Raw genomic sequence first — 49110 nt, forward strand, 5'->3', positions numbered from 1 at the left:
CTAGGAATATTAATATTATCTAATCTAGCGTTAGTGATTGTTATAGCAAGATTACCTTGTAAACTTTCTAATAACTTAGATGCTGTTATGGTATTAACTTCGACATTACCACTGGCATTAAATAAGCCTTCAAGATCCTTAGAAACTTCAATTTCACTAAAAAAGGTGTTTAAATCAACATCATTAATTTTAGTGTTGAGTTTTATTAAGGCATTTTTTTGCTTACCATTAGCTGAACCAGTAGTGGTAATATGTCCTTTAGCCAAGTCAAAACTAATATCTTTAAATGTTGCGATACCTTCATCATTAACAATATCAGCATGAATGTTGTTTAATACGATTTTGTTAGCAACTAATTCTTTAATATTTAACTTAGTTTTGGCATTAAAACCATTTAAAAAACTCAATTCGTTACTTGTTTTAGCAACCGGTGATACTGCAGGTGTTGTTTGTTGAATGGTGACATTTTCACTCGATTTTTCTTTACTTGTGATAAATGGTGTAAAATCCACTTTATCTGACTTGAGTTCTAATTCAGCATAAGGTTTTTTATCGAGTTTTAGATTGATATTACCAGTAAAGGTATTATCGTTTACAGAAAATTTCACATTCTGGCTTTTTAACACTTGTGGATTTTGTTGATAATCAAATACACCATTCATACTTCCTTGTAATTCGCCAGTCGGTACAGTAATGCCTTTATAAGTGTAATTAAATTTATTTAATGCAATTTTCACCTTTTCCGGATATTGAGTTAAATCAATATCAGCATTTGCTAAATAAGATAGATCTTGTTGATTACGATCAATATTTCCTTTCAAATCAACAGAAACTTTTTGATTATCATCTTGTTCAACAGTTAAATTGAGGTTTCGAAAATTGATAATATCTTCATTATGTTGTAGGACAATGGTACTGTCAGCAACCTCTAATTTGTTTAAAGTAAAAGTCCAATTTGAGGAGCTTTTTCGATCTTTTGGTTTGGGGAGTTGATTCGAGTTAATGTTTGCTGAATTTTCCTCTTTATTTTTACTAATTTGACCTTTACTTTCGTCAGTAATATTAATCACCGCCGATTTAACTAAGATATTTTTAACGGCTAGTTTTTTGGAAAATAGCGGAAATAACTCTACATCAAGACGCATGTTATCAGCGAGCAAAATTGGTTTTTGCGCGCCGGTATCATAAAGTTTGACTGAATCAGTTAATATACTTATTTGTGGCCAAATATGCCAACGAAGATCACCTTCAATCGTTAATTCATAACCTGTTTTATCTTTGACTGTATCGGAGATAAATCCTCGAAAGTTATTTGGATCTACAAACACAATAAGTGAAACAATACCTATTGCGATGATCAAGATGAAGATAAAAAGGGTAACCAATATTTTTTTTATCATATTAACGTTCCTTTAGTATAAGGTTATGAACTGAATTAGTCTTTATCAATACGACTGGCAACTGCGCCTTGTTGGTCTTTATATTTAGCATCCTGACGACGGTTATAAGGTCTTGCCGCAGGACCAGTTAGGATTTCAAAACTTAATGCTCCAATTGTCATTCCGGGTCGGAGAGCTAATGGAATTTTCCCCGAATTGTAAAATTCCAATACAATTTGACCTTGCCAGCCCGGATCAATACGATGTGCTGTCACATGAACCATAAGACCTAGTCTGGCTAATGAAGAACGTCCGTCTAACCAACCAACTAAATCATCTGGAATGGTAACCGACTCTAGGGTTACCGCTAACGCTAATTCACCAGGATGAAGATAAAAAGCCTCTCCGTCAGGGAGTATTATTTCATCACTCATAACGCGTTCTAAGACTGCTGACACTTCTTCTTTGGGACCACTTAAGTCTATATAGGGAGTTGTATGCTCTTGAAAAGTACGAAAGCGGTTACCTAACCGGACATCAACGGTAGCACCATTAATACAACTTGATGTAGGTTGAGGGGTTATTTTTAATTTACCATTTAGTAAATACGCTTCAATATCTCGATCACACAGTCTCATGAATTATCCTTAAATCGGTTTATTGCTTTATTTTAGCAGGTTCTATCAGTGGCGTCGATGATGTTGGTTTAAGGTTTAATCACCCACGCACGACCATAGTGGTTATAATAGCCAGCTAATTTACCTGGTTTATCACCAACTCCAAGATAGAGGTCAAAATGTTGACCTTTAACCGCTCCACCCACATCAAGCGCAACCATCAAACGGTTTTCTCGTTTACCACGATATTTGCCATCATTATCCAAAATAGGTACATCAACTAACACTACAGAGCCAATTGGTAGCAATGATCTATCTGCCGCGATTGAAGCATTTGCAACTAAAGGTACCGCAGCAGCACCTCTTACTTCAGCATTATGCTGAGGTTTAAAAAAGACAAAGGAACGATTCTTGATCAGCAGCTCTTTGATTTGACGTTCATTTTTATTTTTAGCCCAATTTCTAATTGACTGTATCGACATATTTTCTTTGTTGATATCACCTTGCTCAACCAGTAATCGTCCGATACTGGAATAGCTATGCCCATTTTTACCCCCATAGCTAAAGAATACTAAAGATGAACCATCTTCAAAATCAACATAAGCACTACCTTGTATTTCCATGAAGAAATTATCAATTAAGGATCTAGTATAGGCGATTTCCAGATCTTTATTCATTAATGCACCATTATAAATCTGTTCACGGGTAGGGAGTTGTCCTTTAGCGTTTTTTGGCATTTTATAAATTGGATATTTATATTCTCCAGTAGGATTTTTTCTTGCCTTGATTATTGGTGTGTAATAACCCGTTAGATGAACATTACCAAAGCCATCTTTACCTGCCATTTCATAGCTGTTTAATCCTACTTTATGAAATTCATTTGCACCCAAAGCGCGATTAATCCATGCATCAATTGCTTTATAGATATGTTCATTTTTACGATATAACGCAGGGGAGGCGGATTTAATCTTTGCTACTTGGATAATATAATCAGAAATGTTCACAGGGGCTTCTAATAAGGGATGTTTGACTGTCAATGAATGCTTAAGTCGCCCATCTTTATATTGTTGGCTTTGTTGAATGTTTTTTTTAGCACGGTTTTGACAACCGGTTAATAATAATAGCGTCACTAATATAGTGACAATATAAAAACGATAAACGTGGTGATTTTCTTTCATCTTAGTATGTAATTAAAATAGATAATAAATATAGTCTGTTATGCTACACAATTCTATTATAAGAAACTACCAATAATTATTATAAAGCTATAAAAAGTTTTCATAGAGATTCAGCTTGCGATTTGACGTTATACTATTTATAGTCCTATATTCCCAATAAAATCGTAAAATGTTAAATGAAAGGTAATAATAGCAATGAGCGTTACATCTTCAAACAATGATCTTAAACGAAATCTATCGAATCGACATATTCAGTTAATTGCAATTAGTGGGGCAATTGGCACAGGATTATTTATGGGATCAGGAAAGACGATAAGTCTTGCTGGACCTTCAATTATTTTTGTCTATATGATTATTGGTTTTATTCTGTTTTTTGTTATGCGAGCAATGGGAGAAATACTGCTCTCTAACTTAAATTATAAATCTTTTAGTGATTTTGCAAATGATCTGCTAGGACCATGGGCGGGATTTTTCACTGGCTGGACTTATTGGTTTTGTTGGGTTATTACAGGGATAGCGGATGTCGTTGCTATAGCCGGTTATGCTCAGCATTGGTTTCCTGATTTACAAGCATGGATCCCTATGCTCTTAACTGTTATCGTATTGTTAGTATTAAATTTATTAACAGTAAGAATGTTTGGTGAGACTGAGTTTTGGTTTTCAATGATTAAAATCATTGCCATTTTAGCCCTTATTGTGATTGGACTTGTATTAATTTTGACAGCTTATCACTCTGAGCAAACTAATACTACAGCTGCATTTTCAAACCTTTGGGAATATGGTGGTCTTTTCCCTCACGGCACTATGGGCTTTTTTGCTGGTTTCCAAATTGCGATTTTTGCGTTCGTCGGTATTGAACTTGTTGGTACAACTGCCGCTGAAACAGTTGATCCTAATAAAAATTTACCACGAGCAATCAACTCAGTACCTGCACGAATTATCTTTTTCTATGTTTTTGCTTTAATCATTATTATGAGTGTCACTCCATGGAGTGCGATTTCACCGAATAAAAGTCCTTTTGTTGAACTTTTTACCTTGATAGGATTACCAGCAGCGGCGAGTATAATTAACTTCGTTGTACTTACTTCGGCAGCTTCTTCGGCCAATAGTGGGATCTATTCAACAAGTCGTATGTTGTTTGGTTTAGCTAAAAAACAAGATGCACCAGAACATTTCGGTAAATTATCACGTCGTTCTGTGCCTGCTAATGGTTTATTGTTTTCTTGTACATGTTTATTTGGTGGCGTGGTTCTGATTTATTTAGTACCGAATGTCATTGAAGCTTTTACCATTGTGACCACTATTTCAGCTATTTTATTTATGTTTATCTGGTCAATGATTCTAATTTCTTATATTGCATATCGTCGCAAAAAAAATCAATTACACCAGCAATCTAATTTTAAAATGCCTGGTGGTATATTGATGTGCTATATTTGTTTGGCATTTTTTGCCTTTGTCATTGTATTGCTAACTTTAGAAACTGATACTTGCCAAGCTTTAATTGCTACACCAATTTGGTTTGTTATTTTAGGTGTGAGTTATTATTTTAGATCGTTAAAACGTCAATAATCATGCGTTATTTTTTGGCAGGAATTCCCTGCCAATTATCAACGTTCACTTACCCAACTATTTATTTTTTTTCCCTGGCCAAATGAAACTTGCAATAATGCCAAGTGATAGTATACCTAATACAATATAAAGACTCATCGTTGGGCTGATATCTATGCCAAAATCAAAAAGATGATAACTCGCATTTAATGCCAATTTAATGGCAATAAAAAACAACAAACAGACAACTGCTTTACCGAGATGTACCAGATATTGTTTCATCGCTTCTAATACAAAATACATTGTTCTTAGCCCCAAAATCGCAAAAATCATGGCACTATATACAATCAAAGGTTCGCGACTTACAGCAATGACGGCGGGAACTGAATCGAAAGCAAACATCACATCACTGATTTCAATAACCATAACGCATAAAAAAAGAGGTGTAGCATATAAAATACTTTTGGGGATTTTATTAACTAAATCTTGATTTTCGGGTTTAGCAAGCTCGATATTCAGTTGTTTTTGGCTTAATAGAAAGTGATTACCGACTATTTTCGGATAGGTAGGAAAGAGACGTTTTGCTATACGATAAGCAATGTGTTTGGAATAATCTTTAATTTGATCATCTTCCTCACGTTTTTTTATCATCATTATTCCTGTGAATGCGACGATCACCGAGAATACTAACTCCATCCATGAACCTAAAGATAATAGCCCTGTTCCAATCAGGACAAAAATAGCACGGAATATAATAGCACCTATAATTCCCCAATATAGTATACGATGACGGTAATTATTAGGAATAGCAAACCATGAAAATAGCGCCATAATAACAAATAGATTATCGACAGATAACGCTTTTTCCAGTACATAACCTGTGATAAAGAGACTTGCTGCTTCACTACCATGGTGTAGATATAAATAGAGAGTGAATCCTAAAGCGACGGCGATCCAAAAAAGTGACCAGCCAATGGCATTACTTAAACTTATAGGTTTATCATTATGATGAGCATAGAGATCTAAAAAGATAGCTACAGTAGTTAATACAACAAATACTATAACCGTTTCTATTGGGAAACCTAAGGAACTATGGAACATAAGTTGTCACCTAATTTTACGTTTTATTTTTGAAATAATCTGATTTGTTGGATCTACTGCTTACTATCAATTTATCCAACATGATTATAAAAGTGATTGAGTATATATTGATAGGTAGATCAAAAAAAGATATATTTGTGTTCTCTTTTTAACTGTTTTAATTTCATCAAATTTGAGCAAATTCTCATGACGAATTTCAAAGTATTTTTTTTATTTGTTCTATTTTCCTTTTCAGCCTTATTACACGCACAATCTGTAGAATCTTACCTTTCTTACTTACCAAAAGGAAGTGATATATCAATTTTGGTTCAATCAGTGGGTAGTAATCCCAAAACATTAGCAAAATATCAAAGTAATCAATTCAAACAACCTGCTAGTACTTTAAAAATTGTAACGGCGTTAGCAGCTGAATTAGAGTTAGGGAGTGATTTTCGTTTTGAAACACGTATGCTAACTAATGGCTCAATTAGTAATAAACAGTTAAATGGTGATCTTATTATACAATTAAGTGGAGATCCAACTTTTGATCGGGTTAGATTAAAAAGCATGCTAAGTTCTCTTCGTCAGCAAGGGATGGAAAAAATTGTTGGTAATATTATTTTAGATACCGCAGTATTTGCCAGCCACGACAATGCACCAGGTTGGTCATGGGATAATTTGACGGCTTGCTATAATGCACCACCCTCAGCGGCTATTGTTGATGACAATTGCTTTTTTGCTTCTATCACACCAGGTAAAGTGGGTAGCAAAGCGGCTGTTACAGTATCATCTAACTATCCTGTGGCAGTAACCAGTAATATCAAAACCATTGCCGGAAACTCTAAGGATTTGAATGACAAATATTGTGAATTGGATGTAAGTCACTCAGCCAAAAACCGTTATCATTTATCGGGTTGTATTGCCGCCAACGCTGAAAAGACACCATTAAAATTCGCCGTAATAGATAGTGTAGAGTATTTCTCGTCTATTTTGAAAAATGAACTTAAACAACAAAAAATAACCTATACTGGTAATCTTACAGAACGCAACTCGAGAGTAAATGCAAAGTTGACGCTGTTAAACGCAACGCAATCAGCTCCTCTTTCTGAATTATTAACAGTTATGTTAAAAAAATCGAATAATTTATATGCAGATACTATTTTCAGAACCTTAGGCGCTCACTATTATAATATTTCCGGTACATGGCGAAATGGTGGTGATGCAGTTAAACAGATTTTACAAAAGAAAGCGGGTATAAACCTTGAAAACTCAGTGATTGTTGATGGTTCTGGATTGTCGCGATTAAATTTAGTGAGTGCCGATAAATTAATGGAAATTTTGCAATATATAGCTCTGCATGATTCACAGTTAGGGCTAATTGACAAACTGCCAATTGCCGGAGTTGACGGGACTTTGCAATATCGCAAAAGTTTAAGCCAAGCACCTTTCAAAGATATCATCCGGGCTAAAACTGGGTATATACAAGGAAGTTATAATCTAGCTGGCTTTATTCAAAAAGCCGACGGTGGCTATACTGCTTTTGTTCAGTTATTATCAGGTTATCAGGTTGATACTAAAAGCGAACCAAAAAATAGCGCGATTATGCGTTTTGAATCTGAGTTTTATAAAAATTTCGTCAATAAATAATTGGCAAAAATGACGCATCTATTTTCAGGACACATTTGCTGAATTTGACATATATGTGTCCTGAGATTTTTTGTCAATTGTTATTCTGATTACAAATTATCTGCTAAAAAACCGCCACTTTGATGCTTCCAAAGTTGTGCATACAATCCATTTTTCTTTAATAGTTCTTGATGAGTACCTTGTTCAATAATTTTACCTTGATCAAGTACAATTAACCTATCCATTGCAGCAATGGTTGATAACCGGTGAGCAATAGCAATAACTGTTTTCCCTTCCATTAAGGTATACAAGCTTTCTTGAATTGCTTGTTCAATTTCGGAATCAAGTGCGCTGGTGGCTTCATCTAAAAGCAGAATCGGTGCATTTTTTAAAATAACTCGTGCGATAGCGATACGTTGTCTTTGCCCACCAGAGAGTTTTATTCCACGTTCACCTACAAACGCATCATAACCCTTTCTTCCATTTGCATCGACTAATGATTGAATAAAGTTATCAGCTTGTGCTTTTTGTGCCGCTTTTATCATATCTTGTTCAGAAGCTAAGTTATTTCCATATAATAGATTTTCTCGTACTGAACGATGCAATAAAGAGGTATCTTGCGTCACCATACCAATTTGTGCGCGTAAACTCTCTTGGCTTACTGTCGTGATATCTTGATCATCAATAATAATTTGTCCACTTTGTAAATCATAAAAACGCAGTAATAAATTAATCAATGTCGATTTACCAGCACCAGAACGCCCGACTAAACCAATTTTTTCTCCCGGATTAATGGTCAGATCCAAATCTTCAATAACACGTTTATTGAGTTTTTCATCATAATTGAAATGAATATGTTTAAACTCTATTTTCCCTTGGTTAACTTGAAGTTGTTTAGCATTAGGTTGATCGGTAACGGTTTTAGCTACAGAAAATGTATTAACCCCATCTTTAACGATACCAATATTTTCAAACAGGGCAGCTATTTCCCACATGATCCAATGAGATAAACCATTTAATCGTAGAGCTACAGCTGTTGTAGTGGCAATTGCACCTATCGCGACTAATTGATTTGTCCATAGCCACAAAGAAACACCGGTAGTACTTAAGATTAATGAAATGGTCAATAAGTGGTTAACAATTTCAAAACTACTTACCAGTCGCATTTGTTTGTTGACGGTAACTAAAAAATCATCCATTGATTCTTGCGCATATTTAGCTTCATTACCGGCGTGAGAAAAGAGCTTAACTGTCATGATATTGGTATAGGCATCAGTTACACGTCCTGTCATTGTGGAACGGGCATCAGCTTGCATACTAGCAATTTTACTAAGGCGCGGAATAAAATAATACATCGCAATACCGTAAATGACACACCAACCCAGAAATGGCAATAATAGCCAAGGCTCTAAATGTCCGATGATTGTAGCCATAGTGATAAAAGAGATCAGTACAAATATCAATATATCAGCAATTAAAAAACAAGTATCTCTCACTGCTAATGCGGTTTGCATGACTTTTGCTGAGATTCTTCCGGCAAATTCATCCTGAAAAAAACGCATACTTTGATTAAGTACTAATCGATGTAAATTCCAACGCATTCTCATCGGAAAATTACCGGCTAAGCATTGGTGTTTAATGATCGTTTGCAATCCAACAACTAAGGTACTTGCTAAGATAACTAATGCTAATAAAAGTAATGTACTTTTTTCTTGTTGCCAGAATTTATCGGGTTCAACAACAGCCAACCAATCAACAATTTTTCCTAGTGCGGCAAATAGAAACGCTTCAAAAGCGCCACCTAACGCACTAAGTATAATAAGCAAAAACATAAAAACACGTATGCCTTTAGTTGATTGTAAAATAAAGCTAAAAATAGTTTTAGCTGTGGGTTGAGGTTCATCTTTAGGATAAGGTGATACCATTTTTTCAAAAAATCGATACATAACAAACCTAGTTATAAATAAGATTATTCATTGATATAAGAATCAATGAAATTTAAAAAGCGAGGAGGAGTGCGGTTAGATCCGGATTATCTTTGCACCAAAAATTTATATAACATCTAAATTATAGCCACTTGAGTATATACCTATTATTGCTGAAGTTATAAAAAAGGAATTTGAGGGAATTAGTTAGTATAAAATTCCCTCAATTTGGTGATTATATATTGAATAGACGTATATGGCTATTGATTTACTCAAAAAATATCTTTAATAATTTGAACAACACGACCAACGATCTGATATTTTTCAAAATCAGCTTTTGGTACATCAAGGGTTGGGTATTGGTTATTATTGCAAATTAACACCCAACCACCGAGGGTTAAACGAATTTTTCTAAGTAAAGTGAAGTTCTCATATTCAATTAAGTATATGGCACCGTCAACAATATCGGCTACTTGTGTATTAATAATAAGTCCGTCATTGTTTTTTATCTCAGGTGACATTAAATCGCCTTTTGCCCAGTAGATAATTAATTTTTTGATATCTAATCCGCGATGAGAGACCCAACCTTCGACAACCGGATAATTCATAACAGGTGGCGTTTCTCGAATATAGCGCTGAGTTTGTGCTTCTTCTTTGCTAGGTAACTGTTTTTTATATACAGGAATGCGTAAGATGTTTTCGTTATATACATCTTCATCATCATCTTCAGGATCAATAACTTCTAATCGATATCCTGTAGCTAGCCAATTGAAAGAAACATTACATTTTTCAGCAATAACTTCTAGACGAGTCAGTGATGGATATGTTTTGCCAGATAAATAGTCTCTAATCACTGTTTCGGACATATCGCACTTTTTGGCAAAAGCTGAAACTGATAAACCTTGCATAGAAGTGTGTAATCTATCTTTAAATGTTTTAACATTTTTATTCTTAATCATATTCATTTCTGACCTGTTTTTCTCCTATCATCCATATAGTAATTATATTTCATATTTTAAAAATTTTGTATCGCAATATCAAATGAAAAGTCAATATTAAGATATGTTTTTCTTTTACTTAAAACCGATAATTCGTTTTTATATTTTAATGTTCAGGCTATTTTGCGTTTTAAAGTATTTAATGTTCTTTTTTTTTAAATCAATTATTTTTTGTTTTTCTGTTTGTATTTAGTTGTTTTCTGCGATATTTTGGCATTTTTTTATACTTTTTAAGTGTTTTATATTTGAAATTTGATATTTATCAAAAATGCATTTCACCTAATAAAATTGATGATATTTTTTTAACATATTGTTTTTATTGGTAATATTTATTTTTTGCAGATAATGCGGTAATAAATTAAAAAACAAATAAAAACGTTGACTAAAGCGAAAAAAAATGGATAATAAGCAGGGTAAGGATTTTTCATTGTTTTCTTTCCTTATATTCCTTATATTTCATGTTGGCCTGTATAATTTTATACAGGTCTTTTTTTTATTCCTTATCTTGTCATGAAATCCCGCCATAAAAAGAGTATAATAGTAATTATGTTTCAAGTGAGCTTAAAATCTAGCCATTAACTAAAACGTAATATATATTTAAGAGGATTCTTATATGTCATTTAGTATCCCACATCTTCTAGTATTTCTTGCTGTGGTAGTATTGTTGTTCGGAACTAACAAATTACGTAATTTGGGTTCAGATCTTGGTTTGGCATTGAAAGGTTTTAAGAAAGCCATGAATGATGACGAGATTGAATCTAAAAAAGATGACAATTTAAATAAAAAATAATTATTGTGCCTAGTATGAATATCCATTTCGATGTTGCAATCGTTGGTGGCGGATTAGTTGGTTTAGCCACCGCCTGTGCGCTTAGTCAATGTGATCTTAACATTGCTATTATTGACACTAAGATCCATCAAAATGCTGATTTACTCGTGGATGAAATAGGAATACGAGCTTCAGCGATTAATGGTTCAACTCAACACTATTTTTCACAAATAGGTATCTGGGATGATTTGTGTGCCAGTCAACGAGTTCAAGCATTTACAGAGATAGGTGTATGGGAAAAAAATGGTCAAGCTCAATTATCTGCTCATGCACAAGATTATGGTTATCAAAATTTAGGCTATATCATCGAAAATCATGTCATATCACATTATCTTTACCAATATGCTTTAACTTGTTCTAATATTACTATTTTTAGCAGTGAAGCGATTAATAGCGTATTTAATGACGATTATGCTTGCTTGACACTTGCTGATAATACGCATTTACAAGCTAAGCTTGTTATTGGCGCTGATGGCGCTCACTCTTGGATCCGTCAGCAAGAGAATATTGCTATTTTTGAGCGTAACTATCTTCATCATGCGCTGATCACAACAGTAACGACTGAATATCCACATCAATTTTGTGCTAAGCAGATTTTTTACCCAAACGGTATTATTGCTTTTCTGCCACTTTGGCAAACAAATAAAAGCTGTTTAGTTTGGTCAACTAAGCCTGATGAAGCGGCAAATTTAGCTTCTATTTCTGAGATAGAATTTGCAAATGAGTTATTCGCCTTAACGGGTGATAAGGTTGGTCGATGCCAGTTAGTTAACCCTAGAATGGTATTTCCATTAAAAGCCCGTTTTGCTAAACGTTTTGTTAAACATCGATTAGTGTTAATTGGTGATGCGGCTCATACCATTCATCCGTTAGCTGGACAAGGTGTTAATTTAGGGTTTCAAGACTCGGCGTTATTAGTTGCGACCATTAAAGAATTAGTGAGTAGTAACAAAGATATCGGTTTACCAATAAATTTGAAAACATATCAATTTACACGTCGTAAAGAAACGTTGGTTATGCTGGCAGCTATGCGCACTATTCAAGATATGTTTAATGGTGATCATCTTGTGAAAAAGATGCTAAGAACTATTGGAATGAATGCTATAGATCATTGTTCACCAGTGAAAAAACAACTGATTAAATATGCTATGCATATTTAACCAGCTATGATTAACTGTGTTTGTTGCAAGATATCCCAAGCTCACTTATTAAATTTAAAACCATTGTTTTATTAAAAAGCGACTTTATAGGGTTGAGGGACAAATGGTGAGTTAAGCGTGTGCAATGCCCAATATGGATCGTGCAATAAGCCTTTGCCAATGGCAACGAGATCGGCATCACCAGTACTTAACACATAATCAGCAAGATAAGGATCTTCAAGCATACCAACGGTGATAATAGGTAAATTGCTCACTTTTCTGATAGCTCGAGCAAGATATACTTGATAACCGGCATGAAATTTTGGCGTATGCAAAGGATCTAATTTTCCGTCACCGCCACCGCTGACGTCTAAGACATCCGCACCGGCATCAGCAAAACGTTTAGCTATTTTGCATCCGTAATCAACGTCATAACCATTTTTACCATACTCTTGTGCAGAGAAACGTACAATAAGGGGCATATCAGCTGGCATGACTGATTTGGCCGCTTTAATCACTTGTTCGCCAAACAGTAGTTTGTCTTGACCGTATTCATCGGTTCTGAGATTGCTTTTTGGTGAACAAAATTGATGAATTAAATAACCATGTGCACCATGAATTTCAATAGCATCAAAGCCAGCCTCAACAGCGCGTTTAGTCGATTGCTTAAATTTCTCAATTAACTCAAGAATTTCATCTTTGGATAATGCGCGAGGCATTTGATATTGCCATTGTGCATTTGCATCATTTGTATCATCAAACATCACCGGCGAGCAAGAGACGACATCAGAAGCACCTAAAGCTTTGCTTCCAGCATGGGCGATTTGCAGTGCTATTTTGCCATTTTGAGCATGCACCGCATCAACAATGCGTTTAAACTGGTCTCGTTGATCATCATTCCATAAACCTAAACAATTTGGTGAAATTCGACCATTAGGAGCAACATTGGTCATCTCAACGATAATTAGCCCAACCCCACCCACTGCACGAGAAACATAATGAACAAAGTGCCAATCATTTGGCATTCCGTCAGTGGCGACATATTGACACATTGGTGGCATAACAATTCGATTTTTCAGTGATAAGCTTTTTATACTAAATGGTGTGTTGAGATAAGATATTTTAGCCATAGATAACTCCTAATATAATCAGTAAGTAAAGTAATGTTAGATTTTTATTGAACATGAAAAAAAAGATATTGTTTTAAGATTAAAACGTATTCAATAATTGTTTCTGCTAATTATCAATATAATCAATGTAAAAATTCTTTCAGTATTGATCTGTCTATTATCTTATACTGTTTTAGGTATGTTAGCTATTATATCGCTTGATTTAGGGACAAGATAGTCATTAATAAGGATAAAAAAACAGTAGAATATAAATCAAATCTTAAGTTAAATCTTTGCCAAGAAGTTTAAGGTTAGCTGAATTCAACAGAGAAGATAGTGATAACAGGATCTGTTTATATATAACATGAAGCATATTTTGTAAAAAATATTCAGGAGTCTATACCGTTTCATTTTTCTTAGCGCGCTGAATTCAACAGCTAAGGGAGTAATAACAGAATTTGTTTGTATATAACATGATGCATATTTTGTAAAAAATATTCAGGAGTTTATACCGTTTGATTTTTTCTTGACGGCTGAATTCAACAGTTAAGAGAGTAATAACAGGATTTATTTGTATATAGCATGATGCATATTCTGTAAAAAATATTCAGGAGTCTATACCGTTTCATTTTTCTTAGCGCGCTGAATTCAACAGAGAAGAGAGTGATAACAAGATTTGTTTGTATATAACATGACGGATATCCTGTAAAAAATATTTAGGAGTCTGTACCGTTTCATTTTTCTTAGCGTGCTAAATTCAACAGCGAAGAGAGTGATAACAGAATTTGTTTGTATATAACATGATGCATATTTTGTAAAAAATATTCAGGAGTCTATACCGTTTGATTTTTTCTTGACGGCTGAATTCAACAGTTAAGAGAGTAATAACAGGATTTATTTGTATATAGCATGACGCATATTTTGTAAAAAATATTCAGGAGTTTATGCCGTTTGATTTTTTCTTGACGGCTGAATTCAACATCTAAGTATCGATATATTATTAACATCTGTCAGATTTATTGTCGAACTCGGTTAACTAAGTAGACATCATTTGCAATTGGTAAAGATGTTTCAGGTTAGCTATATGTTTTAGTATAATGAATCCAAGTGATTATGCCAATTAGTGCAAGAATTGTCCCGGTTAGAATAATAGCAATCCAACCATAGTGACCATACAAATAAGTAGAGCCAACTGAGCCTAACATTCCACCAGTGAAATAACTAACCATGTAACCTGTATTCATTCGGCTGCGAGCTTCGGGTCTGATTTGATAAATGGCATTCATATTTGATACATGTGTAACTTGTACAGCAAAATCTAATAGGATCACACCTAAGATTAAAGCAATTATTGAGTAATGTGCAAGTGAGAGTGGTAACCATGAAAGCAGTAATAAAGCTAATCCAATTGAGGTTGCGATAAACCCTTTGCCTTTGTCTGATAATCGTCCAACTATAGGTGAACCCAATGCACCAGCAGCACCAGCAAAACCAAATAACCCAATAATAAAATCAGAATAGTAATAAGGTGGATCACTTAATAAAAACGCTAACGGCGTCCATAATAAAGAAAATATGGCGAATGAGATAACGGCTAGTATTGAGCGGATCCTTAGTGTGCGTTCTTGTCGGTAAAGTGAAGCGATAGAAGACATTAATTGCCAGTAGTTGATATTGGTTTTATTACGATAACTTGGTAGGGATAACCACAGTAGTATAGTGATGATACTCATAATTACCGTAGCTATCCAATAGACGTCATGCCAATCTCCTATCGATGATATTGCGCCAGCAAATGATCGTCCGATTAAAATCCCAAGTAACATGCCACTCATTAATGTGCCTACAATTTTTCCACGGTTTTCTGGTTTTGCTAATGTGGCGGCAAAAGGAATGAGTACTTGGGCTACAGCTGAAAATAGTCCAGTTATTGCAGTGCCAATAATGAGCATCCATAAATTTTGCGATGAGGCACTGACTACCAGCCCGCATGTGGTTAGAATCATCAAAATGAGAATTAAATTTTTACGTTCAACTTTATCACCAAGTGGTGTTATAAAAAGCAAACCAACAGCATAACTGAATTGAGCAGCCATAATGATTGAGCCGGCATGTTCAGTCGCAATATGTAAATCATTTGTGATTGAATGTAGTAGTGGTTGCGCATAGTAGTTGCTGGCAATAGTCACGCCAATAGCAAACGCCATTAAAAATACCAACCACCCGGATAATCCTTGAGATTGCTTGCTGTGCATAAGTAGTGATTTATCGAAAAAGAAATGATGGCAAATTATATACCAAAAGTAAGCAATTTGTAGAAAGATGCACTTATTTAGTTAACTGATGTAATAATTTATAAACAGGGGTTGCCAGCCCAATTTTGGCGTTATCGGTTATCAGGCTATACCAATAACCAGTAGATTCATCTAAACATTTATTATAGCTTGATATTTTACAATGGATAGGGATGATATCCAGATGAAAATGGCTAAAGGTGTGGCGAAATGAAATGAGTTGTTTGGTTGTGGTTACTTCAATGCCTCGTTGATTTAACCAATCAGTAATTGCTTGCTCACTGGTAAATTCCGGTAAACAATACAAACCACCCCAAATACCAGCAGGTGGTCTTTTTTCCAGCCATATGTGATGATTTTGTTCGAGCAATAAAAAGTAAGCGGTTTTTTCCGGAATAGTGTTTTTAGGTTTTTTAGTCGGGTATAGTTGCCAGCTTGCTGTTTGGTAAGCAATACAATCAATATGTAGTGGACACAGTGTACATTTGGGTTTAGTACGTGTACAAACCATTGCACCTATATCCATCATAGCTTGATTGAACTTTGCTACATCTTGCTCAGGAGTTACTTGTTCGCTTAAAGACCAAAGTTTATTTTCAATAGCTTTATTACCAGGCCAACCTTCAATGGCAAAATAGCGGGTTAATACACGTTTTACATTACCATCTAAAATAGCATATTGCTGATTTTGAGCTAGTGATAATATTGCCCCAGCGGTAGAACGCCCAACCCCCGGTAATGCCACCACATCTGCAAATTGGTTAGGAAATTGTCCGTGAAATTGTTCACTAATCACTTGTGCTGCTTTATGTAAATTACGCGCACGCGCATAATAGCCAAGCCCAGTCCAAAGATGTAATACATCATCAATTGGCGCGTTAGCTAAATCATTGACAGTGGGAAATTGCTCAATAAAGCGAGTAAAGTAGGGGATAACTGTTGCAACTTGGGTTTGTTGCAACATGACTTCCGATAACCAAACATGATAAGCACTTTTTTCAATCTGCCAAGGTAGCGTTTTTCTACCATACTGTTCATACCAATTTAGTACAGCTTGTGAAAAATGTTGCATCGTCACAATGATTACATTACCGCTGAAATAGTATCACTTGGGTAACAACCTAGGACTTTAGAAAATAGGGTAATTGCCGATAACTCTTTTAATGCAGTTTGCATTTCATAAGAATTAATATTACCTTGTAAATCAATATAAAACATCTCTTCCCACGGATTACCATGAATTGGACGTGACTCAAGTTTTGTCATTACAATATTATGTTTGCGTAGTACTAATAAAGCATCAACTAATGCGCCGGCTTGCTGTCCAGTTTTCATTAAAATTGTGGTTTTAGCCGGAATTTGATCTGAAACATCAATAGGTTTACGGGCAAGGACAATAAAGCGCGTAATATTCTCTTTTTGATTGGCAAAATTATGTTCCAGAACTTGTAAACCATATAATTCACCACCGTCTTTATTCCCCATCGCTGCAACATTAGGACTATTTAATTTTGCTACGGTTTCCATTGCTGATGAAGTGCTATCGCAATAAACAATCTTCCAATGAGGGAAACTCTCTAAAAAATGACTACATTGTTGAAAAGGTTGTGGATGACTATAAACAGTATCAATTTGTTCAAGTTGGCTATTTGGAATGGCGAGTATACAGTGATCGATTGGTAACGACAGCTCACCAATGATGTGTAAATTAGTTTTTTGCAATAAATCATAGACTTCGTTAATTGAACCGGAGCTGGAATTTTCGATAGGTAAGATGCCATAATCAACAAACCCTTTTTCGACTTGTTCAAAAATATCTTTAAACGTAGCGCAACCTGATTCAATCATCTGTTCTAAGTGAGTACTGGCATAACGACGTGCAGCTGAGTGAGAATATGATCCCTTAGGTCCTAAAAAAGCAACTTTAGCAGATGCAATCGTGCCATGATTAAGTTTTTCTTGAAGGATTTTTTGTTGAAGAAGTACTGAATCTTCAATAATGATTTGATACAAACGTTTAATAAATAATTCATCAAGAGAATAATTTTTACCTTGAGCAATTAAGGTTTTTATCAGCGAACGTTCACGCTCAATATCCCGTACAGGTATGTTTGCTGCAATTTTAGTATGAATGACTTGAGTTGCAAGTTCACGTCGTTTAGCGATGATCTCTAAAAGAGATTTATCAAGTTCAGTAATTTGTTCTCGTAAAGGTAATAAGGGATTTGCAGTCATTTTTGCTTAAAATTATTAAAAAACGATGCAATATTATAGCAAGCAAAAAAATAAAGGCACTCTTAAAGTGCCTTTTTATTATAAATTTAAACTTAACAGGATAGTCAAACTTATTCTTCCTCTGGTAAGGTAGCCCCTTTAATGCTGTCAAAGGCACGACGAGATTCACCTTTATGTTGAAGTTTATTAAGCTGCTTTTCAAGTTTACCAATAAGATCATTAATTGCTGCATACATATCAATATGTTTAGCTGAGGCAACTAATGGAGTCCCTTTTGTTGCTATTGTCGCATCGATAATAAATCCATCTGGCTCTTTGGATAAAATAAAGTGAGGGTTTATTAACAGCGCTCTCCATTTATCTAATTTAGCAAATTTATCTTCAAGATAACTGCGAATTGCCGGAGTAATATCCATTTGTTTACTGGTAATACTTAAAGTCATAGTTGACCTCCTTTATAATTGTTAACGAATATTGCTAACATGATTGACATCACTGATGAATACATTGTCAAATTATTTGGATTTCGTCAATATATAATTTATAACTCATTGATTATTATATGTTTATAAGTGGATTGTGTGAGTTGTATAAATTTGAAATTTGCGTTGATTGATCGTTTTATGCAAATGATGTGCAGGTAAATTAAGCTGATTGTTTAAATGCTAAGCTGATTTTTAGCTATATTGTAAGCAGACTACGGAATGAAACTACATCTTTCACCTGTTTTATAGTATATACTATTTTCATCTTTAAGCGTTTTAAGAGTCCTTCAATGGAGATGATGTGAGTTATTTAGATAATATTAAGATTGTTTTAGTCGAAACCTCTCATACAGGTAATATGGGATCGGTTGCAAGAGCAATGAAAACCATGGGGTTATCCAACCTTTGTTTGGTAAATCCTATTATTAAACCTGATTCTCAATCCATTTCATTAGCAGCCGGCGCCAGTGATATTATTAAAAATGCCCACATGTTTTTTTCACTTGAACAAGCTATTGCTGATTGTAATTTAGTCATTGGTACTAGCGCACGTAGTCGAAGTTTACAGTGGCCGAATTTAACCCCAAAAGCGTGTGCAGATAAAATAGTTCAAGAAGCAGTTAACACCAAAGTTGCTTTGGTTTTTGGGCGCGAGCGGGTCGGTTTAACCAATGAAGAACTACAAAAATGTGATTATCACGTCAGTATTCCGGCTAATCCAGATTATAGTTCATTGAATCTAGCGATGTCTGTGCAGGTTCTTTGCTATGAAATTCGCATGTCGATGTTAAATCTTCAAAATAGTAGCGGTGAATCAACTGAAGGTACACATGTTGATTTTCCTTCTAACGCAGATACTGAACGTTTTTATGAACATTTACAACAAACGCTGTTAAACACAGGTTTTATTAACGCTAATCATCCGGGACAAATCATGGGGCGTCTACGTCGGTTATTTAGTCGGGCGCGAATTGAACAACAAGAACTGAATATCTTACGTGGCGTTTTAGCTTCAATTGATAAAAAGATAGGATAAGGATAAAAAATACCCACAAATATTGTGGGTATAGCTAATTACTGATTTTTAATGATAATCTGTTAACTTTTTTTACGCCACGTAGTGCCATTTGGACCATCTTCAAGAACAATATTCATGGCATTTAATTTGTCTCTGGCATCATCGGCTTGCGCCCAATTTTTGTTAGCTCGTGCTTCATTACGTTGTTTAATCAACGCTTCAATTAATGCCGTATCAACATCATGTTGCTCTTCACCTTGTAAAAATTTAACAGGATCTTGCTCTAACAGCCCAAGCACTGAAGATAAATAGCGTAATTCAGCCGCTAGCTCGTTGGCGAGGGACATATCATTATCTGCTTTGGCCTTATTAATCTCTCTGGCTAAATCAAAGAGTATCGAATTAGCTTCTGGTGTGTTAAAGTCGTCATTCATTGCATTACAGAATTGTCGATAATAATCACTATCAGGTGTCGTGTGAGGATGATTAGCATCTGTATCACGTAAAGCAGTATATAAACGTTCAAGAGCCATTCTGGCTTGCTTTAAATTCTCTTCACTATAATTTAATTGGCTACGATAGTGACCAGATAGCAAAAAGTAACGTACTGTTTCAGCATCATAATGCTTCAACACATCACGAATAGTGAAAAAATTATTTAATGATTTTGACATTTTCTCTTGGTCAATCATTACCATACCTGAATGCATCCAGTAGTTAACATATTGTCCGTCATGAGCGCAGGTAGATTGGGCTATTTCGTTTTCATGGTGAGGAAACATCAAATCCGATCCACCACCGTGAATATCAAAATGATGCCCCAACTGATAACTGTTCATGGCTGAACATTCAATATGCCAACCCGGTCGACCTTTGCCCCATGGTGAGTCCCAGCTAGGTTCATTGGGTTTAGACATTTTCCAAAGAACAAAGTCCATAGGATTACGTTTAACATCTACCACATCTACACGAGCTCCGGCTTGGAGTTGCTCTAAATTTTGACGCGATAAAATTCCATAATTAGGATCGCTATCAACCGCGAACATGACATCGCCATTATCAGCAATATAAGCATGATTTTTTTTGATAAGTTCTTCAACCAGTTGGATAATTTGTGGCATATGACGAGTAGCACGCGGTTCGGAATCTGGTCTTTTTATATTCAGTGCGTCGAAATCGGCATACATCTCTTGTAACATTCGTTCAGTTAACTGATCACACGTTTCACCATTTTCAAGCGCACGTTTAATAATTTTGTCATCTACATCGGTAATATTTCGAACATAAGTTAAATCATAACCTAAAAAACGTAAGTAACGGGTAACGACATCGAAGGCGACAAAAGTCCGTCCATGGCCAATATGACAAAGATCATAAATAGTTACCCCACACACATACATTCCGACTTTATTGGGCGAAATTGGTTTAAAGAGTTCTTTTTCTCGAGTGAGGGTGTTATAGATCTTAAGCATAAAATATCCTAATGATAAATTGACTGATAGACGGAATCAAAACTGGTGGCAATATAACAAAAAATGGTTATATACTCAATCAACTTGCAAGTATAGACAATGACAACTTGTAACAGATCGTTAAATTTAAGCCACTTGAAAGATTAATTGCTACAAAATGAGTTTAGTTACTTAAAAAAATCATATTTCAAGTGAAGTTATGCAACTTCCGTCGACACTTGTCGACGGAAGCTGTAGAGGACATAATAATTTAACTTATTTTTCAAAAATATTGTGATGTAAAAGCTTAATAATGGCATCGGCATCACTGTTTTTTACTAAAAAGCAGGCGTTGTGCGAGCTTGCGCCGTAGCAGCAAAGTCTTATACAAAATTCATCTAAAGCACCAAAGACATCTTTAGCTACACCTTTAGTCGTCGTTAAGTTATTGCCAATAATCGCAACTAAAGCAAGATCTTCTTGCACTTCTACATGACAAACTTTAGAAAGTTCATCAAAAAGTGCTTTAGTTAATAAACTACTACCATTGGTATTGGTGCCGGTGGTATCGATAGTAAGTGCGATGCTGACTTCAGAGGTGGTAACTAAATCGACAGAAATATTATGTTCAGCCAGTATAGTAAACACGTTAGCTAAAAAACCTTGTGCATAGAGCATATTTAAACTGGTTAAGGTCAATAAAGTTTGTTTACGTCGTAGTGTTAATGCTCTAAATGCAGGTAATTCAGAAGTAATACTATTGGTATTATAAACAATAGTTCCTCCAGCTTGTGGCGCTTTACTTGAACCAACAAAAACCGGAATATTGCTTCGCACAGCAGGAACAAGCGTTGCCGGATGTAAAACTTTAGCGCCAAAAGTGGCCATTTCGGCTGCTTCAGCAAAAGAGATCTCATCAATGCGTTTAGCCGCTGGTGTAATGCGTGGATCAGTAGTATAGATACCAGCAACATCAGTCCAGATATCAATCTGATCTGCATTTAACGCTTCACCAAGTAAAGCGGCAGTATAATCGCTGCCACCACGACCTAATGTAGTGGTTTTACCTGTGCTTTCACTGCCAATAAAACCTTGAGTCACAATAAGTTGTTTATTATTTAATGATTTAAGATGTGCGCAACAAAGTTGTTTAATTTCTTCAATTTTAGGTATCGCTTTACCAAAAGTATCATCGGTTCGCATCACTTTACGAACATCAAACCAAATGGCATTTTTCTGTTTTTCTTTTAAAATTTCGACAAAAAGTTTTGACGACATTATTTCGCCATGACTAACCAGTTCATCAGTTAATGCAGGTGAAGTAGCAAGGCTTGCTGCTTCAGAGAGTGAGGCGATATTCGCAATAATTTGATCGAGATCAGCTCGTAGTTGTGGATTTTCAGGTAGTTGTTCTAGAATGTTATATTGAATTGCTTGAATTTTAGCAATATGTTGCGCGCGAACATCAGCATTACGCCCTTCAGCTAAAGCGACAAGTAGATTGGTAACCCCTGCAGAAGCTGATAAGACAACAACTTTGACATTAGGGTTAGCGATAACAATATTTGCACTATTAACCATTGCTGAATAATCAGCAACACTAGTACCACCAAATTTAGCAATTACAAATGATGTTTCCATGGATTCCTCATATTAAAAATTCTTATTTTTAACAGAGATAGAGCGAGAGGAATGTTCAATTTACAGTCAAAAAAGTACAAACCGTGAAGCGCTCCACCTGTTAGGGTGACAACCCAAGGGATTCAGCCCTTGCAGTCGATTTGATTGCGTTCTGGATGACAATCAAACCTCGGCATTACATCCCCTTAAACATTTTTTAACGGTTCCAGACCCTAAAATGATCTACCTGAGTAATGCGCCTCTTCTTTTTTGTAAACAAGATTACAAAATCATTGTTCAATAAGATTAACGATTCTAATAATTGTGTCAATAGGTTAGGTACTAAAAATTTATTTTTTTATCAGCGTATTTTATTAGAAAAATTTATAATTCACGTTCAAATAAATCAATAATGGCTTGATACAACTTTTTCACGGTGTACTCTTTTGTTGGTGTACTAAATATCGTATCATCGCCCGCAATTGAGCCTAAAATACCTTCTGTTTTACCAATTGAATCAAGTAATCTGGCAATTAATTGTGCCGCACCAGGACTGGTGCGAATGACCACCATTGAGCTATTGTAATCAATATCTAAAACTAAATTTTTTAATGGACTACTGGTTGTCGGTACACTCATTTCCGCAGGCAAACAATATACCATTTCTGATTTTGCATTACGGGTACGAACTGCGCCAAATTTTGTTAACATTCTTGAAACCTTAGATTGGTTAATGTTATCAAAACCTTGTTCTTGTAGCGCTTGAACGATACCTATTTGTGAACTGAACTTTTCTTGTAAAAGCATATCTTTAAAAGTTTTAGTGAGTTCATCTTGTTTCATAATATTCCTTGGCGGTGTAGTTTATAACGCGATTGCACAGTAACATTTACCTATCTACCAATGCGAACTTAATGGTATCAGTTATTGGCAATATTCAAATTTAGATAATCGATTATTAGCTGAGATTTCGGTAATTGGTTAATTATCACTTTTATTTAAAAAAACAGAGTAAAATTGTTTTTTACTCTGCAACAATCCCATTTAGGTACATAATTATGCATGAATTTTGCATAAAATTAAAGGTTTGATTTGATCGCATTTTTAGGTCGAAACGATTTTACCACTTGTTCATGTGTTTCGATGTAAGGTCCGTCTATTAATTGAATACAATAAGGAATACTTGCAAAAATACCACAAACAAGGACATTACCTTGATCATCTTTTACACCTTCAAGTGTTTCTTTAATCGATTTAGGTTGTCCGGGTAAATTTAAAATAAGGCTTTTTTTGCGAATCACACCCACTTGCCTTGATAAGATAGCCGTAGGTACAAAGTGTAGGCTAATTTGACGCATTTGTTCACCAAATCCCGGCATAACACGATCAGCAATAGCGACTGTTGCATCTGGTGTAACATCTCGAGGAGCGGGACCTGTTCCGCCTGTGGTTAAAATTAAATCACAGTGTAAATCATCAACCAATTCACATAATGTTGTTTCAATGACAGTTTGTTCATCAGGAATGACTCGATTTTCAGTTACAAAAGGTGTTTTCAAAGCGGTTTGTAACCATGCCATTAATGCGGGGATCCCTTTATCTTCGTAAACACCTTTTGATGCTCTATCGGAAACAGAGACTAAACCAATTTTAAACATATTACTAATTCCTTAAGTTTTTATGGGATGTTGATGAATTAAGCATATAATGATCTACACTTAAATTCAAAACATTGTGCCTACAACATTTTTCGTTAATGGTAGCAATGAAATTCACTCTGACATTAATTAAATATGATTTTTCTCACGCTAATCAAAATATAACGAGGGCAGAAAAATCTTTACAATCACAAATTATATTGTCAACATTGCAACTTTTAAACAAAATCTCATATTGTTTTGAAAACATTTTATTTATTTAGGATATATTACTCATGTCATCTATTCCTGCACTTGAGTTAGTGGCACTCAAAAAAACTTATAAAAATGGTGTAGAAGCCTTAAAAGGTATTAATCTGACGGTTCAGTCTGGTGATTTTTATGCACTACTTGGCCCCAATGGAGCAGGTAAATCCACAACAATTGGTATTATCAGTTCGTTAGTTATAAAAACATCCGGGCAAGTTAAAATTTTTGGTTATGATCTCGATACTGATGTGGTTAATGCTAAAAGACAAGTAGGTATTGTTCCACAGGAATTCAATTTTAATCCGTTCGAAAAAGTCATACAAATTGTGGCCAATCAAGGTGGTTATTATGGATTACCTCGTAAGTTAGCCTTAGAACGAGCTGAAAAATATCTAAAAATTTTGGAGTTATGGGATAAGCGTGATAGTCGGGCATTGATGTTATCAGGTGGTATGAAAAGGCGATTAATGATCGCAAGAGCGCTAGTTCATGAACCTAAATTATTGATTCTTGATGAACCCACCGCTGGCGTTGATATCGAGCTTCGTCGATCAATGTGGGATTTTTTGCGTCAAATTAATCAACAAGGTATAACCATTATTCTCACTACCCATTATTTAGAAGAAGCTGAAATGCTTTGCCGCCATATTGGTATTATTCAGCACGGTGAATTAATCACTAATTCGTCAATGCGGGATCTGCTGGCTAACAGTCAGTCAGAAATAATTATTATTGATTATTTGCCGACGTCTAAACCCATTGCCTTAAACGGGTATTGTTTTTCAGAAGTTGAATCCGGAATATTAGAAGTAACAATAGATAAACAACATGGTTTGAATTATCTATTTGAACAATTAAATCAACAACAAGTTAAAGTGATTAGTATGCGAAATAAAGCGAATCGTTTAGAAGAGTTGTTTGTAAATCTTTTACATGATGAAGAGCAAAAAAAAGGGGAATTTAATGAATAAATTATACTGGATAGCCTTAAAAAGTATTTGGCGTAAAGAGATAACGCGATTTTTGAGGACTTGGATCCAAACATTGATTCCCCCAATTATAACGATGTCACTCTATTTTATTATCTTTGGTAATTTAATTGGTTCTCGTGTAGGTAATATGGGGGGTGTAAGTTACATGGCATTTATTGTGCCGGGACTTATTATGATGACAGTGATCACTAGCTCTTATACTAATGTTTGTTTTTCATTTTTTAATGCAAAGTTTCAACGTAATATTGAGGAGCTACTGGTTGCGCCTGTCCCTACCCATATTATTATTTGGGGATATGTTGGTGGCGGTGTTGTGCGCGGTATTTTAACTGGTTTTTTGGTTACAATTGTATCGTTAGTTTTTATTCGTTTTGAAATTTACAACGGTTTTTTTGTTATCTGTACTCTGTTGTTAACCTCAATTCTGTTTTCTCTTGCAGGCTTATTCAATGCTGTTTTTGCCAAGAGTTATGATGATATTAGTATCGTACCAACTTTTGTATTAACGCCATTAACTTATTTGGGTGGCGTATTTTATTCAATCACTTTATTACCTATCTTTTGGCAGTGGGTCTCTAAAATTAATCCGATTGTGTATATGATTAATGGTTTCCGGTATGGATTTTTGGGCATTAGTGATGTGTCATTATGGATCACATTTTCGATGCTGATTTTATTTGTCACCGTGCTGTATGTATTGGTTTGGCGAATTATTGAAAGTGGGCGAGGGTTACGAAATTAGATTAAATGGAAGATTACCGCTGGTGATTATCATCAGCGGTAGATTCAAGTTATTGTTTTGCACCAGCAACAGCTTCTTTTGCCATTTCTGTAATTTTAGCGAAATCACCTTTAGCAATAGCATCAGTTGGAATAAACCAAGTTCCGCCAACACAAAGTACATTTTTAAGTGCTAAATAGTCGCGATAATTCTTCAGATTTACGCCACCAGTAGGGCAGAATTTCATTGATCCGCATGGACCGGCAAAAGCTTTTAATGTCGCAACACCACCGTTAATTTCAGCCGGGAAGAATTTTAATGCGGTTAAACCATATTCTTGAGCGGTTAATAATTCAGAGATAGTTGCAATACCAGGGATAACAGGTACTGGTCCTTCAACTGCTGCTTTTAAAATAGCATCAGTAATGCCCGGAGTGATGATAAATTCTACACCAGCTTCAGTGACTTGCTTTAGTTGTTCAACACTTGTAACTGTACCTGCACCAACAACAGCTTCAGGTACTTCTTTGATGATTTTCTTTATTGCATCCAGTGCGCACGCTGTTCTTAATGTGACTTCTAATACTTTCACACCACCAGCAATAAGTGCTTTGGCAAGTGGAACTGCGTCTTCTAAACGCTCAATAACAATTACAGGAACCACAGGCCCCATTGTTAAGATTTCTTCAGCGCTTCTTTTCCAGTTTTTCATTTGTACTCTACCTATAGATAATTGACAATTAATTCCTTTAATCATCCCTGACAGAACAGGGAGCTACTCTATTCAAAAATACCCAATTTTTTTTCTAAATAATGAATGTTGGTTCCACCTTTTTGGAAACTCTTATCATTCATGATTTCAATATGTAGATCAATATTGGTTTTGATGCCATCAATAACCAGTTCAGCTAACGCATTTTTCATGCGTGCAATTGCAACTTTACGCGTTTCACCATAAGCAATTAACTTACCAATCATTGAATCATAATAAGGTGGTACTGTGTAACCTGCATAAATATGAGACTCCCAACGTATGCCGAAGCCACCCGGTGCATGAAAACGCGTAATTTTTCCAGGTGAAGGCATAAATGTTTTTGGATCTTCTGCATTAATTCGGCACTCAATTGCGTGGCCATGGATGTGAATATCACTTTGTTTTATCGATAATGGTTTACCAGCTGCAATCAGGATCTGTTCTCTAATGAGATCAACACCAGTTATCATTTCTGTAACAGGATGTTCTACCTGAATACGTGTATTCATTTCAATGAAATAAAACTCACCATTTTCAAATAAAAATTCAAAAGTTCCTGCACCACGATAACCAATCTCAATACAAGCATTCACACAACGCTCACCGATAAATTGTCGCATTTTAGCCGTAATACCCACAGCAGGTGCTTCTTCTACCACTTTTTGATGACGTCGTTGCATTGAGCAATCACGTTCACCTAAATAAACGGCATGTCCTTGTCCATCTGAAAGAACTTGTATTTCAATATGACGCGGGTTTTCAAGGAATTTTTCCATATAAACCATGTCATTATTAAAAGCGGTTTTAGCTTCTAATTTGGTCATCTTAATAGATTGTTCAAGATCTTTCTCATCACGAACAATGCGCATACCACGACCACCACCGCCACCAGAAGCTTTAATAATAACCGGATAACCAATTTCTTTAGCTATTTGTTTATTCGTATCCATGTTAGAGCCTAGTGGACCATCTGAACCCGGTACACAAGGTACGCCAGCTTTTTTCATTGCATGAATCGCTGAAACTTTATCACCCATTAAGCGAATAGTATCTGGTTTTGGACCAATGAATACAAAGCCGGAACGTTCAACTTGTTCTGCAAAATCTGCATTTTCAGATAAAAATCCGTATCCTGGGTGGATAGCTGCCGCGCCAGTTACTTCGGCGGCGGAAATTAAAGCTGGAATATTAAGGTAACTTTTTGCAGAAGCTGGAGGACCAATGCAGACGGTTTCATCTGCAAGTAATACATGTTTTAAATCTTTATCTGCCGAAGAGTGAACAGCGACAGTTTTAATTCCAAGTTCTTTACATGCTCGCAATATACGTAGAGCTATTTCTCCACGATTTGCAATAAGAATTTTATCAAGCATATCCAATCTCTTAATCGTATAAATCAATAAATAAATTCAGATTATTCAATAATGAATAGTGGCTGATCAAATTCGACTGGTTGGCCGTTTTCAACCAAAATAGCTTGTATTGTGCCAGCCTTTTCTGATTCGATTTGGTTCATCATTTTCATTGCTTCAACAATGCAAAGTACATCACCCACATTAACTTTTTGACCTACTTCAACAAAAGCTTTTGATTCAGGGCTTGGTGTACGATAAAAAGTTCCTACCATTGGTGATTTTATAGTTGTGCCAGTTGTAGCAAGTGGTTCAGCTTCACTGACAACTTCAGTTGGCGTGGTAGGTGTAACAACAACTGGAGCTGATTGAGGAATTTGAATGTTTTGTATTGGCGCCGAATAGTTTGTTGTAGAGACGGAACGACTAATTCGTACCGATTCCTCTCCTTCAGAAATTTCAAGCTCTGAAATACCTGATTCTTCAACTAATTCAATTAATTTTTTAATTTTGCGTATATCCATGAATTACACCGTGTTTGTTTGATATAAGTACAATTATTGTAATGCATCCTTTATATCTTAATAGTGTTGCTTAAAAACACTATAATTAAGATAATAAGGCGGTAACTTAACATTAACGCGGAAGGATACACTGTAAAACATAATTTGTCATTATATATCTCCTTTATACTCGGTTGCTATACTATTTTCTAGGTATTATTTTATAATTGCGATACAATATTGCACACAATTATTATTAAAGCAGACTATGGTATAAAAAAAGCTAAATAGAATATTATTTTACGTAAATTAAAGTTAAAAATATTTTTTTATTCTATATTTTGCTTCAAAATAGTCAAACACACTTAAACAAGATTATTTCTAGGAAGAGTTTTTATTATGTTCAAAAAAGTTCGCGGCTTGTTTTCAAATGATTTATCTATCGATTTGGGTACAGCTAATACGCTTATTTATGTAAAAGGACAAGGCATTGTCCTCAATGAACCTTCTGTTGTAGCCATTAGGCAAGATCGCACAGGTACACCTAAAAGCGTCGCTGCTGTAGGTCATGCTGCGAAACAAATGTTAGGGCGAACTCCTGGCAATATTGCAGCAATCAGACCGATGAAAGATGGTGTTATTGCTGACTTCTCTGTAACTGAAAAAATGTTACAGTATTTTATTCGTCAAGTGCATAGTCATAGCTTTTTAAGACCAAGTCCTCGTGTACTTGTTTGTGTTCCAGTCGGTGCAACACAAGTTGAACGTCGAGCTATTCGCGAATCAGCTTTAGGTGCAGGAGCCAGAGAAGTTTATTTAATTGAAGAACCAATGGCAGCTGCAATCGGCGCTGATTTACCCGTCTCAGCACCTACCGGATCAATGGTTGTTGATATTGGTGGTGGTACCACTGAAGTCGCTGTTATTTCCCTAAATGGTGTAGTTTATTCAGCCTCTGCTCGTATTGGTGGTGACCGATTTGATGAAGCTATCATTAATTATGTTCGTCGTAATTATGGTGCTTTAATTGGTGAAGCAACAGCTGAGCGGATTAAACATGTAATTGGTAGTGCTTATCCGGGAGATGAAGTGCTAGAAATAGAAGTTCGTGGACGAAACTTAGCTGAAGGTGTACCGCGTAGTTTTACTTTGAATTCTAATGAGATTCTAGAAGCACTACAAGAACCACTAAGTGGAATTGTAAGTGCTGTTAAAGTTGCGTTAGAGCAGTGTCCTCCTGAGCTTGCTTCTGATATTTCAGAACATGGTATGGTACTAACGGGTGGTGGTGCTTTATTACGTAATATAGACAAATTATTATCCGCTGAAACAGGTATTTACGTTGTTGTTGCAGAAGATCCTCTCACTTGCGTTGCCAGAGGTGGCGGTAAAGCGCTCGATATGGTTGATATGCATGGTGGTGATCTGTTTAGTGAAGAATAACGATTGTCCTTGTTGTTGCCTTATTTCAAATTAATGAAAGACAGGTAATTAAACATTTCATTTCTCTTCCGCCGATATTGTCGGCGGAATCGTATCTTCATATAAATATAGGGTTTGAGTATATAACAGGTAAGTACTGAACAATGAAATTACTTTTTTCTAAACGTTCTCCACTGAGTGTACAATTATTTATTTCGTTGCTGTTAGCCTTGATTTTGATTGTATTAGACATCAATTATCGTCCGTTCAAAGAGATTCGTTATTACCTTGATACAATAGTCTCACCTCTTTACCTCATTTCTAATGCACCAGAAGCGACTTTAGAACAATTTCATGAGATGTCTAAAACAAGAGAAGATCTGATCAATGAAAATGCTAAATTAAATGAAACCTTATTGCAGAAAAAGACCGATCTTTTGTTATTAGAACATTTAAGACATGAAAATAATAGGTTAAGAGAATTACTTGGATCGCCATTAAGGCATGATGAACACAAAATGGCAGCCCAAGTTTTATTAGCTGATACAGATCCTTATGTTTACCAAATTGTTCTAAACAAAGGTAAAAGCGACGGTGTTTATATCGGGCAACCAGTGGTTGATGAGAAAGGTATTGTCGGACAGATTTATGAAACGGCACAAACGACAAGCCGGGCAATTTTAGTTTGTGATTATCAACATGCCATACCGGTACAAGTACTTAGAAATGATATATCGATGGTAGCTGTTGGAAATGGTTGTAGCAATGATTTAACGCTTGATTTTTTACCTAACAATGTTGATATAAAAGTTGGTGATGTACTTGTAACCTCAGGGCTTGATGGTCGTTTTCCTGAAGGGTATCCGGTAGCGGTTGTTAGTTCGGTTAAACTTGATATTAGTGATTCAACCCCCATTATTTCTGCAACGCCAACAGCGGATTTAAAACGATTACGCTATTTATTATTACTATGGGGAGATCAAGGAGTAAAACATGAGGGGTCGTAATCGTATAGTGATTATTTGGTTAACACTAATAATAGGTTTGTGTTTGCAAATAATACCATGGCCAGCAGCCTATTATATGTTAAAACCACATTGGCTAATGTTAATACTTGCTTATTGGTTAATTGCTTTACCTCATCGTGTTGGAATGGGGACCGCATTTATTTTTGGTATATGCTTGGATCTTTGTTCGGGTACTGTACTTGGGGTTCATGCTTTTATTTTTTCAATTATTGCTTATTTATTGCTTTTCAAATTTCAATTGATCCGCAATTTAGCATTATGGCAACAGTCCTTTATCTTATTTGGTGTTTCTGTTTGCTATAATTTGCTGATTTTTGCATTTCAAGTAAGTATTTACCACACAATAACTATCTCACAAGCTATGTTATTGTCTAGTTGTATTGATGGCTTTTTATGGACATGGATGTATCTACTATTGCGACAAATAAGACGGAGCTTTGCAATCAATTAAAAAGGGACACACGTTATGTCTGTTGAATTATTAATGAATGTGACACCATCTGAAACACGGGTAGCTTATATTGAAGATGGTGTATTACAAGAGATACATGTTGATCGCGAATCGCGACGTGGCATTGTCGGTAATATTTATAAAGGTAAAATTATCCGTATTTTACCGGGTATGCAAGCTGCTTTTGTTGATATCGGGCTTGATAAAGCAGCTTTTTTACACGCCTCAGATATTATGCCACACACTGAATGTGTATCAGATACTGAGCAAGAACAGTTTCAAGTTAAAGATATTTCTGAGCTTGTCCGTCAAGGTCAAGACTTAATGGTACAAGTGGTAAAAGATCCGCTAGGGACTAAAGGTGCTAGACTAACAACTGATATCACATTACCGTCGCGCTATTTAGTGTTAATGCCTGGACCAAATTCTGCTCATGTGGCAACCTCACAACGTATCGAAAGTGAAGAAGAGCGCGAAAGACTTAAACAGATTGTTGAGCAGTATGTAACTGAAGAGGGTGGGTTCATTGTAAGAACCGCTGCCGAAGGGGCGTCTGCTCATGAATTAGAACAAGATGCTAATTTTTTGAAACGACTTTGGGCTAAAATCCAAGAACGCATGGCTCGCCCAGTAAGTAAAAATTTAGTCTATGGGGAGTTAGAATTATCGCAACGAGTACTGCGTGATTTTGTGGGTGATCCTATAGAACGCATATTAGTCGATTCAAAACTCACTTATGATCTTTTATTAGAGTTTACTCAAGAGTTCATGCCAGAGGTTACCAGCAAATTATCACATTATCGTGGTAATATTCCAATTTTTGATCTGTATGATACCGAAAATGAGATCCAACGCGCTCTTGAACGTAAAGTTAAATTGAAATCTGGTGGCTATTTAATTATTGACCAAACCGAGGCGATGACGACAATTGATATTAATACCGGCGCGTTCGTTGGTCATCGGAATTTAGAAGAAACAATATTTAATACCAATATTGAAGCCACAATTGCTATTGCAAGACAATTGCGATTGCGCAATTTAGGTGGCATCATCATTATTGATTTTATTGATATGCAAGAAGACATACATCGTGAACGTGTACTTCAATCGTTACAAGATTTTCTTTTAAAAGATAGGGCAAGAACAACGGTTAATTCGTTTTCTGTGTTAGGCTTAGTTGAAATGACACGTAAACGAACACGTGAAAGTATTGGGCATATTCTTTGCCAAGAATGTCCTGCATGCAAAGGTCGTGGTATTGTTAAATCGGTTGAAACTATTTGTAACGAAATTTTACGTGAAATCGTCCGAGTTTATAAAGCTCATCATTCCGAATACTTTTTGGTCTATGCGTCTGCAGCAGTTGCTAACGCCTTAACCAATGATGAATCACATGCACTTGCTGAAGTTGAAGTGTTTGTTGGTAAACGTGTTGAAGTAAAAGTAGAGCCTCTCTACATACAAGAACAGTATGATGTTGTACTAATGTAAAAGAAGTATATTTTGTTAAAATGTTTCAGGTTAAGTATATGTTTTAGTATAAAATGAAAGTAAATTAAAATAACAATTCAATGCTAACAGTTTATAATGAAACAATATCTTTAAAAAATTAGAAAAAGACAGGGAATTTATGATATTAACCGAAGTGAGTGAACGACTCTTGCAACCTAATAACCTCGATCAACACGATCTCTCTCGACTATTGGATATGTTAGGTTCAAGACAGATTGATTTTGGTGATTTGTATTTCTTATCTGGATATTATGAAAGTTGGTCGTTAGAAGATAGCATTATCAAAAATGCATCATTTCACCGAGATCAAGGGGTTGGCGTTCGAGCTGTTGTAGGTGAAAAAACGGGTTTTGCTTACACTGATCAACTTAACCTAACGCGATTAGAGCAGAGTGTATTGGCGGCTAATTCAATTACTAAACAACAAACACCAATTAGCATAACCCCATTTAAAACAGAGCAAGTTATTGCAAAATATCAATCTATTAATCCTATTAACTGTTTTTCTCAAGAACAAAAAATTGCTATATTACAAAGAGTCGACAAATTAGCTAGATCGCTAGATCCTCGCGTTATCGAAGTTTCTGCTAGTTTAATTGGTAGTTATGAAGATATATTAATTGCTGCAACTGACGGCACATTATGCGCTGATATTCGACCATTAGTCCGCTTATCTATCTCAGTACTAGTTGAAAAAGACGGTAAACGCGAACGTGGAAGTAGTGGAGGCGGTGGACGCTTTGGCTATGAATACTTTTTAACAACGGATGCAAAAACTGGCGAAACTTACACAGATAGCTATACGCGTGAAGCAGTTCGTTCAGCATTAGTGTCACTATCAGCTAAAGCGGCGCCGGCAGGAAAAATGCCGGTTATATTGGGTGCTGGATGGCCTGGCGTATTATTGCATGAAGCAGTAGGGCATGGGTTAGAAGGTGATTTTAATCGAAAAAATAGTTCTGTTTTTTCAGGAAAAATTGGTCAGCAAGTGACATCTGAACTCTGTACTATTGTTGATGATGGGACTATTGAAAATCGTCGTGGTTCAATTTCAATTGATGATGAAGGGGTGCCAAGTCAAAAGACAGTACTGATTGAAAATGGTATTTTAAAAGGCTATATGTTTGATAAACAAAATGCCAAATTAATGGGAACTAGCTCAACAGGCAATGGTCGACGCGAAGGATATGCTTATCTACCTATGCCTAGGATGACTAATACCTATATGTTAGCAGGACAATCAACATTTGATGAAATTATCAGTAGTGTTGATTATGGTATTTATGCGTCAAATTTCGCTGGCGGACAAGTTGATATTACTTCTGGTAAATTTGTTTTTTCAACATCAGAAGCCTATTTAATTGAAAAAGGTAAAATAACCACGCCGGTAAAAGGTGCGACCTTAATTGGTTCCGGTATTGAAACCATGCAAGAAATATCCATGGTAGGGAATGATTTAGCGCTAGATTCAGGGGTTGGTGTTTGTGGTAAAGCGGGACAAAGCGTTCCTGTCGGTGTTGGGCAACCAACTTTAAAAGTGAATAATCTTACAGTTGGTGGTACTATTAGCCACTGATAAATATATCATCAATGGGATTTTAAAATAAATGGAAACAATACTTACAATTTATCATGCTTTTCTCGGAATGAATTTGAGTGTTTTAAAAGATCCTAGCATATTATGGATCCTTTATATTATGCTATTTATTATTCTTTTATTAGAAAATGGTGTATTGCCTGCTGCATTTTTACCTGGTGATAGTCTACTATTTTTAACTGGTGTATTTATCAGTGAAGATGTATTTCATTTTGGATTAATCAACCTCGTATTAATTGCAGGTGCTGCTATTGGTACTTGGTTAGGCTATATACAAGGGTTATGGCTTGGTAACACAAAAATGGTACAGGGGTGGCTAGCTCATTTACCTGCTAGATATCATGATAAAGCAAAGATACTTTTCCATAAATATGGCTTACAAGCACTGTTTATTGGTCGTTTTATCGCTTTTGTTCGAACCCTACTGCCAATAATGGCTGGATTATCTGGCTTACATAGCAAACGTTTTCATATTTTTAACTGGATCAGTGCCACACTCTGGATCTTTTTTATTACCGGATTAGGTTATCTTTTTGGTCTATCTCCTCTATTTAAGGCTTATAAAGAACAATTCATGCTGATCCTTATGTTAATTCCGGTCATTTTAATCGGTATCGGTATTGTTGCTTCTTTAATATTAGTCATAAAACGTGCAATTAATAAAAAGAAGAAAAGCGCTAATCTCAGTAAAAAAGCCTCATCGAATGAATAGAGCTAATCAATAAAAATTTGGCGCCAAATGGCGCCATTTTTATAATTAGGTGAAATTAACCGATAAGCCGGGTTCTGTCGTGGACAATCATTCCTCTAGGCTAACACTCACGCATTAGCTCAAGCAGTCTACCCGGATCCAACGCGGGCCACGCCAATAGATCCCTATTTGACCTTGCTCCGAGTGGAGTTTACCGTGCCACAACTGTTACCAATTGCGCGGTGCGCTCTTACCGCACCCTTTCACCCTTACCTGATCTTATAAAATAAGCCATCGGCGGTATACTTTCTGTTGCACTAGTCGTAAATTTTAGCTCGCGCCAAAACTCCCCAGGCGTTACCTGGCACTCTGCCCTATGGAGCCCGGACTTTCCTCCCCTCTGTTTGTCTCCCATAAAAAAGGACAACAACAAAGCAGCGATTGTCTGGTCAATTTCGGCAACGAGTATAACGTAATGAGCTTTTTTGTCCAGAATTAGATCTTCATTAAAAAATGTATGACCAACACTTAAACAAATTCAATTTTTAGAAAGGTAGTTATAGCGATACACCACGAGGGGATGATCAGAATTCGAACTTTAAGGTAAAGCCGTGATTTAGCCAGAAGAGAAAATAACAGCTGCTGATTTCAAGACAACAGAGTGATTAAAATAATCAAACAACCACTGAAAATGAACTTTTACTAAAGAAGAGTTACGGTGAAAATATCGATATTCAAACTCACTAAATAATAGACCAACTTTTTTATGCTTTAAGTTATAGTGCATTATTTAAATGCACTATTTCAATCAGAATAACAACGTTTTACCATTTCTTTTGTTTACGATTTTCATCATAATTAAACCAAATCACCGTACCTTTTGTAATTAATACATCAAGCGTCCCTTCTATAATATCATATTGAGTTTCACCGATTAACGGATGACTTGTTGAACTTTTCTTCGTATATTTATATGTCCACTGTGCTTCATTACTATTAATCACTTTTTTGGAAGTTGGTTCTCCAAATAGTGATAATATTTGAGCTTCAGTGGTTGAACCTTCTACGATATTATCGATTTTTTCTTTATTTAGCGGTGTACCTTGTTCAACCAAATTTTTTTGAGCGCAAGCGGTTAATATTATTACGGTACATAATGCGAATAATAATTTAGTGATGTTTTTCATTGAATTACTGCCTACTAATATTGCCAAAAATAATATATCAATAATAGCATATGCTGATTAACGTTCAAGATAAACGTAAACAGAAGATAAACTAACTCAAGTCACAGTATCATTATCAATTTGTGTAATATTGAAAAAGGGGAATTTAAACTACTTAAATAAAAAATATGGAAACATTAGTTTCCTTGTGTTTCCATTTAATTTCTAGGCGGGGTTTTATAAAGTTTTCTTACAAACAAGTAATAATTAAAATTAACCTTTATATTTTCGTATTACACGTTTAATAGGTTGATTGGTTACTGAATCAATATAACGGCTAGGCCAAATTTCAGATGGTTCAACATTCAATGCACTAGCAATAATTGCTTCACCTTTAGTCCATGGTCTAACTAATGCATTACTAAGAGTTGATGAGCTCAGACCTGATTGGCGAGATAATTTAGAAAGTGATGTACCTTTCTTTTTTAGCGCTGCAATAATATCTGCTTGATGCCAGTCATTAGATTTTATTTCCATTTTTTATTCCTTCTTAGTTTATAACCTTGTACATCTATGTTATGCTTTTTCGTTATTGAAACAAGTAAGTCGTTTAATTTAGTTTTCTAACTAATTTCGATATGTTTCTTTTTTATTGTATCAAAGTTTCTTTAATTTCTATAATTTTTTCTGGTTATTTAAGAGTAGGATAATTAAAATGAAAGAATGGTTCTCATCAAAAGAGCTATTAAGTATTGCAGGGATGCCTTCTACTACGCAAGGCGTGAACAGAAAAGCAAGAGTTGAAAATTGGTCTTCACGCAAAAGAAATGGTGTACGTGGTAAAGCTCTTGAATATCATATTGATAGTTTACCTGTGGAAGTTAAAAAAGCACTATATCTAGAAGAAGAAAGTGCAACTTATGTTGTTTCACCAATAGAACCGTTACAACTCTGGATGACAGCATTTGAACAGTTAACTACTGAAGAACAATCGATAGTTGCATCATGGTTAATGCGTAACGGAATTAAAGATTTTATTACTTTTATTGATAAACATAAAAAAGATAATTAGTGTTATTGTATAAGCTGCGATATACTTTAACGCTATTAAAATTTTGTTGCTACGGAAGAACGAATGGAAAGTCAGTACCAATTAACAAATAGTAAAGAAATTATTGCTTATTTAGTTCAACAATTCCCAAACTGTTTTACTCTTGAAGGGGAAGCCAAACCGTTAAAGATTGGTATTTTTCAAGATATTTTATCTCGTTTAGAAAATAGTGAAGTATTAAGTAAAACTAAACTTCGAGTCGCTTTACGTGCTTATACGATGAGTTGGCGTTATCTATATAGTATAAAAGAAGGATCTCATCGTGTTGATCTGGATGGGAACCCTAATGAAGTAATTAGTAAAGAGCAAATGGAATATGCTCAACAACAGCTTAAACAAAGTAAGGAAAAGGCGAAAGAGCGCTCTAAAGAACGAGCAAAAGAGCGACATAAAAAAACACGCCCGCCATTTAAAAAAGCACGAACTTTACAAATTGGCGACTTCATTAAAGTAAAACTAGGCAATAAATTGTTAAAAGTACAAATTATCAACATTGAAAAAGAACACATAAAAGTAAAAGTTGGCTCCGGTATGGAATTAACTGTTAAACCTGAGCATATCATTACTAAATAGAGGGTTTGAATGAATAAATTACTGAAAGGTATTATTAGATTAAGCCTTGTATTGTGTATTATTAGTCAAAGCGCTCAAGCAAAAGAGTCTGTTAAAGAAACATTACCAGTATTAAAACAAGATGAAGTTCATCAAGTTGTTGCTAGACGTGTAACTAATTATTTTACGCAATCACATTACCGCAATTTTGCATTAGATGGCGCATTCTCTGCTAAAATCTTTGATCGTTATTTTAAATTACTCGACGGTAACAAAAGTTTATTTATCCAGAGTGATGTTGATAAGTTTCGTGATCGGCAAGAGTTATTAGGTCAAGAGTTATTCGATGGTAACCTAAGAACAGCATATGATATCTACAACCTTTCATTGCAAAAACGATACGATCGTTATAAGTACGCGCTAGCAATACTACAGCGCCCAATGGATTTTTCAGCTAATGATGAAATCGATTTTAAACGTGATGACATTGCGTGGCCGACAACAGAAAAAGAGCTTGATGAATATTGGGATAAACGTGTCAAATACGATGAACTTAGTTTAGCGCTATCAGGAAAAAATGAAACAGAGATTCGAGAAGCACTAACTAAACGTTATAATCGTGTTTTGAAAACATTGATACAATCCAATAACGAAGATGCTTTTCAAATTTTCATGAATGCTTTTGCTCGTGAAATTGATCCTCACACCAGTTATTTAGCTCCACGTAAAAAACGTGATTTTGATTCTGAAATGAGCTTATCATTTGAAGGTATTGGTGCAACATTAAGCCAGCAAGATGATTATACGGTGATCATGTCCTTCGTCACTGGTGGACCGGCTGAAAAAAGTAAATTACTTTCTGTCGGCGATAAAATCATTGGCGTAGGGCAAAGTAATACACCTATAGAAGATGTTATTGGTTGGCGCTTAGATGATATTGTCGACAAAATTCGTGGTCCTAAAGGAACGGTGGTCAAATTAGAAATTTTGCCGGCTGGTAATAAAAGCAAATCAAAAATTATTGAAATAACTCGCGATAAAATTCATTTTGAAGATCGGGAAGCCAAATTAAAGATAGTCGACAACGAACGGGGTAAAGTCGGTGTTCTTGAAATACCTAGTTTTTATATGGGATTAACTGAAAAAGTTAGTGAGTTACTCAAAAAAGCGAATAAAGAAAATTTACAAGGTATTATCGTTGACTTACGTGATAATGGTGGTGGTTCACTAGCCGAAGTTATTGCATTAACAGGACTATTTATAGATACAGGGCCGGTAGTCCAAGTCCGTGACAATTTACAAAAGATCAGCATATATGATGATAAAAATAGTGGTATTGAATATACCGGTCCAATGGTTGTAATGATAAACCGTTATAGCGCATCTGCTTCAGAGATATTCTCAGCTGCTATGCAAGATTATGGTCGAGCGGTCATTGTTGGCGAAACCACTTATGGCAAAGGAACTGTGCAAACATCACGTAACATCTCCTATCCGGTGGACGCAAAATTACATCCTAAATGGCCAGAGTTAGGTGGTGTTCAATATACTGTGCAGAAGTTTTATCGTATCAATGGTGGTAGTACTCAACTTAAAGGGGTTGAACCTGATATTGAAATGAGTAAAACGCAATATGTTGATGAAACAGGTGAACGATTCTTAGATAATGCTATGCCATGGGATAAAATTCCTTCAGCTGATTATTTAACTGTTGCGAATATAACGCCACTATTAAAGGAATTAAAATCACAACATTTACAAAGGATCGCCAAAAATCCTGAGTTTATTTACATAGATGAAGACATTAAACAGTTTAATGATAAAAAAGATAAGCAATATATTGTCTCTCTTAATAAAAAGAAACGAGAAGCGGAACAAAAAAGTAATGATGATCGTGACTTGAAAAGAATGAATGAACGTTTAGACCGAGCTGGTTTACCACGTATTGCAAAATTGGACGATTTACCTAAAGATTACAAACAACCTGATGCTTATTTAGATGAGGCTGTTGAGATCTTGCTCGATCTTACACCAAAGTATCCAAAGATTGAAATTAGTAGTGCAAATAAAAAAATTATATCATTTGATTTGTCAGTGGAAGATGACACAGATGATTAAGTGTAAAACTAATCAGACGGAGGTAAATGTATGGGATCAGATCTAAAATATGCATTAATTACAGTAGTTGCCATATTAGCAATATTAGCCACCTTTGGTGCTATTGTTGTGATGAATTAAAAAGACTTGATTAATTGTCTTAGGATCATTATAGTATGCAACCTACTTCAAAACAGTAGGTTGTAAAAGTCAAAGGTGAGGTGTCCGAGTGGTTGAAGGAGCACGCCTGGAAAGTGTGTATACGGCAACGTATCAAGGGTTCGAATCCCTTCCTCACCGCCATTACTTTATTCAATTGATAACTTGTTGTCCTCATCCTTTTTAATCTTATTACCAATCTCATCAACTATCAGGCAATATACTTTATTGATATCATTTTTTAATTTAATGGTTGGCAATATAAAAAAATATGAAAGACAGATTATTTTAAATCAACAACTCTTAAATGGCTTTAGTTGTTGAATGTAATTGTTATTAATTGGGTATAGTTAAAATTGAATCAAATCAACTTTTCCATAAAAGATTATGCTACAACTAGATCGTAATTATAAATAGCGTGATATTCCATTTATCAGCACTATCTTTTTTTAAATAGCTTTTTCATAAGCCTCACAAAATTGGGCTAGAGACATATTACGAAAACCCCTTACCTTGACCCTATCTTTAACTAATTTTTCTGCTATATCATAAAGTGACTCTTTGATCTCATCACTTGCTTCATAATCTAAATAGGACAACTCTTTCAATAACGTCGATTGGATCTTTTCTACTTCAATTTGTCGCTTTTGATCGTTATCAGCATTTTGCATAAATTGCATATATGACATAATCATAACTTACCTCGTCGCAATTTGTAACATCCATTGAAATAGCCCGAAATAACCAAAGACAATTAAAATACGGGTACAAAAAATAGCGAATATAATCTCACCTTCAGTTAATTTATAGTCCTTGTGAAATCTGTCTTTAATTTTTACATTAATAAAATCTCGGTTAGTCATAGTTACCTCAAAAAATGCATCTACAGAATATGTCACTGTCAAAGTAGTAAGACGCTTAAATGTCAATGTGATAGCCCTTTAAATATTTATTTTTATAACTTCTTTCCTTAGTGCTTATTTGCTCTATTTATTATTGGAGCTGTATATTTATTTAGTGTTTACTGTATCGTTATCTTTATTTAATACAGTAAGTTTAGTAAATAATTAACTAAAAGTAAAGTTATAATTTATAAAAAACTAAACTTATTTTTAAGGAAAGGATGTTTATTTAATAAAATAAATCTTTTAGAATTGATTCTTTATAACAATTGATTTTGATTTAGGCAGGTGTTGTTTTATGTGAACAGAGTGTTTTATATATAAAAAGTCTTAAAATTAAAGAAAAGCCATAAAAATGGCTCTATTTTTTGTCAACAACTAATGATATTAAATTATGACAAGGTCATTATTTTATCATTGCGTATTTATTGTTTAATTAATCCAATATTGATGATTGCCACCAAACTCGTCCCAACACGGTTATTGCATCTTGAGGTACAATTTCATCATCATACCCGGGATTATAACTTCTAATTTTTATTTGATTACCTGGTAACTTTTCTAAAATCTTTATTCGTAATAATCCATCATGATTAATTGCGTAGATTTTCCCGTCACGGATATTGGTATCGGCTTGATCTATTCCCACAGTTGAACCGTCTCTAAATACTGGCTCCATACTATCACCATAGACCGTTAGACATACTGCACAATCTTTATCTATCCCATATTTACGCATAGTAGATTTAGATAGTCGTAATTTGTAGCCGTTATAATCTTCGATATCATCAGCAAAACCATCACCTGCTGATAACCGAACATCCTTATAAAAAGGTATTTCAATTTCATCATTATCAAGTGGTGTTTTGCTATCCCATTCATCAATATTGCCTAGCATTGTGGCATTTGATCCATTACTTTCTGTATCCAGATAATAGAAAGGCATACCATAGTCATGCTCTAAACGACGCGCAGACTTTTCACCGAACGAAGCTTTACCATTCATTAACTGAGAGATATAACTTTTTTCCTTCTGTGGTACTGTTTTACCAGAAAACCATTGTCGTAGATTTCTTGCTCTGATTTCTTTTAATGCGTCTTTATTCATACTGGCTCCTATTTTTTTCCTATTCTATTTAGTAATTACTAAACAAGCAAAAAGTAAACTTTACTTGACTAATTGTTTATTAAACACTAAACTTAAGTTAATTTTTAACTAAATATGAGAGTGGATAATGGATCTCTTAAGTTATTTAGAGCAACTTCCTAAAGGTGGAAAAACAGAATTTTCCAAAAAAATTGATGTCACCAAACCATTCCTACGCAATATGGCTATTGGAAAAGCGAAGATACCTATTTACATAGCAAAGCGAATTGAGAAACAAACTTTTGGCAAGGTGAGTAAAACCGAATTACGGCCTGATGTATGGGATTGTGATGCTAATTAAATACTAAACTAATTCTTTACTTAATGCCTTCGGTTTGCAGATCGCAAAGTGAAAAATAATAAATAATCAATGTGGTATAAAACACAACAAGATAAATCAGTGAGGTAACTATGCAAATATTTAATCCCAGAACACAACGAGAAAGAGTTATAGCAATTTGTTGTGATGGTCAATACCGAACTCTAGAAGGAATACAAAAAGAAATTAAAGTTAGATTTAATCAGTTTGATAGCACACCAGCAATCAGTGCGAGGTTGAGAGAAAAAAGTCAAATTTTTCAGTTTGGATATATAAAAGATAAATATCGAACGGTTGATCCTAAGACTAAAAAGGCTTGTTATCACTACACATTAAAGAAGATCTACTAATGAAAGTGACAGAACTCATATATTTAATCGGTAAACCAAATGCCTATTACTCAAAGTTAGCCAAACCATTAGGCGGAGTAAGTGTTGCCGTATTATTTTCACAATTGTTTTACTGGCAAGATAAAGCAACATCTCATTTAGGAGTTTATAAAACTCGTGATGAATTGGAAGAAGAGACCGGTTTAACTCATAACGAACAGAGAACAGCAATAAAAAAACTCTGTGAAAAGGGTATTTTAATTGTTACCGAAAAAAGATTAGAGCATAGAACATTTTATAAAATTGATAATGAAAAATTAAATCAAGTGTTATTGGATTTCGCCAAATCTAATAATTACTTATCACGATCTTCACAAAGTCATCATCCCGAACTCGACAAAATAGCTTCCGAGATGATTAGAAAATCAAGTTCATTAGATCAAGAGATTACAACAAAAACTACTACAGAAATTACAACAGATATTGTTATTAACAAACAAACACAAAAAACAAAGCGCGGGTGTCAACTACCTGAAGATTTTAGACCTAACACACATCATTTAGAAATAGCTTTAACAGAAAACGTTGATCTCGAAATGGAGTTCACTAAATTCAAAGATTATTGTTTGGCTAACGGTAAAAAATACCTTGATTGGTGTGCGGCTTTTAATAATTGGTTACGTAATGCTGGGCGTTATAAAAAATCAAATAATCAATTTATTCCAACTAAATTTATGACACTTGCAGAGAGAAATAAAGCTATTTTAGAAAGTATGCGGAGCAATTATGACAAAAATAACAGATGATTTTTTAACAGTTATTGGTGGATTACTTGATTTATATGGACAACAAGCCAGTATAACCAAAGTTAATATTTATTGGTCAACACTAGGACAATATCCTATCGAATCGTTACGCTTAGCGGCTAATACATGGGTTCGTAAAAGTCAATTCATGCCCAAACCAGCTGATTTAATCAAATTAATGGGAGGTGTTAATCATCATTTATCGGCTGATGAAGCTTGGGCAGTTGCCATTTTGGCTAGTGATGAAACTAATACTGTTGTTTGGACTAATGAAATAGCAAGGGCATGGACACTAGCAGAGATTGTTTACCGTAATGGTGACCATATTGGTGCAAGACGAACATTTATCGAAGCTTATGAAAGGATGATTAACCAAGCCATGATGTATGGTAAGCCGGTAAAAGTGTTTGTCTCTTTGGGAAGTGATAAACAAAAACGTGCCGAAGCAATTAATCGTGCTGTTTTTACTGGTTTATTAACTCAAGATAAAGCAGATGACTATCTGCCCAAACCTGAAAATACATTGGCCATGCTTGAGTATAAAAAAGATGATACACACACACCAAATAAAAGTCTGGCTCATCTGACAAATATCAGAAAAATGTTAAGAACAGCACAATCTCACATTGTCACGACTTAATCATTATTAGTTAAAGCTTTCAACAATTATTAGACAAAATTATCCGTAAATTAGTACAAAAGAAAAAATATTAACAATCTTAACCTACGCAATAAACAGTTAAGAAAATTAATACCACTAAATAACATAGGTAAGAAGTAATAGGAGAGGTGAGATGAGAGATACCAAAGATATTCTAACTGCATGGAAAAATACTAGAATCTTAAGACGTATAGGAACTGAATATCCATCACAATCTTCAGGCATAAAAGGGGCGGCTCGTGAGAATGACTATCGTCAATATTTGACAGAAGATGAAGCTGAAAAAGTTGATAATGCTGTTTTGAGATTAAAAGATGATAATTATTCACATTGGATTATTTTAACTGCCTATTACTTGAGAGGGATTTCATGTAATGCTCAAGCAAAAGTGATAGGAAGGCGTCCTCATGATATTATCCATTTATTAAATGAGGCGGAATGCTTTATAAGAGGTTATATTTTTGAGTTTTTCAAAAAAGAATCATAAAAATTTTAGTTTTTGTGATTAAACATGTTGACTTTGCGCAAATGCACATATATAATAAGTACATAATGTATTTTTATGCATACAAAATTTAAGCCTAGCTAGAAATAGCTGGGCTTTTTTATTGGCTATAACGCTATTCTTTATTAAGAAATTTCTTCACTAGTCTTTGTTTTAACAAATTGGTAGCTTGATACACAAACTCCTCTTCACTCACTTTATTAATATCAATTTTGCTAAGATCATCTTGTATTTCATCCAAAAATTCATCACTAGTGATAAATGAACTCACTTCTTCAATGAATTTTTTCTCTTTTGTTGTTGGAATATTATAGGAAGGAACCAAGTTTGTAGATATAGCAACTTCTACTTTTGTTTTTAATGGATCTGATGAGTTTATATTATCCGATGTTCCGGATTCGTCTTTAATAATATCTTTTATGTTTTCCTTATTATGGTTCCATTTTATTTTTTTTATATATTCATGAAGCCATGATGAAAATATATACACAATACCATCAATAATTTTTTCTTGTTTTTTTTTAGGTAGGAACATCCAAACTTGAGAAACTATGTAAGAAAATCTCACTAGAAACTGCAACATCCTTAATTATGCCTTTAAGTGTGATTATTTGATGCAAATCATTTTATCATTAAAAAAATATGAAAGTATATCGTAACAATTGAATATATATTTTGAGTATTCACTCAACATCAAACCGGTAGCAATGCTAGACACACACATCTTCAATCAATAGCTAGTGCGCTACCACTATTTCAACCGCCTCAACATGGAGGCATATCATGAAGATTAAACGTATGCCTATAAGAGACCCTGATAATATCAATTGGCTCGTTGTCATTTATCTATTCATCCTAACATCACTTGGTTCATTAGCTAGCTATTGTTATCACGTTCTCAACGGTGACAAATTTAATATCTGGGTTTTAATTGCTCAAATATTCATTTCAATATTTGCTGGTGCGCTAGTAGTGTTAGCTGCTAGCTATTTTAACTGGGCTTTTGAGTTTGCTGGTGGGATTGCTGGATTGGCTGGTTGGTCAGGTGCAACCTTGATTAAAGCACTTGAGGAACGTTTGATAAAAAAAGCCAAAGGAGATGAACAATGAAGCTAACAAGGCTAAAAACTAATTTAAATGGGACATTTGGTAAGATTCAATTGCCGTCAGGCAAAGTTCTGTCAACTTTAGAACTACAATGGAAAGATAATCAACGCCAAATTTCATGCATTCCTGCGGCTACGTATCAATGCGATATGGTTAATTCACCAAAGTTCGGACGAGTATATCAAGTTAAAGATGTACCGAATCGCTCTCATATTTTAATTCATGCCGGTAATTGGACTAAAGATACATCGGGTTGCATTCTAGTTGGAATGAGTAATAACGATTCTCAATTATTTGAAAGTAGAAAGGCGTTAGCTTTATTAATGAATGAGCTTGACGAACAATCATTTAAATTGGAAGTTGTAGAAGCCTATGATAAATAAAACAACAGTTATTTTAACCTTTCTTTGTACTCTCTTTTTCTACACTACAATAAACCAGTGGTTAGCTAAAAAAACTGCACAAAATAAAATTACCGAGTTAACAAACGAAATCGCTCAAACTAAACAGAAAGCTGAATCTGATAATCAAATAGTCGCTAACAATGAACAAGAAAAGGTTAAGCTCGAAAATCAATCACAAGAAAGACAGGAGCAAATGAATGAGCAACTCAAAGATAATGATTGTGCTAATCGGTTTGTGCCTATGCCTGTTTCTGCCAGCTTGTACAACCGAGCGAAAAATTTACGTGAATCAACCGATACCAGCCAATCTATTAAGTGATTGCCTTCCACAGTTACCACCTAAATCAATGACATTTGGTGAGAGCCTTAAATATAACGAGCATTTATTAAATGTCATTGAAAAATGTAATACCGATAAAAGATCTATCAGAGACATTAATAATACTAAATAAGTTAGTTATCTAATAATTTCATGTTGTTATTAGCATAATCCATAATAGTTAAACCATTACTTATCGCATCATTTTGTAATCTTATTAGGAGATTTTATTCAATGTATTTAATTAGTTGAGCTTTGATTGTTTCTCATCTCAATATTATTGTTAAAAATAATATAAGCAAATATGTTTCGGATTATTTAAGTCATATCTAATAACAGAAGATATCAACCAATACACATCAGCTAAGATTATCGATTTAATCTAAAAAGTTATTCCATGATTTATTTATAAAAATATTTAGCTGTTAATGTTGTGATGCTGATTAATAACGGAAAGTTAAGCCATAACTATAATTAGATAAGTTTATCAAACATTTTTTTCATTTAATTTAGCCTTTAGTAACAACAAAAATTGACGCTTAATCAATTCAAATCCGAGTGCTTATCCAATCTTTTGGATAAAACCACTTACATCGTACCAAGCAGTCTAACTAACTGGACTGATTCATTAATTTAATTATAAATAGGAGATTTTATATTATGAGTTTTGCATTACCTAATGGTTCACGTGTCTATGTACAGAAAACAAAAGACATTGCATATAATTTTGAAACTATCTCAAATGCTAAAGAAGCCGTTATCGTGCTTAAAACTGGGCATGGGATAGTAGTCGGCGATGAAGTTATCATTACTTCATCATGGAGTAAATTAAATAATGTTGTTGCCAAAGTTGTTCTTGTTAATAATACCGAAGTTACGTTAGGTAATATTAATACGACTAATACTAAGCTGTTTCCGGCAGGAGAAGGTAAAGGAACAATAACCAAAATCAAAGAGTGGGAACAAATTCCACAAGTGAAAGAGGTTTCTTCAGAAGGCGGTGAACAACAATTTATTCAAATACAATTTCTTGAAGATGACATTGAAAAACAACTACCAACAATTAAATCAGCAAAAAGTAAAAGTTATACTATTGCTCATGATAGTTCTCTATCAATTTATGGGTTATTACAAGAGTTAGATCAAACTAATGAAATTGTAGCAATGAAAATGTATGTACCTAAAGCGCAAGAAACTCGTTATGATTCTGTTCGTATTTCTTTTGACCCAACTCCGGTAACTGCTATTAATGATATTGAAACAGTAAAAGTTACAGCGACAGTTGAATCACCTGCAATTACATTTTATAAGAGCAAAGAAACTGAAAACTAAGGAAATAAAATGGCTAAATTCAAATTAGTTGCTGAACCGACATTTAAATGTAAAGTTTCTATTCCTCGACCAGGTCAAGAAAATGGACAAATCGAATTCACTTTTAAACATTACAAACTGAGTGATATTACTAAATTTGAGGAGGAGCTAAAAGATAAGTCTGTAGCTGAATTTGTAATGAAAATTGTAACTGGCTGGAGTTTAGATGAAGAGTTTAATCAAGACAACATGGAGATCTTATTAAATAATTATCCGGCTGCAATTCAGGCAATTACCGATATATATTACAAAGAAATTTTTGGACAACGCGAAAAAAACTAATCACTCTCGTCACTGCACTTTATACTTCTGAACCATCTAAAGAAGAATTAGCTGCCTTTGGGCTAACAGAAGATGATTATGAAGATGAGTATATCGAGGTATGGCAAGATAATCTTGATGCGTTAAGATTGTTTAGTGCTATGTCTACGCAGTGGCGTACCAGTATAGGTGGCATTACTGGCCTTGATTATAATTGCCTACCTTGGGTAATGAAAATGCAAAATATTAAAGAAGATGAACATATATTTAGCGATATTCAGCTCATGGAAAGTGAAGCTTTAAAAATAGTCCATCAGTCTAAATAACCGACGAAAGTCGGTTTTTTTATGTTAGTTATATCTATGTAATAAATGATTAATTGACAATTTATTAGATAGTTAACTAATTTAAAAAGTCTATTTTAATAAAATAA

General features: G+C 34.7%; 52 protein-coding genes, 1 tRNA gene, 1 other RNA gene and 1 riboswitch (1 of these 55 running past the window's edge). Of the genes, 30 read left to right on the plus strand and 24 right to left on the minus strand.

The annotated features are described in order from the left end of the window. From asmA to mltA, 3 genes are all read right to left on the minus strand, one after another. Nucleotides 1-1400, minus strand: partial view of an outer membrane assembly protein AsmA gene (asmA, locus tag A9G11_RS01725; protein WP_065617810.1) — the 5' portion only. The gene continues 490 nt to the left of window position 1, outside the view; 1400 of the gene's 1890 nt are visible here — the first part of the coding sequence; it begins with the start codon at nucleotides 1398-1400; the stop codon falls past the left edge of the window. 35 nt (nucleotides 1401-1435) lie between these two features. Beyond that, the gene (gene dcd / locus A9G11_RS01730) at nucleotides 1436-2017 is read right to left on the minus strand and encodes a dCTP deaminase (RefSeq protein WP_065617811.1); all 582 of its coding nucleotides are present in this window, start codon (nucleotides 2015-2017) and stop codon (nucleotides 1436-1438) included. Between the two features lie 68 nt (nucleotides 2018-2085). Further along, entirely contained in the window at nucleotides 2086-3174 is a 1089-nt protein-coding gene (mltA, locus tag A9G11_RS01735; RefSeq protein ID WP_065617812.1) for a murein transglycosylase A, read from the minus strand. Between the two features lie 195 nt (nucleotides 3175-3369). Here mltA and cycA point away from each other — a divergent pair, with 195 nt between their 5' ends. Further along, nucleotides 3370-4743 carry a D-serine/D-alanine/glycine transporter gene (gene cycA / locus A9G11_RS01740; RefSeq protein WP_065617813.1) on the plus strand — a complete coding sequence of 458 codons (1374 nt, stop codon included), beginning with the start codon at nucleotides 3370-3372 and terminating at the stop codon, nucleotides 4741-4743. 57 nt (nucleotides 4744-4800) lie between these two features. Here cycA and A9G11_RS01745 read toward each other — a convergent pair whose 3' ends face one another. Next, entirely contained in the window at nucleotides 4801-5823 is a 1023-nt protein-coding gene (locus A9G11_RS01745) for a TerC/Alx family metal homeostasis membrane protein (protein ID WP_065617814.1), read from the minus strand. A 186-nt stretch (nucleotides 5824-6009) separates the two neighbouring features. On the opposite strand from A9G11_RS01745, the gene dacB reads away from it, so the two are divergent. Beyond that, on the plus strand, nucleotides 6010-7449 hold the full coding sequence (gene dacB, locus A9G11_RS01750) for a serine-type D-Ala-D-Ala carboxypeptidase (protein WP_065617815.1): 1440 nt from the start codon (nucleotides 6010-6012) through the stop codon (nucleotides 7447-7449). 89 nt (nucleotides 7450-7538) lie between these two features. On the opposite strand, the gene A9G11_RS01755 is transcribed toward dacB, so the two are convergent. Beyond that, nucleotides 7539-9374 (minus strand): ABC transporter ATP-binding protein, encoded by a 1836-nt coding sequence (locus tag A9G11_RS01755; protein ID WP_065617816.1) that lies wholly within the window; start codon nucleotides 9372-9374, stop codon nucleotides 7539-7541. A gap of 251 nt (nucleotides 9375-9625) precedes the next feature. Beyond that, entirely contained in the window at nucleotides 9626-10318 is a 693-nt protein-coding gene (locus A9G11_RS01760; RefSeq protein WP_065617817.1) for a LexA family transcriptional regulator, read from the minus strand. Nucleotides 10319-10964: 646 nt separating this feature from the next. Between A9G11_RS01760 and tatA the strand changes: the two genes are divergently transcribed. Continuing rightward, complete coding sequence (tatA, locus tag A9G11_RS01765; RefSeq protein WP_065617818.1) at nucleotides 10965-11141, plus strand: twin-arginine translocase TatA/TatE family subunit; 177 nt, start codon at nucleotides 10965-10967, stop codon at nucleotides 11139-11141. Between the two features lie 14 nt (nucleotides 11142-11155). Next, complete coding sequence (locus A9G11_RS01770; RefSeq protein WP_065617819.1) at nucleotides 11156-12340, plus strand: FAD-dependent monooxygenase; 1185 nt, start codon at nucleotides 11156-11158, stop codon at nucleotides 12338-12340. 71 nt (nucleotides 12341-12411) lie between these two features. Here A9G11_RS01770 and A9G11_RS01775 read toward each other — a convergent pair whose 3' ends face one another. The 5 genes from A9G11_RS01775 to raiA form a co-directional block, all read right to left on the minus strand. Further along, on the minus strand, nucleotides 12412-13449 hold the full coding sequence (locus A9G11_RS01775; RefSeq protein ID WP_065617820.1) for an NADH:flavin oxidoreductase/NADH oxidase: 1038 nt from the start codon (nucleotides 13447-13449) through the stop codon (nucleotides 12412-12414). Nucleotides 13450-14504: 1055 nt separating this feature from the next. Then, nucleotides 14505-15683: an MFS transporter gene (locus A9G11_RS01780; RefSeq protein ID WP_065617821.1), complete on the minus strand. Its 1179-nt coding sequence runs from the start codon at nucleotides 15681-15683 to the stop codon at nucleotides 14505-14507. A gap of 73 nt (nucleotides 15684-15756) precedes the next feature. Next, on the minus strand, nucleotides 15757-16803 hold the full coding sequence (gene mutY / locus A9G11_RS01785; protein ID WP_176701219.1) for an A/G-specific adenine glycosylase: 1047 nt from the start codon (nucleotides 16801-16803) through the stop codon (nucleotides 15757-15759). A gap of 2 nt (nucleotides 16804-16805) precedes the next feature. Then, nucleotides 16806-17957, minus strand: coding sequence for a bifunctional chorismate mutase/prephenate dehydratase (pheA, locus tag A9G11_RS01790; RefSeq protein ID WP_065617823.1), 1152 nt, complete (start codon nucleotides 17955-17957; stop codon nucleotides 16806-16808). 110 nt (nucleotides 17958-18067) lie between these two features. Further along, nucleotides 18068-18400 (minus strand): ribosome-associated translation inhibitor RaiA, encoded by a 333-nt coding sequence (gene raiA, locus A9G11_RS01795; RefSeq protein WP_065617824.1) that lies wholly within the window; start codon nucleotides 18398-18400, stop codon nucleotides 18068-18070. A gap of 343 nt (nucleotides 18401-18743) precedes the next feature. Here raiA and trmJ point away from each other — a divergent pair, with 343 nt between their 5' ends. Further along, a complete protein-coding gene (gene trmJ, locus A9G11_RS01800) occupies nucleotides 18744-19478 on the plus strand; it encodes a tRNA (cytosine(32)/uridine(32)-2'-O)-methyltransferase TrmJ (RefSeq protein ID WP_081298378.1) in 735 nt (244 codons plus the stop codon). A gap of 62 nt (nucleotides 19479-19540) precedes the next feature. On the opposite strand, the gene cysS is transcribed toward trmJ, so the two are convergent. The 4 genes from cysS to mog all read right to left on the minus strand — a co-directional run bounded on the left by cysS (nucleotide 19541) and on the right by mog (nucleotide 24189). Next, a complete protein-coding gene (cysS, locus tag A9G11_RS01805) occupies nucleotides 19541-20932 on the minus strand; it encodes a cysteine--tRNA ligase (protein ID WP_065617825.1) in 1392 nt (463 codons plus the stop codon). Between the two features lie 255 nt (nucleotides 20933-21187). Further along, nucleotides 21188-22552: a lysine-sensitive aspartokinase 3 gene (lysC, locus tag A9G11_RS01810; protein ID WP_065617826.1), complete on the minus strand. Its 1365-nt coding sequence runs from the start codon at nucleotides 22550-22552 to the stop codon at nucleotides 21188-21190. 78 nt (nucleotides 22553-22630) lie between these two features. After that, a riboswitch (Lysine riboswitch) is annotated at nucleotides 22631-22804 on the minus strand. Between the two features lie 111 nt (nucleotides 22805-22915). After that, nucleotides 22916-23374, minus strand: coding sequence for a transcriptional regulator ArgR (argR, locus tag A9G11_RS01815; protein ID WP_065617827.1), 459 nt, complete (start codon nucleotides 23372-23374; stop codon nucleotides 22916-22918). A gap of 236 nt (nucleotides 23375-23610) precedes the next feature. Next, nucleotides 23611-24189, minus strand: coding sequence for a molybdopterin adenylyltransferase (gene mog / locus A9G11_RS01820; RefSeq protein ID WP_065617828.1), 579 nt, complete (start codon nucleotides 24187-24189; stop codon nucleotides 23611-23613). Nucleotides 24190-24464: 275 nt separating this feature from the next. Between mog and A9G11_RS01825 the strand changes: the two genes are divergently transcribed. Together A9G11_RS01825 and A9G11_RS01830 are read left to right on the plus strand one after the other, a co-directional pair. After that, nucleotides 24465-25409, plus strand: coding sequence for an ABC transporter ATP-binding protein (locus tag A9G11_RS01825; RefSeq protein WP_065617829.1), 945 nt, complete (start codon nucleotides 24465-24467; stop codon nucleotides 25407-25409). Next, entirely contained in the window at nucleotides 25402-26172 is a 771-nt protein-coding gene (locus A9G11_RS01830) for an ABC transporter permease (RefSeq protein WP_065617830.1), read from the plus strand. The genes A9G11_RS01825 and A9G11_RS01830 overlap by 8 nt, the downstream gene beginning before the upstream one ends. A 49-nt stretch (nucleotides 26173-26221) precedes the next feature. Here A9G11_RS01830 and A9G11_RS01835 read toward each other — a convergent pair whose 3' ends face one another. The 3 genes from A9G11_RS01835 to accB form a co-directional block, all read right to left on the minus strand. After that, nucleotides 26222-26863 carry a bifunctional 4-hydroxy-2-oxoglutarate aldolase/2-dehydro-3-deoxy-phosphogluconate aldolase gene (locus A9G11_RS01835; RefSeq protein ID WP_065617831.1) on the minus strand — a complete coding sequence of 214 codons (642 nt, stop codon included), beginning with the start codon at nucleotides 26861-26863 and terminating at the stop codon, nucleotides 26222-26224. A gap of 68 nt (nucleotides 26864-26931) precedes the next feature. Next, nucleotides 26932-28278, minus strand: a complete 1347-nt coding sequence (gene accC / locus A9G11_RS01840; protein ID WP_065617832.1) for an acetyl-CoA carboxylase biotin carboxylase subunit — start codon at nucleotides 28276-28278, stop codon at nucleotides 26932-26934. Nucleotides 28279-28319: 41 nt separating this feature from the next. Continuing rightward, on the minus strand, nucleotides 28320-28781 hold the full coding sequence (gene accB / locus A9G11_RS01845) for an acetyl-CoA carboxylase biotin carboxyl carrier protein (protein WP_065617833.1): 462 nt from the start codon (nucleotides 28779-28781) through the stop codon (nucleotides 28320-28322). 378 nt (nucleotides 28782-29159) lie between these two features. Here accB and A9G11_RS01850 point away from each other — a divergent pair, with 378 nt between their 5' ends. The 6 genes from A9G11_RS01850 (at nucleotide 29160) to A9G11_RS01875 (ending at nucleotide 35482) form a co-directional block, all read left to right on the plus strand. After that, nucleotides 29160-30203: a rod shape-determining protein gene (locus A9G11_RS01850; protein WP_065617834.1), complete on the plus strand. Its 1044-nt coding sequence runs from the start codon at nucleotides 29160-29162 to the stop codon at nucleotides 30201-30203. 143 nt (nucleotides 30204-30346) lie between these two features. Beyond that, entirely contained in the window at nucleotides 30347-31189 is an 843-nt protein-coding gene (gene mreC / locus A9G11_RS01855; RefSeq protein WP_065617835.1) for a rod shape-determining protein MreC, read from the plus strand. Continuing rightward, on the plus strand, nucleotides 31176-31661 hold the full coding sequence (gene mreD, locus A9G11_RS01860) for a rod shape-determining protein MreD (protein WP_065617836.1): 486 nt from the start codon (nucleotides 31176-31178) through the stop codon (nucleotides 31659-31661). Before mreC ends, mreD begins: the two co-directional genes overlap by 14 nt. Nucleotides 31662-31676: 15 nt before the next feature. Further along, the gene (gene rng, locus A9G11_RS01865; RefSeq protein WP_065617837.1) at nucleotides 31677-33152 is read left to right on the plus strand and encodes a ribonuclease G; all 1476 of its coding nucleotides are present in this window, start codon (nucleotides 31677-31679) and stop codon (nucleotides 33150-33152) included. Nucleotides 33153-33291: 139 nt separating this feature from the next. Next, nucleotides 33292-34749, plus strand: a complete 1458-nt coding sequence (gene tldD / locus A9G11_RS01870; RefSeq protein WP_065617838.1) for a metalloprotease TldD — start codon at nucleotides 33292-33294, stop codon at nucleotides 34747-34749. A gap of 31 nt (nucleotides 34750-34780) precedes the next feature. Then, a complete protein-coding gene (locus A9G11_RS01875; protein ID WP_065617839.1) occupies nucleotides 34781-35482 on the plus strand; it encodes a DedA family protein in 702 nt (233 codons plus the stop codon). 47 nt (nucleotides 35483-35529) lie between these two features. Here the strand turns inward: A9G11_RS01875 and rnpB are convergent. From rnpB to A9G11_RS01890, 3 genes are all read right to left on the minus strand, one after another. Further along, nucleotides 35530-35918, minus strand: an RNA gene (gene rnpB, locus A9G11_RS01880) — RNase P RNA component class A. A 367-nt stretch (nucleotides 35919-36285) separates the two neighbouring features. After that, complete coding sequence (gene bamE, locus A9G11_RS01885; RefSeq protein ID WP_065617840.1) at nucleotides 36286-36648, minus strand: outer membrane protein assembly factor BamE domain-containing protein; 363 nt, start codon at nucleotides 36646-36648, stop codon at nucleotides 36286-36288. A gap of 252 nt (nucleotides 36649-36900) precedes the next feature. Continuing rightward, a complete protein-coding gene (locus A9G11_RS01890; RefSeq protein ID WP_065617841.1) occupies nucleotides 36901-37164 on the minus strand; it encodes a helix-turn-helix domain-containing protein in 264 nt (87 codons plus the stop codon). A 178-nt stretch (nucleotides 37165-37342) separates the two neighbouring features. Here A9G11_RS01890 and A9G11_RS01895 point away from each other — a divergent pair, with 178 nt between their 5' ends. The 5 genes from A9G11_RS01895 to A9G11_RS01910 all read left to right on the plus strand — a co-directional run bounded on the left by A9G11_RS01895 (nucleotide 37343) and on the right by A9G11_RS01910 (nucleotide 40690). Next, on the plus strand, nucleotides 37343-37699 hold the full coding sequence (locus A9G11_RS01895; RefSeq protein WP_065617842.1) for a DNA-binding protein: 357 nt from the start codon (nucleotides 37343-37345) through the stop codon (nucleotides 37697-37699). 63 nt (nucleotides 37700-37762) lie between these two features. Beyond that, nucleotides 37763-38311, plus strand: a complete 549-nt coding sequence (gene proQ, locus A9G11_RS01900) for an RNA chaperone ProQ (RefSeq protein WP_065617843.1) — start codon at nucleotides 37763-37765, stop codon at nucleotides 38309-38311. Between the two features lie 9 nt (nucleotides 38312-38320). Continuing rightward, nucleotides 38321-40408 carry a carboxy terminal-processing peptidase gene (gene prc, locus A9G11_RS01905; RefSeq protein WP_065617844.1) on the plus strand — a complete coding sequence of 696 codons (2088 nt, stop codon included), beginning with the start codon at nucleotides 38321-38323 and terminating at the stop codon, nucleotides 40406-40408. Between the two features lie 30 nt (nucleotides 40409-40438). Further along, complete coding sequence (cydH, locus tag A9G11_RS14145; RefSeq protein ID WP_141674327.1) at nucleotides 40439-40528, plus strand: cytochrome bd-I oxidase subunit CydH; 90 nt, start codon at nucleotides 40439-40441, stop codon at nucleotides 40526-40528. Nucleotides 40529-40602: 74 nt separating this feature from the next. Beyond that, nucleotides 40603-40690, plus strand: a tRNA-Ser gene (locus tag A9G11_RS01910). 305 nt (nucleotides 40691-40995) lie between these two features. Here A9G11_RS01910 and A9G11_RS01915 read toward each other — a convergent pair. After that, nucleotides 40996-41235: a hypothetical protein gene (locus A9G11_RS01915; protein WP_141674328.1), complete on the minus strand. Its 240-nt coding sequence runs from the start codon at nucleotides 41233-41235 to the stop codon at nucleotides 40996-40998. 649 nt (nucleotides 41236-41884) lie between these two features. Next, nucleotides 41885-42556, minus strand: a complete 672-nt coding sequence (locus A9G11_RS01920) for a S24 family peptidase (RefSeq protein ID WP_065617846.1) — start codon at nucleotides 42554-42556, stop codon at nucleotides 41885-41887. Between the two features lie 127 nt (nucleotides 42557-42683). Here A9G11_RS01920 and A9G11_RS01925 point away from each other — a divergent pair, with 127 nt between their 5' ends. The 5 genes from A9G11_RS01925 (at nucleotide 42684) to A9G11_RS01945 (ending at nucleotide 45197) form a co-directional block, all read left to right on the plus strand. Further along, entirely contained in the window at nucleotides 42684-42896 is a 213-nt protein-coding gene (locus A9G11_RS01925; protein WP_065617847.1) for a YdaS family helix-turn-helix protein, read from the plus strand. Nucleotides 42897-43006: 110 nt separating this feature from the next. Then, entirely contained in the window at nucleotides 43007-43264 is a 258-nt protein-coding gene (locus A9G11_RS01930; protein ID WP_065617848.1) for a hypothetical protein, read from the plus strand. Further along, on the plus strand, nucleotides 43264-44049 hold the full coding sequence (locus A9G11_RS01935) for a hypothetical protein (RefSeq protein WP_065617849.1): 786 nt from the start codon (nucleotides 43264-43266) through the stop codon (nucleotides 44047-44049). The genes A9G11_RS01930 and A9G11_RS01935 overlap by 1 nt, the downstream gene beginning before the upstream one ends. Further along, on the plus strand, nucleotides 44030-44689 hold the full coding sequence (locus tag A9G11_RS01940; protein ID WP_065617850.1) for a hypothetical protein: 660 nt from the start codon (nucleotides 44030-44032) through the stop codon (nucleotides 44687-44689). Before A9G11_RS01935 ends, A9G11_RS01940 begins: the two co-directional genes overlap by 20 nt. A 154-nt stretch (nucleotides 44690-44843) precedes the next feature. Then, nucleotides 44844-45197 (plus strand): antiterminator Q family protein, encoded by a 354-nt coding sequence (locus A9G11_RS01945; protein WP_065617851.1) that lies wholly within the window; start codon nucleotides 44844-44846, stop codon nucleotides 45195-45197. 133 nt (nucleotides 45198-45330) lie between these two features. On the opposite strand, the gene A9G11_RS01950 is transcribed toward A9G11_RS01945, so the two are convergent. Next, nucleotides 45331-45783 carry a hypothetical protein gene (locus A9G11_RS01950; RefSeq protein ID WP_141674329.1) on the minus strand — a complete coding sequence of 151 codons (453 nt, stop codon included), beginning with the start codon at nucleotides 45781-45783 and terminating at the stop codon, nucleotides 45331-45333. Nucleotides 45784-45998: 215 nt separating this feature from the next. Between A9G11_RS01950 and A9G11_RS01955 the strand changes: the two genes are divergently transcribed. The 7 genes from A9G11_RS01955 to A9G11_RS01980 all read left to right on the plus strand — a co-directional run bounded on the left by A9G11_RS01955 (nucleotide 45999) and on the right by A9G11_RS01980 (nucleotide 49003). After that, nucleotides 45999-46325, plus strand: coding sequence for a phage holin family protein (locus A9G11_RS01955; RefSeq protein WP_218056006.1), 327 nt, complete (start codon nucleotides 45999-46001; stop codon nucleotides 46323-46325). Continuing rightward, nucleotides 46322-46705 carry a DUF5675 family protein gene (locus A9G11_RS01960; protein ID WP_081298379.1) on the plus strand — a complete coding sequence of 128 codons (384 nt, stop codon included), beginning with the start codon at nucleotides 46322-46324 and terminating at the stop codon, nucleotides 46703-46705. Before A9G11_RS01955 ends, A9G11_RS01960 begins: the two co-directional genes overlap by 4 nt. After that, entirely contained in the window at nucleotides 46695-47045 is a 351-nt protein-coding gene (locus A9G11_RS14150) for a DUF2570 domain-containing protein (RefSeq protein ID WP_065617853.1), read from the plus strand. The genes A9G11_RS01960 and A9G11_RS14150 overlap by 11 nt, the downstream gene beginning before the upstream one ends. Further along, entirely contained in the window at nucleotides 46942-47178 is a 237-nt protein-coding gene (lysC, locus tag A9G11_RS14745) for an Rz1-like lysis system protein LysC (RefSeq protein ID WP_081298381.1), read from the plus strand. The genes A9G11_RS14150 and lysC (A9G11_RS14745) overlap by 104 nt, the downstream gene beginning before the upstream one ends. A 527-nt stretch (nucleotides 47179-47705) precedes the next feature. Further along, nucleotides 47706-48377, plus strand: a complete 672-nt coding sequence (locus A9G11_RS01970) for a phage tail protein (protein WP_065617854.1) — start codon at nucleotides 47706-47708, stop codon at nucleotides 48375-48377. A 9-nt stretch (nucleotides 48378-48386) separates the two neighbouring features. Next, nucleotides 48387-48698 carry a phage tail assembly chaperone gene (locus tag A9G11_RS01975; protein ID WP_065617855.1) on the plus strand — a complete coding sequence of 104 codons (312 nt, stop codon included), beginning with the start codon at nucleotides 48387-48389 and terminating at the stop codon, nucleotides 48696-48698. Beyond that, complete coding sequence (locus tag A9G11_RS01980) at nucleotides 48698-49003, plus strand: DUF1799 domain-containing protein (protein ID WP_065617856.1); 306 nt, start codon at nucleotides 48698-48700, stop codon at nucleotides 49001-49003. The genes A9G11_RS01975 and A9G11_RS01980 overlap by 1 nt, the downstream gene beginning before the upstream one ends. The last annotated feature ends 107 nt before the right edge of the window (nucleotides 49004-49110 follow it).

Origin of the sequence: Gilliamella sp. wkB108 (genome assembly GCF_001690195.1) — a bacterium.
GTDB lineage: Bacteria > Pseudomonadota > Gammaproteobacteria > Enterobacterales > Orbaceae > Gilliamella > Gilliamella apicola_L.

Bases quoted from the DNA above. Each gene is read 5' to 3' on its own strand.
- dcd (WP_065617811.1), bottom strand. From the start codon at position 2,017: ATGAGACTGTGTGATCGAGATATTGAAGCGTATTTACTAAATGGTAAA.
- mltA (WP_065617812.1), bottom strand. From the start codon at position 3,174: ATGAAAGAAAATCACCACGTTTATCGTTTTTATATTGTCACTATATTA.
- cycA (WP_065617813.1), top strand. From the start codon at position 3,370: ATGAGCGTTACATCTTCAAACAATGATCTTAAACGAAATCTATCGAAT.
- A9G11_RS01745 (WP_065617814.1), bottom strand. From the start codon at position 5,823: ATGTTCCATAGTTCCTTAGGTTTCCCAATAGAAACGGTTATAGTATTT.
- dacB (WP_065617815.1), top strand. From the start codon at position 6,010: ATGACGAATTTCAAAGTATTTTTTTTATTTGTTCTATTTTCCTTTTCA.
- A9G11_RS01755 (WP_065617816.1), bottom strand. From the start codon at position 9,374: ATGTATCGATTTTTTGAAAAAATGGTATCACCTTATCCTAAAGATGAA.
- A9G11_RS01760 (WP_065617817.1), bottom strand. From the start codon at position 10,318: ATGAATATGATTAAGAATAAAAATGTTAAAACATTTAAAGATAGATTA.
- tatA (WP_065617818.1), top strand. From the start codon at position 10,965: ATGTCATTTAGTATCCCACATCTTCTAGTATTTCTTGCTGTGGTAGTA.
- A9G11_RS01770 (WP_065617819.1), top strand. From the start codon at position 11,156: ATGAATATCCATTTCGATGTTGCAATCGTTGGTGGCGGATTAGTTGGT.
- A9G11_RS01775 (WP_065617820.1), bottom strand. From the start codon at position 13,449: ATGGCTAAAATATCTTATCTCAACACACCATTTAGTATAAAAAGCTTA.
- A9G11_RS01780 (WP_065617821.1), bottom strand. From the start codon at position 15,683: ATGCACAGCAAGCAATCTCAAGGATTATCCGGGTGGTTGGTATTTTTA.
- pheA (WP_065617823.1), bottom strand. From the start codon at position 17,957: ATGACTGCAAATCCCTTATTACCTTTACGAGAACAAATTACTGAACTT.
- raiA (WP_065617824.1), bottom strand. From the start codon at position 18,400: ATGACTTTAAGTATTACCAGTAAACAAATGGATATTACTCCGGCAATT.
- cysS (WP_065617825.1), bottom strand. From the start codon at position 20,932: ATGCTTAAGATCTATAACACCCTCACTCGAGAAAAAGAACTCTTTAAA.
- lysC (WP_065617826.1), bottom strand. From the start codon at position 22,552: ATGGAAACATCATTTGTAATTGCTAAATTTGGTGGTACTAGTGTTGCT.
- argR (WP_065617827.1), bottom strand. From the start codon at position 23,374: ATGAAACAAGATGAACTCACTAAAACTTTTAAAGATATGCTTTTACAA.
- mog (WP_065617828.1), bottom strand. From the start codon at position 24,189: ATGTTTAAAATTGGTTTAGTCTCTGTTTCCGATAGAGCATCAAAAGGT.
- A9G11_RS01825 (WP_065617829.1), top strand. From the start codon at position 24,465: ATGTCATCTATTCCTGCACTTGAGTTAGTGGCACTCAAAAAAACTTAT.
- A9G11_RS01830 (WP_065617830.1), top strand. From the start codon at position 25,402: ATGAATAAATTATACTGGATAGCCTTAAAAAGTATTTGGCGTAAAGAG.
- A9G11_RS01835 (WP_065617831.1), bottom strand. From the start codon at position 26,863: ATGAAAAACTGGAAAAGAAGCGCTGAAGAAATCTTAACAATGGGGCCT.
- accC (WP_065617832.1), bottom strand. From the start codon at position 28,278: ATGCTTGATAAAATTCTTATTGCAAATCGTGGAGAAATAGCTCTACGT.
- accB (WP_065617833.1), bottom strand. From the start codon at position 28,781: ATGGATATACGCAAAATTAAAAAATTAATTGAATTAGTTGAAGAATCA.
- A9G11_RS01850 (WP_065617834.1), top strand. From the start codon at position 29,160: ATGTTCAAAAAAGTTCGCGGCTTGTTTTCAAATGATTTATCTATCGAT.
- mreC (WP_065617835.1), top strand. From the start codon at position 30,347: ATGAAATTACTTTTTTCTAAACGTTCTCCACTGAGTGTACAATTATTT.
- mreD (WP_065617836.1), top strand. From the start codon at position 31,176: ATGAGGGGTCGTAATCGTATAGTGATTATTTGGTTAACACTAATAATA.
- rng (WP_065617837.1), top strand. From the start codon at position 31,677: ATGTCTGTTGAATTATTAATGAATGTGACACCATCTGAAACACGGGTA.
- tldD (WP_065617838.1), top strand. From the start codon at position 33,292: ATGATATTAACCGAAGTGAGTGAACGACTCTTGCAACCTAATAACCTC.
- A9G11_RS01875 (WP_065617839.1), top strand. From the start codon at position 34,781: ATGGAAACAATACTTACAATTTATCATGCTTTTCTCGGAATGAATTTG.
- bamE (WP_065617840.1), bottom strand. From the start codon at position 36,648: ATGAAAAACATCACTAAATTATTATTCGCATTATGTACCGTAATAATA.
- A9G11_RS01890 (WP_065617841.1), bottom strand. From the start codon at position 37,164: ATGGAAATAAAATCTAATGACTGGCATCAAGCAGATATTATTGCAGCG.
- A9G11_RS01895 (WP_065617842.1), top strand. From the start codon at position 37,343: ATGAAAGAATGGTTCTCATCAAAAGAGCTATTAAGTATTGCAGGGATG.
- proQ (WP_065617843.1), top strand. From the start codon at position 37,763: ATGGAAAGTCAGTACCAATTAACAAATAGTAAAGAAATTATTGCTTAT.
- prc (WP_065617844.1), top strand. From the start codon at position 38,321: ATGAATAAATTACTGAAAGGTATTATTAGATTAAGCCTTGTATTGTGT.
- cydH (WP_141674327.1), top strand. From the start codon at position 40,439: ATGGGATCAGATCTAAAATATGCATTAATTACAGTAGTTGCCATATTA.
- A9G11_RS01915 (WP_141674328.1), bottom strand. From the start codon at position 41,235: ATGTCATATATGCAATTTATGCAAAATGCTGATAACGATCAAAAGCGA.
- A9G11_RS01920 (WP_065617846.1), bottom strand. From the start codon at position 42,556: ATGAATAAAGACGCATTAAAAGAAATCAGAGCAAGAAATCTACGACAA.
- A9G11_RS01925 (WP_065617847.1), top strand. From the start codon at position 42,684: ATGGATCTCTTAAGTTATTTAGAGCAACTTCCTAAAGGTGGAAAAACA.
- A9G11_RS01930 (WP_065617848.1), top strand. From the start codon at position 43,007: ATGCAAATATTTAATCCCAGAACACAACGAGAAAGAGTTATAGCAATT.
- A9G11_RS01935 (WP_065617849.1), top strand. From the start codon at position 43,264: ATGAAAGTGACAGAACTCATATATTTAATCGGTAAACCAAATGCCTAT.
- A9G11_RS01940 (WP_065617850.1), top strand. From the start codon at position 44,030: ATGACAAAAATAACAGATGATTTTTTAACAGTTATTGGTGGATTACTT.
- A9G11_RS01945 (WP_065617851.1), top strand. From the start codon at position 44,844: ATGAGAGATACCAAAGATATTCTAACTGCATGGAAAAATACTAGAATC.
- A9G11_RS01955 (WP_218056006.1), top strand. From the start codon at position 45,999: ATGAAGATTAAACGTATGCCTATAAGAGACCCTGATAATATCAATTGG.
- A9G11_RS01960 (WP_081298379.1), top strand. From the start codon at position 46,322: ATGAAGCTAACAAGGCTAAAAACTAATTTAAATGGGACATTTGGTAAG.
- A9G11_RS14150 (WP_065617853.1), top strand. From the start codon at position 46,695: ATGATAAATAAAACAACAGTTATTTTAACCTTTCTTTGTACTCTCTTT.
- lysC (WP_081298381.1), top strand. From the start codon at position 46,942: ATGATTGTGCTAATCGGTTTGTGCCTATGCCTGTTTCTGCCAGCTTGT.
- A9G11_RS01970 (WP_065617854.1), top strand. From the start codon at position 47,706: ATGAGTTTTGCATTACCTAATGGTTCACGTGTCTATGTACAGAAAACA.
- A9G11_RS01975 (WP_065617855.1), top strand. From the start codon at position 48,387: ATGGCTAAATTCAAATTAGTTGCTGAACCGACATTTAAATGTAAAGTT.